The organism is Micromonospora sp. L32 (assembly GCF_052068055.1).
GTDB lineage: Bacteria > Actinomycetota > Actinomycetes > Mycobacteriales > Micromonosporaceae > Micromonospora > Micromonospora purpureochromogenes.
In genome coordinates, this window is record NZ_JBQHDD010000007.1 from 286,342 (window position 1) to 344,012 (window position 57,671).

The following is a 57,671-nucleotide window of genomic DNA, read 5'->3' on the forward strand; positions in this document are numbered from 1 at the left end:
GGACCCGCCGGGCCGTGGGCAGGCCGGCGGTCCGGCGGTACGCGACCAGCGCGAGCAGCGCCGCGACCGCCAGCAGCATCGGGTAGAGCACACCGAACCACTCCTGCCAGCGGGCGCAGCCGGTGATCGGGCAGAGCCCGGTGGCCAACGGCACCCCCTCCAGCAGACCGCCGCGCACCCGGAGCGACCACGGCGGCGGCGGGCCGCCGGTGGAGTTGATCTCATGGAGCACCGACAGCGAGTCCGACCCGGGCGGCGCGACCAGGTTGTCCCAGATCATCGGCGCCACCCCGACGGCGAAGCCGGCCACCAGCAGCAGCCCCGGCCAGCCGAGCAGGTCCCGGCGGGCGGCGTAGAGCAGCAGCAGCCCGGCCACCGCCAGGTACGGCACGATCAGCCAGTCCGACCAGAGCGCCAGCCCGGCCAGCAGCCCGGCCAGGCCGATCGCGGCCCACCGGCGCCGCACCCGGTCCTGGGCCAGCGCCACCGCGATCAGCAGCATCGCCAGCACTGCCGGTTTCACCTCGGGCCGGCCGCCCACCACGGTCAACTGGTCGCGCACCACCCGTTCCGTGCCGAGCGCCAGCAGACCCACCACGAAGGTGGCGAACCAGGGCGAGTAGAGCCGACGGGTCAGCCGGTACGACAACCAGAGGAAGAGCGCGTACAGCGCCAGCAGCGGCAGCCGCAGCACCGGCCAGCTCGGCCCGAACAGCGCCACCAGCGGCGCCGCCAGATACGCCTCCACCATGCCCATGTAGTGCTGCCCGTAGAGGAACACCGGGCGCTCCCGGCCGGCGGCGATGTGCAGGGCGGCGAGCCCGAAGGTGGCCTCGTCGCTGTTCGACGGGGGCACGGTCAGCAGGGTCAGCACCAGCCGGTAACCCACCCCGACCGCCCCGAGCAGCAGCGCGACGAGCGCCGGCCGGTCGAGCCGCGGCCGCTCCGCGTGGTCCTGCGATGCTGATGTCGACACGACCAACGCCCCCGTCGTCGTCCCGACCGGAGTGTTTCACGCCGTACCGGACGCCCGGGGCGGATCCCGGGAGCCCGGCATCTCTCGCGTGGCCGCTTCCGCCCACGTGTGGCAGGGTTGCAGCGTGCCACCCACTCCCGCAGGCCAGCTGGCCGTACCGAACCTGCACCGAGCCGCGCGGCTCGAGGACGCCGTGCACCAGCTGGTGGAGCGTCGCCTGCGCCGCACCGGCTGGCAGGCCAACATCGTCGCGTACGCCGGCTACGGCGCGCCGGGCTGGGCGCGGGTGCTCTGCCGGGTGCTGCTCGGCCGCCCGGACACCCGGCAGCGGGGCCGGCTGGACAAGGTACGCGGCTGGCGCAGCTTCACCACCCTGCCGGCCAAGCACGTCAAGGTGACCATCGAGGCGGGTGGGGTCACCCACGAGGCACAGGCCGACCGGAGCGGCTTCGTCGACATCGTCGTCGAGGGCGACTTCACCCCCGGCTGGTCCTCGGTCCGCCTCAGCGTCGCCGACGCCGAGCCGGCCGAGGCGTTGGTGCGGATCCTCGACCCGGAGGTCCGGTTCGGCATCCTCTCCGACATCGACGACACGGTCATGGTGACCGCGCTGCCCCGACCACTGCTCGCCGCCTGGAACACCTTCGTGCTGGACGAGCACGCCCGGGCCGCGGTGCCCGGCATGGCGGTGCTCTACGAGCGGCTGGCCACCGCCCACCCGGGCGCGCCGGTCTTCTACCTCTCCACCGGGGCGTGGAACGTCGCGCCGACGCTGACCCGCTTCCTCTCCCGGCACCTCTACCCGGCCGGTCCGCTGCTGCTGACCGACTGGGGCCCGACCGCCGACCGGTGGTTCCGCAGCGGCCGGGAGCACAAGCGGGCCACCCTGGCCCGGCTGGCCCGGGAGTTCCCCGAGGTGCGCTGGCTGCTGATCGGCGACGACGGGCAGCACGACCAGGAGATCTACCGCGAGTTCGCCGCCGCCCACCCGGACAACGTCGCCGGAGTGGCGATCCGCCGCCTCTCGCCGACCCAGTCGGTGCTGGCCGGTAGCCTGCCCGCCCCAGCCGGCCAGTCTTCCTCGTCGGGGCCGGTGGGGCAGAAGTGGCTCTCCGCGCCGGACGGCGCCGGGCTCTGGAAGCTGCTGCGGGACGCGGGCCTGGTCTGACGGACGCCCGACCAGGCCGCGCCCACCGCGCCGGTCCTAGTCGGTGCGTGACCCGCTGACCGTGTCGGCCCTGCGACCGTCGGCACCCGCGCCCGTGCCCGTGCCGGTGTCGGCCGTCCCGCCGTCGGCGGCGGACCCGCCGGACTTCTCCCCGGCTGCGTCGGCGCAGCCCGGCGCACTCGGGTCGGCCACCATGTAGACCGAACCGGCACCGCCCGCGCCCTGGTCCTGCGCCCCGGCTTGGTCCTGTGCCCCGGCTTGGTCCTGTGCCCCGGCTTGGTCCTCGGCTCCGGCCTGGTCCTGTGCCCCGGCCTGGTCCTCGGCTCCGGCCTGGTCTGCTGCGCCGCTCTGCTCGTGGGCGCCAGCCTGGTTCTCGGCTCCGGCCTGGTTCTGTGCGTCGGACTGGTTCCCGGCTTCGTTCTGGTTCTGTGCACCGGCCTCGTTCTGCGCCTGGTCCTCGGCTGCGGCCTGGTCGCGCGCCGCCTGCCGGTCCGCCCGCACCTGCTGCACGATCGCCCGCAGCTGCTGGATCCGGACGCGGATCTGCTGGATCCGGTTGGCGACCTGCCCGCCGGCATTCGCCGCCTTCTGGCCACCGTTCCCGGCCTTCTGGCCTGCGTTCCCGGCCTTCTCGCCGCCGGCGTTTCCGGCCTTTTGGCCGCCGGCGTTCCCCGCCTGCTGGCCGGCGGCCTGCTCGGCGCCCGCCTCCTGCTCGCCGGCCTCCTGCTCACCTGCGGCCTGCTGTCCGCCGGCCGCCTGCTGCCCTGCGCCCTGTTCCTCGCCGGCCTGCTGCCCACCGGCCCCCTGCTCTCCGGCGCCGGCCTGCTGGCCAGCCCCGGCGGCCTCGATGATGTCGGCGATCTGCCCGAGCAGCCCACCCACAGCGTCGATGATCCCGGCCGCCCGCGCCGCGCCGCCGTCGGCCGCCGCGCCTTCGTCGGCCGCCGCGCCTTCGCTGGGGGCCGCGCTTTCGCTGGGGGCCGCGCTTTCGCTGGGGGCCGCGCTTTCGCTGGGGGCCGCGCTTTCGCTGGGAGCCGCGCTTTCGCCGGGAGCGGCCTTTCCGGCCTGGGCCTGCTGCGCACCCTGCACGATGTCGCGGACGCCGCCGAAGATTCCGTCGAGCCGCTGCACCCGGGCCTGGGTTGCCTGCGGGTCGGCGAGCTGGCCGGTCCGCTTCCCGGTCAGCTGCTCGGTGATCGCCCACGCCTGGTCCAGGCGGGTGGCCATGGCCACCTCCCACGGGACCATCGGGCAGGCGGCCCCGGCGACGTCCACGTCGCCGTCACAGCCGGCGGCGGCGCGGCGCTGCTGGATCAGGTCGACCACGGCCTGCCGGTTGGCGATCCGGGCCGGCGAGTTGGCGTCCGGATTCTGCCGCTGTCCGGCGATGAAGGTCAGGTTGTTGCGCAGGGCCGTGTCCAGGCCCTGGCAGTTCTCCGCCGCCTGACCGGTCCCGGTCGCGACCGCGAACGCCGCGCCGGCCGTCACCGCGAGCGCCACCCCGCCGGCGATCTTCCGCTGACGGGACGAACCCGTCATCCTTCGTCTGCTCGTCGTGCCCCTGCTCCACGCCATCGAAGCTCCTCTGCCTCGTCGTCACGGATGTCCGGCATCCGATGCGGGATACGGCGGCGACTGCGGAGACGGTTCACGTCGCGGCACAGCTACGACGCAACGTTCGACGGAGGGTGAAAGTTGGGGCGCCTCTGGCTACTGACAGTAGTGCATGGCTGGTAGGTGTTGGGTTGAGTGATATGACCCTGAGGCATATTTATGACTCACAGGTATATCGCTCACCACGAACACTTCTCCCCAGCGGCGAGCTGACCAACCCGCCCGCGAGCTGACTAATCGGCCCGCGACCCGACCGACCGGCCCACGACCCGGCCAATCGGCCCGCAAGCCGGTCGACCGTCCGGCGAGGAGGGCGACGTGTCCGAAGACCCGCACCGATCCTCGGGACGCGGGTGGGACACGGTCAGCCGACCCGAAACAGCCCGGTCAGTCGCGGCGGAGCCAGAGCACGCCCAGTGGCGGGACCCGCAGCGCGACCGACGCCGGCATCCCGTGCCACGGCACGTCCTGCGCGTGTACCGCGCCGAGGTTGCCGACCCCGGAGCCGCCGTAGTGGTGGGCGTCGGTGTTGATCACCTCGGTCCAGGTGCCGCCGGCCGGCAGCCCGATCCGGTAGTCCTCCAGCGGCAGCGCGGAGAAGTTCGCCACGCAGACCAGCGTGGCGCCGTCGGGGGCGATCCGGACGAACGAGACGGTGTTGTGGGCGACGTCGTCGCCGGCGATCCACCGGAAGCCGGCCGGGTCGGTGTCCTGCGCCCAGAGCGCCGGCGTCGCCCGGTAGACCGTGTTGAGGTCTCCGACGAGGCGTTGCACCCCGGCCCGGGCCGGGTCGTGGGTCAGGTACCAGTCGAGGCCGCGCTCCTCGCTCCACTCCCGGTCGTCGGCCAGCTCACAGCCCATGAAGAGCAGTTGCTTGCCCGGGTGCGCCCACATGTACGCCAGCAGCGCCCGCACGTTGGCCAGCCGCTGCCAGGTGTCGCCGGGCATCTTGGCGGCGAGCGACCCCTTGCCGTGCACCACCTCGTCGTGGCTGATCGGCAGCACGTAGTTCTCGCTCCAGGCGTACGCGAGGGAGAAGGTGAGCTGATGGTGGTGGTGCTGGCGGTAGATCGGGTCCTTGGAGGTGTAGAGCAGGGTGTCGTGCATCCAGCCCATGTTCCACTTGAACCCGAAGCCGAGCCCGCCGTCGGCGGTCGGCCGGGTCACGCCGGGCCAGGCGGTGGACTCCTCGGCGACCATCACCACCCCGGCGTGGTGCTTGTAGACGGTCGCGTTGACCTCCTGGAGGAACGCGATCGCCTCCAGGTTCTCCCGGCCGCCGTGCACGTTCGGGGCCCACTGCCCCTCCTGCCGGGAGTAGTCCAGGTAGAGCATCGAGGCGACGGCGTCCACCCGCAGGCCGTCGACGTGGAACTCCTCGCACCAGTAGAGCGCATTGGCGACCAGGAAGTTGCGCACCTCGCGGCGGCCGAAGTCGAAGACGTACGTGCCCCAGTCGGGGTGCTCGCCGCGTCGCGGGTCGGCGTGCTCGTACAGCGGGGTGCCGTCGAAGCGCGCCAGCGCCCACTCGTCCTTGGGGAAGTGCGCCGGCACCCAGTCCAGGATCACGCCGATGCCGGCGCCGTGCAGCCGGTCGACCAGGTGGCGGAAGTCGTCCGGGTCGCCGAAGCGGGAGGTCGGCGCGAAGTAGCCGGTGACCTGGTAGCCCCAGGACCCGCCGAACGGGTGCTCCATCACCGGCAGGAACTCCACGTGGGTGAAGCCCATCTCGGTGACGTACGCGGTGAGCTGCTCGGCCAGTTCCCGGTAACCCAGGCCGGGCCGCCAGGAGCCGAGGTGCACCTCGTACACGCTCATCGGCTCCTGGTGCGGCTGCCGCCGGGCCCGCCGGTCCAGCCAGACGGCGTCCGACCACTCGTACGTCGAGTGGTGCACCACCGAGGCCGTGGCCGGCGGCACCTCCGCGTACGCGGCCAGCGGGTCGGCCTTGTCCCGCCACCGCCCGTCGGCGCCGAGGACCCGGTACTTGTACCGGGCGCCGATCCGCGCCTGCGGCACGAAGATCTCCCACACGCCGCTGGAGCCGAGCGAGCGCATCGGCCAGCCGTCGTCCGGGCCCCAGCCGGTGAAGTCGCCGACCACCCGCACGCCCCGGGCGTTCGGCGCCCACACCGAGAACGCCACGCCCTCGTCGAAGACCCGCGCGCCGAGCGCCTCCCAGAGCCGCTCGTGGCGCCCCTCGCCGATCAGGTGCAGGTCCAGCTCGCCGATGGTCGGCGGGTAGCGGTACGGGTCGTCGGTGACCTGCCCGTCGGCCTCGATCCGGTAGTCGAGCACGGTGCCCTCGACCCGGGTCTCGAAGACGCCGACGTCGTGCACCCGCTTCATCGGGTGCCGCTCCTCGCCGACCAGCAGCATCACGTCGCCGGCGCCCCGGCGCATCGCGCGGATGGTGGTCCACCCGTCGGCGGGGTGCGCGCCGAGCAGGGCGTGCGGGTCGTGGGTCTCGCCGGCGATCAGCTGGTCCATCGCGCGTCCTCCGGGGCGGGAGCGGTCGGGGCGGTGCCGCCCGAAAGGTCGGTCGGCACGTCGGCGACGGTGAGGTCGGCCGGGGCGTGCCCGGTGGGCTCCGCCGCGGCCGCGGCGGCCGGGCGGCGCACCGTCAACACGTGGGCGGGCTGAAGGTACGGGTCGAGGCGGACGGCGTTGCGCTGCCCCCACTCGTAGCGGGCGCCGGTCAGTTCGTCGTGGACGGTGAACCGCTCGTGCCAGTCGAGGCCGAGGGCGGGCATGTCGAGGGTGGTGTTGCCCCACTGCACGCCGCGCGAGTCGAACGAGCAGACCACGATGACGGTGTTGCCGCTGTCCGGGTCGTGTTTGGACCAGCAGAGCAGCGCCGGGTTGTCGATGTCGTGGAAGCGCAGGTTGCGGAGCTGGTGCAGGGCGGGGTTGTCCCGGCGTACCCGGTTGAGGGTGGCGATGAACGGCGCCAGCGAGCGGCCCTGCGCCTGCGCCCCGGCCCAGTCCCGGGGGCGCAGCTCGTACTTCTCGTTGTCCAGGTACTCCTCCGCGCCGGGGCGGGCGACGTGCTCGAAGAGCTCGAACCCGGCGTACACGCCCCAGGAGGGGGAGAGCAGCGCGGCCAGCACCGCCCGGATCTTGAACATCGGCGGGCCGCCGTGCTGCAACGAGGAGTGCAGGATGTCCGGGGTGTTGGGCCAGAAGTTCGGTCGCATGTAGTCGGCCGCCGCGACCAGTTCCTCGCAGTACGCCCGCATCTCCGCCGCCGACGTGCGCCAGGTGAAGTACGTGTACGACTGGGTGAACCCGATCTTGCCCAACCCGTGCATGATCGCCGGCCGGGTGAACGCCTCAGCGAGGAAGAGCACGTCCGGGTCGACCTTCTTGACCTCGGCGATCAGCCAGTGCCAGAAGTCGAACGGCTTGGTGTGCGGGTTGTCCACCCGGAAGATCCGGATCCCCTCGCCGACCCAGTGCAGCACCACCCGCAGCACCTCGGCCCGGATCCCCTCCGGATCGTTGTCGAAGTTCAGCGGGTAGATGTCCTGGTACTTCTTCGGCGGGTTCTCCGCGTACGCGATGCTGCCGTCGGCCCGGGTGGTGAACCACTCCGGGTGTTCGGTCACCCAGGGGTGGTCCGGCGCGCACTGCAACGCCAGGTCCATCGCCACCTCCAGGCCCTGCTCGGCGGCGGCCGCGACGAAGTCGCGGAAGTCCTCCGGCGTACCCAGGTCGGGGTGGATGGCGTCGTGGCCGCCTTCGGCGGCGCCGATCGCCCACGGCGAGCCCACGTCGTCGGGCCCGGCGGTGAGCGAGTTGTTGGGGCCCTTGCGGTTGACCCGGCCGATCGGGTGGATCGGCGGCAGGTAGAGCACGTCGAAGCCCATCGCCGCGACGCCCGGAAGCCGCTCCATCGCGGTGGCGAAGGTGCCCGAGCGGGCCGGGGAGTCGACGGTGGCCGGGATCGCGCCCTCGGAGCGGGGGAAGAACTCGTACCAGGCGGAGAAGAGCGCGCGGGGGCGGTCCACCCAGAGCCGGTACTCCTCGCCGGTGGTGACCAGCTCGCGCACCGGGTGCTCCCAGAGCAGGTCGGCCAGCTCCAGCGCCGGGGCGACCCGGCGGGGCAGGTCCAGCTCGGTGTCGCGCAGCGCGGCCACGGCGGCCTTCACCCGCACGACGTCGGCGGCGGGCACCAGTTCGGCCGCCGCCGTCAGCACGCGGGCGCCCTCGGCGAGGTCGTTGGCCAGGTCCGCCGGCCCCTGCCCGGCGGCGATCTTCTTGGTCACCGCGTTCTGCCAGGTGAGGTAGGGGTCTCCGAACGCCTCGACGGTGAAGACCCAGTCGCCGACCGCGTCGGGCTGGATGGTGGCGTGCCAGGTGTCCTGGCCCGGCTCGCCGGGGCGCATCCGGGTGAAGGGTCGCGCCGCGCCGTCCGGGCCGAGCCAGACCACGTTGCAGCCGAGTGCGTCGTGCCCCTCCCGGTAGGCGCGGGCCGACACGGGCACCACCTCGCCGACCACCGCCTTGGCCGGATAGCGACCGCAGGCGACGACGGGGGAGACGTCTTCGATCGGGAACCGTCCGCTCACCCCGCCAACCTACTGCCCGAGATCGCTTCGCGCTCGGGTCAGCCTGCGGCTCCCACCGACCGGTACACCTCCATGGTGCGGGCCGCGACGGCGTCCCAGGAGAAGTGCTCCACCGCCCGCCGCCGCCCGGCCCGGCCGAGTTCGGCGGCGCGCGTCGGGTCGGCCAGCACCTCGTTGATCCGGGCGGCCAGGTCAGCCACGAACCGCTCCGGTTCCAGCGGCCGGCCGGAGCCGTCGCCGGCCTGTTCGATCGGCACCAGCAGCCCGGTCTCGCCGTCGGCGACCACCTCGGGGATGCCGCCGGTGGCGGTCGCCACCACGGCCGTCTCGCAGGCCATCGCCTCCAGGTTGACGATGCCCATCGGCTCGTAGACGGACGGGCAGACGAAGATCGTCGCGTGCGTGAGCACCTGGATAACCTCGTGCTTGGGCAGCATCTCGGCCACCCAGACCACCCCGGAGCGGTTGGCCCGCAGCTCGCCGACCAGGCCCTCGACCTCGGCGGCGATCTCCGGGGTGTCGGGTGCGCCGGCGAGCAGCACCAGCTGGGTGCCGGCGGGCAGCTCCCGGGCCGCGCGCAGCAGGTAGGGCAGTCCCTTCTGCCGGGTGATCCGGCCGACGTAGACCACGCTGGGGCGGGACGGGTCGATGCCGAGCCGGTCGACGACGTCGGTGCCGGTGTCCGGGGCGTACTGGGCGGTGTCGATGCCGTTGTAGACCACGCGGACCCGGTCCGGGTTCACCTCCGGGTACGCGGTGAGGACGTCGCGGCGCATCCCCGCGCTGACCGCGATGATCGCGTCGGCCGCCTCCACCGCCGTGCGCTCGCACCAGGACGAGAGCGCGTACCCGCCGCCGAGCTGTTCGGCCTTCCACGGCCGCAGCGGCTCCAGGCTGTGCGCGGTCACCACGTGCGGCACGCCGTACAGCAGCTTCGCGGTGTGCCCGGCCAGGTTGGCGTACCAGGTGTGGCTGTGCACCACGTCGGTGCCGGCGCAGCCCGCGGCCATCGCCAGGTCGACGCCCATGGTGCGCAGCGCGGCGTTCGCGCCGGCCAGGCCGGCCGGTTCGGCGTACGCGGTGACGCCCGGCTCGATCCGCGGCGCGCCGAAGCAGTGCACCCGTACGTCGGCGAGTCGGCGCAGCTCGCGGGCCAGGTACTCGACGTGCACGCCGGCGCCGCCGTACACCTCGGGCGGGTACTCCCGGGTCAGCAGATCCACGCGCAGCCGTGCCGATTCCGTCATGCCCCCGCACCCTAGTGCAGAACTGTGCCCGTACGAGTGGTGAAGTCGTAGCGGGATGGATAGCGTCGGTGCATGGCTGCCAAGGTGCTCGCGATCGTCCTGGCCGGCGGAGAAGGCAAGCGCCTCATGCCGCTCACCGCGGACCGGGCCAAGCCGGCCGTCCCGTTCGGCGGGATGTACCGCATGGTCGACTTCGTCCTGTCCAACCTGGCGAACGCCGGCTTTCTCAAGATCGTCGTGCTGACCCAGTACAAGTCCCACTCGCTGGACCGGCACATCACCCAGACCTGGCGGATGTCGACGATGCTCGGCAACTACGTCACCCCGGTGCCGGCGCAGCAGCGCCGCGGCCCGTGGTGGTTCGCCGGGTCCGCCGACGCGATCTACCAGAGCTTCAACCTGATCAACGACGAGCAGCCCGACTACGTGATCGTCTTCGGGGCCGACCACATCTACCGGATGGACCCCCGGCAGATGGTGGACGACCACATCGCCTCCGGCGCCGGCGTGACCGTGGCCGGCATCCGGCAGCCGCTGTCGATGGCCGACCAGTTCGGGGTGATCGAGGTCGGCGAGGACGGCCGGCGGATCCGGGCGTTCCGCGAGAAGCCCACCGACGCGGTCGGCCTCCCCGACGCCCCGGACCAGATCTACGCCTCGATGGGCAACTACGTGTTCAGCACCGGCGCCCTCTGCGAGGCGGTCGAGCGGGACGCGGAGGACAAGACCAGCAAGCACGACATGGGCGGCAGCATCATCCCGATGCTGGTGGAGCGGGGCGAGGCCAACGTCTACGACTTCAAGGACAACGAGGTGCCGGGCAGCACCGACCGGGACCGCGGCTACTGGCGGGACGTGGGGACGCTGGACTCCTTCTACGACGCCCACATGGACCTGATCAACGTGCACCCGGTGTTCAACCTCTACAACTTCGACTGGCCGATCTACAGCAACCAGCCGCCGTACCCGCCGGCGAAGTTCGTCCACCAGTGGGGCGAGCGGGTCGGCCGGGCGGTCGGCTCGATGGTCTCGCCCGGCGCGGTGGTCTCCGGCTCGCTGGTGGAGAACTCGATCGTGTCGCCGAAGGTCAAGGTCCACTCCTGGGCGCACGTGGACGGCGCGGTGCTGATGGAGGGCGTCGAGATCGGCCGCCACGCCGTGGTCCGCCGGGCCATCCTGGACAAGAACGTCTTCGTCCCCGAGGGCGCGGAGATCGGTGTCGACCTGGAAAAGGACCGGCAGCGCTACACCGTTTCGGACAACGGCATCGTGGTGATCGGCAAGGGCCAGCGCGTGGAGCCGTGAACCAGGTGTGACCCCGGCTTCCGCCGGGAAGCAGTGAACGTCGGAGTACCGCCCTTGGAGGTTGCAGCAGTGGCCCATCCCCGCGCCGGACAGCCCGCCGAGCCCGCCGACCTGGTGGACGTGCCGCGGCTGGTGACCGCCTACTACGCCGAGCACCCGGACCCCGACGACCCGGCGCAGCAGGTCTCCTTCGGCACGTCCGGGCACCGCGGGTCGTCGCTGCGCAACGCCTTCAACTCCGACCACATCCTCGCGGTCACCCAGGCGCTCTGCGACTACCGCCGCAAGCAGGGCCTGGACGGCCCGCTCTTCCTCGCCCGGGACACCCACGCGCTCTCCGCCCCCGCCGAGGCCGACGCCCTGGAGGTGCTCGCCGCCAACGGCGTCACCGTGCTGCGGGACAGCCGCGACGGCTACACCCCCACCCCGGCGCTCTCGCACGCCGTGCTCACCCACAACCGGGGGCGCACCAGCGGCCTCGCCGACGGCATCGTCATCACCCCGTCGCACAACCCGCCCGACGACGGCGGGTTCAAGTACAACCCCACCCACGGCGGGCCCGCCGACAGTGACGTCACGAAGTGGATCCAGGACCGGGCCAACGCCATCCTGGCCGCCGGCCTCAAGGAGGTCCGGCGGATCCCGTACGCGCGGGCCCGCGCCGCGGACACCACCGGCGGGTACGACTTCCTCGCCGGCTACGTCGACGACCTGCCCGCCGCGATCGACATCGACGCGATCCGCGACGCCGGGGTGCGCATCGGCGCCGACCCGCTCGGCGGGGCCAGCGTCGCGTACTGGGGGGAGATCGCCGAGCGGCACCGGCTGGACCTGACCGTGATCAACCCGACGGTCGACCCGACCTGGCGGTTCATGACCCTGGACGGCGACGGCAAGATCCGGATGGACTGCTCCTCGCCCAACGCGATGGCCTCGCTGATCGCCGCCCGCGCCGACTACCAGGTCTCCACCGGCAACGACGCCGACGCCGACCGGCACGGCATCGTCACCCCCGACGGCGGCCTGATGAACCCCAACCACTACCTGGCGGTGGCGATCGGGCACCTGTTCCGTACCCGGGAGCAGTGGGGCCCGGCGGCGGCGGTCGGCAAGACGCTGGTCTCCTCCTCCATGATCGACCGGATCGCGGCGGACCTGGGTCGTCCGCTGCTGGAGGTGCCGGTGGGCTTCAAGTGGTTCGTGCCCGGGCTGCTCGACGGCGCGGTCGGCTTCGGCGGCGAGGAGAGCGCCGGCGCGTCCTTCCTGCGCCGCGACGGGAGCACCTGGACCACCGACAAGGACGGCATCCTGCTCTGCCTGCTCGCCTCGGAGATCATCGCCACCACCGGCCGGACCCCCAGCCAGCACTACGCCGAGCTGACCGGGCGCTTCGGCGCCCCCGCGTACGCCCGGATCGACGCCCCGGCCACCCGAGAGCAGAAGGCCGTGCTCGGCAAGCTCTCCCCGGACCAGGTGGGCGCCACCGAGCTGGCCGGCGAGCCGATCACCGCGACGCTCACCGCCGCGCCCGGCAACGGCGCGGCGATCGGCGGGCTGAAGGTGACCACCGAGTCGGGCTGGTTCGCCGCCCGCCCGTCCGGGACCGAGGACGTCTACAAGATCTACGCCGAGTCGTTCCAAGGGCCGGAGCACCTGGCCCGCATCCAGGAGGAGGCGAAGGCGCTCGTCGACGGGGTGCTGGCCAAGGCCTGACGGGGCGCGCGGTCAGCGCGGCGGGGGCAGCTCGCGGCGGTTCAACTGCTCCCGCATCCCGTCCGGCAGCAGTTCGCGCAGCTGCTCCGGCAGCAGCGGCAGGTCCAGCAGGCTGAGCTTGAGCTGTTTGCGTTCCTGGAAGCGGCGGGGGTCCAGGCGCACCACCAGCCCCGCGTCCTGCTGGTACCGCACGTGCACCGCGCCCTCGGTCGAGGCGTCCCGGATGATCACGCCGTCCATCTCCACGGCCACCGGCGCCGAGTCGGGCAGCAGCTCCAACCGGATGGTCTCGTCGCTGGAGAGCACCACCGACCGGGAGATGCCGCTCATCGGCGCCGACGGCGTCAGCACCAGCGCCTGCGTCGCCGGCGAGATCAGCGGCCCGCCCGCCGCGTAGCTGTACGCCGTCGAGCCGGTCGGCGTGCTGACCACCAGCGCGTCGCAGCGGTAGTAGCCGTACCGCTGCCCGTCGACGGCGAGGGTGGCGGTGACGAAGCCGGACCCGGGATGGCGGACGAGGGCGATGTCGTTGAACGCCACCACGTCGTCCCCGCACACGTCGCACGCCAGGCAGGCGCGCGACTCGACGGTGAAGTCGTGGGCGACCAGCCGGTCCAGCGCCCGGGGCAGATCCGGCGGCTCGACCTCGACGAGGAAGCCGAGCTTGCCCAGGTGCACCCCGAGCACCGGCTTCGGGTCCCGCACGGCCGAGCGCAGCGCACCGAGCATGGTGCCGTCCCCGCCGATGCTGATCAACGCGTCCGACCGGTGGGCCAGCTCCGCCTCCGGCACCAGCTCCACCGACGGGGGCACCCGGTGCCCGTCCTCGGCGCGGACGGCGAGGCTCTTGCCGTGCCGGGACGCCCACCGGTCGACGATCCCGACCACCTCGGAGACGTCCCGGCTGGGATGCAGCACCAGACCGAACAGGAACCCCGCCACCGGTACAGCTCATCACACGGGCCGCCGCTCCGGCAGCCGTACGGACAGGTGCGGCGGCGGTGGGACACCGCCGCCGCACCCGCGTGGCGTTACCGCCGGGGCCGTCCGCTCAGGTGCGCCAGCGACCGCGCGACCAGGTCGTCCCGGGCCGCCGGGGCCAGCCCCTCCAAGCCGAAGCCGAGATAGACGGTGTCGTCGGTGACCACCGCCGCGCCCTCGGTGAACGCCTGCTGGCTACGGGCCCAGTCGTTGCCCCCGGGCGCGGAGCCCGGCGGCGGGCCCGCCACCGTCCAACCACCCAGGTCCGGCGTCTCGAAGGAGGTCTCCGAGACGACCGTGCCGTCGGTGATCACCCGCGCGTCGTCCAGGAAGACACCCAGGCCCTGGGTGCCCCAGTCGGAGACGTACGAGATGGAGACCTCGACCTGCTTGCCGGCGTACGCCGACAGGTCGACGGCGAACTCCCGCCAGCCGCCGGAGCTGCCGGTGGCCGCGTTCCAGCTGCCGGTGCTGCCCGTGGGGGAGCAGTCGGCGCCCTGGTAGTGGGCGAGGAACGGGTGCAGGGTCTCCGCCCAGCCCGACTCGCAGCTCTCGCCGGTCTCGGTGCCGGTACGGCCGTTGGCGTCCGGCAGCGTCGTCCAGTCGTCGCTGCCCACCTCGTGCGCCTCGACGATCAGGAAGTCCCAGTTCTGCTCGATGTCGTACGAGGTGAAGAAGCGCAGCTCCCCGCTGGTCGCCGAGGTGAGGTCCACGGTGCGGGTGAGCCGCTTGTACGACTCGTCGGACCGCCCGCTGTACAGGTACCACTCGCCGGTGCGGGGGTCGAACGGGGCGCTGCCCGGCCGGGCCCAGTCCACCGCCGCCGAGCTGGCGAACTGCGGGAACCGGTCCGGGGGCAGGAAGCTCGACGTGGTGAGGAACGAGGCCGTGTGGTCCTGGTTCCCCGCCGAGCCGGGCGCGTTGAGCTGCCCCTCGAAGCCGGCGAAGGCGCCGTCCGCGCCGCGCAGCGGGTACGGCGTGCCGTCCGGGTCGCTGCCGCCGTCGCTGACGTAGTTGTACGCCCCCAGGTAGTACTGCTGGAAGTCGTTCAACAACGGCAGGCAGGTGGCGTCGTCCGGGTCGGCGCACTCCGCCACCGCCGGGTCCGGCTGGTAGACGTACGAGCCGTTGGCGGCCTGGGCGAAGAGCGCGTACTTGCCGCTGACCAGTAGCTTGCCGCCCTCGTTGAGGTAGTCGCGCACGGCCAGCTCGGTGTCGAGGGCCGCCCGGGCGGCGGTGCCGCCGACCTGGCCGGGGGAGCGCAGGATGACGTCGTCACCGGTCTCCCAGACCACCGTCCGGTAGTGCGACAGCACGCCCAGCGGGTGCGGGGCGGCGCGGCCCATCGCGTCGAAGTCGTAGACGTCGCTGCTGCGGCCGGCCTTGGCCAACGACGCGGCGATCTCGTCGGCGTACTTCGCGGTCGGGCCGCCGGTCTGCACCGGGCTGAGCCCGGTCACGTCCTCCACCGCGAGCACCAGCACGTCCCCGCCGATGGCGGTGTGCACCCGGTAGGTGAAGTGTTCGCTGGCCACCGGGCCGCTGCGCGGCTTGACCCCGGTGAACCACACCTCGACCCGGTCACCCGGCTTGGTACCGGTGACCGTGCCGCGCAGCTCGGCGTAGTAGTCGTCGTGGGTGTCGCCGTACCGTTCGCCGCCGCGCCACTCGCGGACCTTGACCGTCTTCGGGCGGCCACCGTTGACCACGTAGTGCATCCGGACGTCGCGCAGCGCGCGGCGGGTGATCGACGCGACCTGCTGGGTACGCCCGTAGGAGGTGCCGAAGGAGTCGACCACGAAGTCGGGGGTGCTGCGGCCGACCACCGACACCGGGTCGTCCGGGTCGGCCGCGGACTTCGCCACCGACAGCGCGAACGGCAGGTTCTTCGCCACCTCGGCGGAGATCAACTTCTCGTCGTCGGGGAAGATGAACCCGCTGATGCAGTCCTCCGGCCGCCACTGGTCGTCCGGGTCGGAGGCGGCCGCCGACTGGCAGGTGGACATCTCCGGGGTGAAGCCGAGCGTGCCGTAGCGGACCGTGGCGTGGCTGTCGGTGTCCCCGTTGGTGGTGTACAGCTCGGCGGAGATGTCCGGGTCGTAGCCGGGCACCGCCGGGTGCGCGTCGTCGCCGACCATCGCCTGGTAGATGACGTCGTCCGGGGTCGGGGTGCTGACCTGCCAGCCGACGCCGTAGAGCAGCAGTTGGGCGGCCGAGTGGTAGTTGACGAAGAACTCGAAGCCGACCCGCTTGAAGAGCCGGTCCAGCGCCTTCGTCTCCGGCTCGGAGTCGGGCGCGGGACCACGGTAGGTGTCGCTGTTCGGCTCCGGTGAGGAGCCCTCGTCGTCGTAGCCCCACTTGTAGCTGAAGTTGCGGTTCAGGTCGACGCCGTCGGCGGTGGTGACCTGCCCGTCACCGTCGTTGTCGCGCAGGTTCTTGCGCCACAGCCGGTTGCCCGGGGTAAAGGTGTGGTCGTAGCCGTCCGGGTTCGCCACCGGCAGGAACCACAGCTCCGTGCGGTCCACCAACCGGGTGATCTCCGGGTCGCTGCCGTAGTTGTCCAGCACGTGGTGCAGCAGGCGGCGGGTCATCTCCGGGGTGATCCACTCGCGGGCGTGCTGCGCGCTGCCGTAGAGCACCGCCGGGCGTCGCCCGTCCGGCACGGTCCGCGCGTTCTTCGTCACCTTCACCGCCAGGATCGGCTTGCCCTGGACGGTGCGGCCGATCGTCTCCAGCTTGGCCAGCTTCGGGAAGCGCGCTGCCGTGGCGGTGATCTCGTCCCGGAGGCCACCGGGCTCGCTGTACGACCGGAACGCGTCCCAGCCGGCCGCCGCCTGCTCGCGCAGCGCCCGGGAGGCCTCCTTGCCGCGCACCTTCTTGACCTCCAGCCGCACGCCCTGGTCGGCCAGGCGCGCCGCCTCCCGTCTGCTGAGCACCGTCTCGACCCGGGTGGCCCCGTTCTCATCGGTGCCGCGGTGGTCGTGGCCGAGGTCGACGCCGGACGCGCGCAGCTTCTCCAGCTGTTGCGGGTCGAGCGTGCCGACGTACACCTCCAAGCTGTCGCGGCCGCCCGGGTCAGACGGTGGCCGTGCGCTCGCCGGTGCGGTCAGCGCCAGCGCGCCGACCAGGGTGAACACGCCGGCGATCGCCAGCCGTGTTGGTCTCATCGCATCCCCTTCGGTGGAAGGACCGGTAACGGAGAGCCTTCCCAACATGACTCACGCGTGTCAATGGGGCGCTCGGCTCCGCCGGTGTCCCGGGATGCCGTCACTGTCGTCGGTGGTGGCCCACCTGGCCGGCCTGCCTTCGTAACCCGCATTCTGTCGCCTCGTTTAGGGAGGTGCTGATGAATGGGCGGTGCGGCGAAGATCAGGACGCCCCGACGGTCGGCAGCCAACCCAGGGAGCGATTGGAGGTGGATGCGTTGACGCGGGCGAAGGTGATGTTCGCGGAGCGTCGTCGGCAACTCGCCCGGAAGGCTGCCCTGCATGACGAGCGCCGGGCGCACCCCCGACCGCTACCGGCGCGGACGCCCAGTCAGGTGGGCCGATCGTCCGGCTGTGAAGAACGCCCGGGCCGAGTTCACGCCGTTCCTCGCCGTCGGCGTCGAACTCCGCAAAGTCATCTGTTCCACGAACGCGATCGAGAGCGTCAACGCCCGCAATCCGCAAGGCCGTACGCGCCCGCGGGTGCCTCCCCAACGAGCAAGCAGCACTCAAGTGCGTGTACATGGCCCTGATGAGCCTGGACCTCACCGGCACCGGCCGCCGCCGATCCACACTTCCAGGCGGATGATTTCCGGATACACCCGCGGGTTGATTAAAGGCCTTAATATTGCACTTCGGGCTTGTCTAATTGCGTTGGAGGAGTGAGTGATTTTCGCCATGTACCGTGGCCCGGGCCAGCTCGATTGGCGCCGGCAGGTTGAGGAGCATGCCCGCTGGCTCGGCCTGGTATCGGCGTATGTCACGTATGGAGCCTTTACGTGCGCACAGCTCTCCAAGCTCGGGGAATCCCCTGCGATCAGTCAGATCGGTGATGCGATCCGGCTTCGTACGACGCGATCAACGGCGGCCAACGCCATGGCGATCGCGGCCAGCGAGCCGACTGGGAACGACATCCGGATCGATCACCGGCTGGGCACTGACACCGTGCAGGTCCACGTACCGCCAGCCACGCCGGAACAGGTGGTCTTCCGGGCTGCGGACGGCGCCTTCTGCCTCAGCAACGACCTACGCCTCCTCGGCCGTATCGGGCGCAGTCGCCTCGATCGCCGCGCGGTGCACGCGCTCCTGCAGTACGGCGCCATCCCGGCTCCGCTCACCCTGCTGTCCGGCGTCGAGCGTGCGGCACCCGGGCATGTCACCAGCATTGATCTCAGGAGCGGCGTGGCAACCGCCGCCGTCAATCACCTTCAGCCACGCGAGGCTGCCGATGGCATACGCTTTGACCGATGCCTCGACGCCATCCTTGACACCGCGCCCAAGGGTTCGGTACTGACCTTCAGCGGTGGAGTGGATTCGGGGCTTCTCGCGGCCCGACTGTCCGCCCTGCGGCGTACCGATGTCTGGTTGCTCAACTTTTCCTTCGGCGACGCCGACCCGGAAGCGAAGCATGCGGCCGCGATGGCCAGGCATTTCCACCTGGACTTCGAGCAGACGACCTACGAGTCCACGGAGATGAACGCGTTTCTGGCCGACATCGGCCGCGACTACACGTACCCGTTCGGGGATTTCGCCACCATATCTGCCAACTTGATGGTGCGGGCCGGCATCAAGATGGCCCCCGACGCCCCGCAGTTCATCGACGGAACCGGCGCGGACGGCGCTTTCGGCGTCGGTCAACTGGCAAGGTGGCAAAAGCTCTACCGGCTGCCTCGGCCGCTACTGCGTGGCACAGCAGGGCTCTACTCCTGGGCCGGACTATGGCGGCGGCCAAGCCGGTTCGAACATCGCACAAGGGCTCTCCGGCGAGCCGCCCAAATGCCGCTCTTGGAAGCCGCGGTGGTGGCAACCAATGCACTCGACGGCGTCCTCTACCGCTTGCCCCCGCCGGACCGCGCGTACCTGTCGCGGGCGATACGCACGTACATCATCGACTGCGCGCCCTCGACCGACGTCCGTGACCAGTATCAATGGCTGGACCTTCTCCATGTCTGCGCCGGCGAGTATGCGGCCAAGAGCTTCGATCCATTGCGCATGCGGGGAGTACGTGCATCCTTCCCTTTCCTGGAGCCAGATCTGCTCGCCGAAGCGTTCGCCATGCCGCGGGAGATCAAGTACACCTTCCGAGATGCCAAACTAGCGCTGAAAAACAGCCTTGCCGCGTCCGTACCGGCTGAGCTGGTCTACCGCCCCAAGTCCGGTTTCGTTCCGCCGCTAGACCGGTGGCTGACCGAGGAGCCGCTGCGTGGTGTTGTGCAGCGGATCTCGGCAGAACCTGGGGCATTGGCCGATTACCTCGAGATCACCCGTCTACGGCGGATCGTCGAACGCGCTGCAGAGGGCCAGCCGTTGACCCAGGGTGTGAGGAACTTCGTCTGGATGGTGACTTTCTTGAAGCTCTGGTTGGATCAGCAGCCGTGGTTTGCCGATTAGCCTCGCGCCTTCAGGCTGGCGGTGGTGGGTCGGGAACATGAAAGTGCTTTCTCTGGGTTGGGCGGATGTGACTTGGCGGCCGCGCCACCGGCGCGCCGGAGCGCTGCTCGTCACCTGCCGACGGCAGTGGAGGAACGGGGCCGGTCACGATCCTGACCGGCGGCAGCGGTGTGCGACCCGTTCGCCCTCGTGCGTCCGTACCAGCGCAACGCGGCCAGCGCGACCAAGACGCCGGCGACGGCCGCTTCCGCGATGCAGGTTGCGGCGGCGACGCCCGTCGGACCGAGCGTCAGGGCCTGGACGAGCAGTCCACCGGTGACCACCACGGCGATGGACACGGCCACCCGGGTGGCGGCCCGGTAGTTGCCGTCGCCAATGCGATTCAGCATGAAGGCCCGGTTGACCGTGGCGAACGGGAGGGCGAGCGCCAGCAGTTGTAACCAGATCGCCGATTCGGGGATCGGCAGGCCGAGCAGGCTGGTGGCCATCCAGGGAGCCCAGGCGACGACGCCTGCGGCGATCACCGCCCCGGTGGTCACGGAGATAACCTCGGCCTCCCGGCTGACCGCACCGGTCGGCCCCAGATTGTGCCGGCGCCGCGTGCGCATCGCCATCGGCACCCGCAGCCCGCTGAAGACGACGGCGACCAGCGCCTGATAGACGCTGACCAGGGCACCGAAGCAGCCCACGACGTGCGGGCTGGCGACCAGGGAGAGGGCGATCGTGCCGGCTCGCCCGGTGAGCGACTCCGCGAAGCTGTGGGTGAACAGTTGCCGGTTCAACCGGAACGCCCGCCTCGCCCACGAGGGCGACAACCCGGTCCACATCGGGGGGCCGCCGGACGGGCTGCGGCAGACAAGCGCCTCGGTCGTGGCCAGGTAGGCGGCCGCGCCGGCCGCCAGCGCGATCGTCAGCGGCACGCCGGCGATCAGCAGCACCAGCGCGAAGAGCCGGGTGGCGGTCATCGCTGCCGAGGCCGCGATGAATCTCATCTGGCGGACGAGATCGCTGAAGCGTAGCTCGGCGAGACTGTTCAGGATCATTACGCCGCCGGCGCTCAGCAGGGCCACCGTCCCGTACCCGCGACCGCCGTACAGCCAGGCGAGCAGCACGGTGGCGGCGGCCATGGCCGGCGCCGCGATCAGCAGGCGCTGACAGCGGACCGACCGACGTTCGTCCTCGTTCCCCGTCGCATAGAGGAGCGACGATCCGCCCATGATCAGAATCGCGATCCAGGTGAGCGCGGCGGTCATGACGCTGTAGGCGGCGATTTCACCGGTCTGCCCCTGCCGTGCGCTGTAAGCGAGTATCCCGGCGTTGAGTACGCCACTCACCAGACTCGACGCAGACGCCACGATGGTGTTCGACCGGACTCCTGTCGCGCGGGTCCGGCCCGCCCTGGGAGGCGCGGCGGGCGAGGGGGCCATCGTCTCCCGCGTCAACCGGTCGTTCAAGCGCATTCCTTTCGCGGCAACGAGCGGGTCGACGAGCCAATGGTTGATTGCCCGCCGGTGAGGCTGGCCCCACAGGCTCCCGACGATCCGGCGTCAGTGCCCCCGACTGTCAGCCTGATCCGGTCGAGAATGTTCAGACGGCTCCGACGAGCCCAGCTCCCGATCCCTGGTCACCATCGTGACCTCGACCGCTGGCGACACGACGTCGAGCAACTGGGCGATGGATCGGGCTGGCCCCCCGGCGCGAAATCCCGGCTCGAAGAAGTCACCCGTCAGCAGCACACGAATCGGCCGGAAGGGTGCCGGTGGATGGGTGTTTTCCCCGGGACGTGCCGTGGGTCGCCCCTGATGGACCGTCACGGCGAATCCCCTGGGCCGAGAATATGGTTCGAAGCTGAGCGCGTGTTGCCGCCAAGGGGGGCGTCGGACAATTCAGCCACGCTGGACTAACGCTGAAGAGTTCGAGTCGGTGACGCCGGAACTGCTCGGTCGGAGTGTCGGCGCTCAGCCGGAGCGCCACCGCTCGCCAGGCCCGAGGAGGAGGCGATCAACGAGTTGCGGGTGAACGAGGGGAGCTTTCGCGGTACCCACGGGCGTCGCTGACGCGTGTCGGTGTGGCGGTGCCGAGTGCTGACCAAAGACTACTTCTGGGTTTCTGAATGGCGCTCTGTTTCCTGCCGTCGGAAGCGCCGGTCACGATTACCGCGGTTTGTCGCGGTGATCCGTGACCTCCACGCGCGGAAACGGGTTTGTATGACGGGCGGACCCGGTGTCCAACCGGGCCGACCCCCAGCAGGCTCTTCGGGTCGGTGTTCGAGGTGATCGCATGCGTACGAAGGCGAGGTCGGTGTGAGCGGAGACCGCGGGTTGCTGTCGATCGACATCGACCAGATGTCGGACGGGACGCCGGTGACCTACCGCGTGCTGGCCACCAGCCGGGCCTTCCAGCCGGGCTACCGCGGCGGAGGTCCGGTCCGGTCCCTGGAGAAGATCCTGGACAGCTGTCCGGCGCACGTCGAGGTCATGCTCGTCACGCGCGACCGGGACCTGGGCACGTCCGACCCGTACCCCGGCCTCTCCGGGCGGTGGGTACGCAGCCGGGGGGCGCTGGTCCACTATCTGCGGGTCAGTGACGTCCGCAACTGGGTGCGCCTGGCCCGGCAGTTGCGGGCCCGCCGGATCGACCTGCTCTACGTCAACAGCCTGTGGTCGCTCTTCTCGCAGGTGCCGGTGCTCGCAGCCGCCGTGGGGCTGCTGCCGGTGCGCAGCATCCTCCTCGCGCCCCGGGGTGAACTCTCGCCGGGCGCGCTGCGCCTCAAGGCCGGCAAGAAGCGGCTCTTCCTGCTGTTCTGGGCGCCTCTGCTCAAGCGGCTGCGGGTCCGTTGGCAGGCCTGCAGCGATCTGGAGGCACGGCACATCGCCGCGCGGTTCCCCTGGGCCCGGATCATCGTGCACGGCCAGCAGACGTCCCTGCCCGACGACGCGAGGCCGCCGCAGGACCGTCCCGACGGGCCGCTGCGCCTGGTCTTCATCAGCCGGATCTCGCCGATGAAGAACCTCGACCTGGCACTCGCCGGCCTGCACAAGGTGACCCGGCCGGTGAACTTCGACATCTTCGGCCCACTCGAGGATCAGGCCTACTGGGCGCGCTGCCAGCGGCTGATGGCCGGCATGCCGGTGAACGTCACGGTCCGCTACCGCGGATCGCTGCCGCCCGAGCAGGTGATCCGTACCTTCGGCGAGTACGACGCCTTCCTGCTGCCGACCCGGGGCGAGAACTTCGGTCACGTCATCCTGGAGAGCCTGGCGGCGTCCTGCCCGCTGATCTGCTCTGGCGAGACCCCGTGGAACGATCTGATCGAGGCCGGCGGCGGCGCTGTCGTGCGGCCCCTCACCGCCGACGCGGTCGCCGCCGGAGTGGAACGCTTCGCCGCCCTCTCGCCGACGGACCGCCGGCGGGCCAGGGACCGCGCCGCGGAGGCCTTCGGGGCCTGGCGCGGCCAGCAGCGCTTCACCAACCTCTTCGAAGAGGTACGCCTGCTGGGCTGACCGCGCCGCCGGGTCACCTCGGATCCGCCGCCACATCCACCATTTCGATCGGTGACGTTTCTCGTCGACTCCACGATTCGTTGTGTTTACGGGCGCACGGTGCGTCGGACACCGGTCGCCGGTCGGAAGGGACGTGAGATGACGCGGGTTGTGACGGTGGTAGGGACGCGACCGGAGATCATCCGGCTATCCCGGGTCATTGACCGGCTGGACCGCACGGTCGACCAGGTGCTCGTCCACACGGGGCAGAACTGGGATCCGGCGCTGTCCGACGTGTTCTTCCGCGAGCTACGGATGCGCGAACCCGACCGGTTCCTCAACGTCGACACCACGTCGCTGGGCCGGATGCTGGGCGGGGTGCTCGCCGGTGTCGAGGACGTCATCCGGGAGGTCCGGCCGGACGCGATGCTGATCCTCGGCGACACGAACAGTTCCATCGCCGCCCTCATCGGCCGGCGGATGCGGGTGCCGGTCTACCACATGGAGGCCGGCAACCGGTGCTTCGACCTGAACGTGCCGGAGGAGACCAACCGACGCCTCGTCGACCACGTCTCGGACTTCAACCTGGTCTACACCGAACACGCCCGGCGCAACCTGCTGGCCGAGGGGCTGCACCCCCGCCGCATCCTGCACACCGGGTCACCGATGCGTGAAGTGCTGGATCACTACCGCGCCGACATCAACGCCTCGACCGTGCTCCGGCAGCTGGAACTCGACCCGGGCGGCTACTTCCTGGTGAGCGCCCACCGCGAGGAGAACGTGGACCAGCCGGAGCGGCTGCGCCAGCTGCTCGGCTGCCTGCGGGCGGTACGCGACGAGTGGGACCTGCCGGTGATGGTGTCCACCCACCCGCGCACCCGCAAACGGCTTGAGGCGCTCGCCCCCGACCCCAGCGACCTCGACGGCCTGGCCTTCCACGAACCATTCGGCCTCTTCGACTACATCCAGCTCCAGCGCAACGCCCGCTGCACGCTCTCGGACAGCGGCACCATCAGCGAGGAGGCGGCGATCGTGGGCTTCCCCGCGGTGACGCTGCGGGAGTCCATCGAGCGTCCCGAGGCATTGGACGTCGGCAGCGTCATCATGACCGGACTGGATCCGACCGGCGTGTCGGAGGCCGTCCGGGTCACGGTTGACCAGAGCCGGGAAGGCGTCCCGTGCCCCGCCGACTACCAGGTGCGCGACACCTCCCGCCGGGTCGTCGACTTCATGCTGTCCACCGTCCGCCGGCACCACGGGTGGGCCGGCATCCGGCGGTGAGGCCGGCCCCGGGACCGGTCAGGACCGGTCTCGGGCCGACCCGGCTCACGGTCGGGAGCGGCTGGCCGAGGTGCGCCGGCGCCCGGGCGACCAGGTCGTCCCGGGCGGCCGGGGCCAGTCCCACCAGGCCGAAGCCGAGGTACACGGTGTCGTCGGTGACCACCGCCGCGCCCTCGGAAAACGCCTGCTGGCTGTGGGCTCAGTCGTTGGCGCCGGGCGCCGGGCGCGGAGCCGGGCGGCCGCCGGGCCACCGTCCAGCCGCCCAGGTCCGGCGTCTCGAACGAAGATCTCGGCGGTGAACACCTTCCAGCCGCTCGAGGAACCGGTGGCCGTGTTCCAATGCCGGTGCTGCCGATCGAGGGGCAGTCGGCGGCCTGGTAGTGGGCGAGGAACGGGGTGCAACTCGGCCCAGCCACCGGCGCAGCTGTCCCCGGTCTCCGTACCGGTGAGGCCGCCGGCGTCCGGCAGCGTGGTCCAGGCGTCGCTGCCCGCCTCGTGCGTCTCGACGATGAGGAAGTCCCAGTTCTCCTCGATGTCGTACGTGGTACCCGAGTGCCTGACCTGGCCGCCGGGCCCGCCGCCACCCGGGCGGACACACTCGTTCGGCCGGGCGACCACCCGGCTGGACGAGTGTCCGAGGTCGGTCAGCTGGCCGGAGCCAGACTTGCCAGGCGTCCCGCCGGCAAGTTCCACCGCGACATCGCCTCGTGCAATTGGCTGATCATCTCCGGCCAGGCGGGCGGGCGGTACCCCGTGGCGGCGAAGAGCGCGTCGGCCGACAGGGATCGGTCGCAGCGGAAGCCGTCCTCGGGCAGGATCCGTCCCGTCCAGCCGTAGGTGCGGGCGACGAGCCGGAGCAGGTCGTACTTGGACACGGGCGCGGCCGCGAGGTGGTAGAGCCCCTGAAGATCCTCGCGCGGCAGCACGACCGTCCTGAGGAAGTGGGCGAACTCGGTGGTGGTGACCCCGGTGTAGATCGCCTTGGTGTAGCCCTGGACGTCGGTCGTCTGGGACAGGAACCAGTCCACGAGTGACCGGTTGCTGGTCAGCTCGTGGCCGATGATGGACGTCCGAAGCGTGAGGGTTGGGGGAGCGGTCTCCCCGAGCAGCTTGGACCGACCGTAAAGGTCCGGGGGATCGGGAATGTCCGTCTCCATGTAGTTGCCACGGTCGCCGGAAAAGACACAATCGGTGCTCACGCTGACCAGGCGGACACCGCGCGTCCCGCACTCGTGGGCCAGGATCTGGGGAAGGAGCGCGTTGATCGTGACCGTGCGGACGGCGTCGTGCACATCGGACCGTTGCTTGATCACACCGACGCCGTTGACCACCAGGTCGGGTCGGACGTCGTCCAGCAGGCGACAGACGCGGTCGGTGTCGAGAGCGTCGACGCCGGGCGTGATGCGACGTGCGAGGTGCGGCGGGAAGAAGCGTGACAGGTCGTCAGCGGAGCGGGCCGAGCCGAACACGTCCAGCTCACCGCCGCGGTCCAGTTCTCGCAGCAACGTGTGCCCCAGCATTCCGGTGGCGCCGAGGACGAGCACCCGCTGACTCATGCCATCTCCTGTCCCCGCCCGCGTGGCACCCTGCCGGTGTGCCGGGCCGCGCAGGCGACGGCCACGTCCGCGAGCAGCTGCGAGCTGACGGATTCGCTCATGTGTTCGAGGTAGTAGGCGCGGCCGGCCTGCCCCATGGCTCGCCGGCGGTCTGCGGAGGCGGCGTGCGCCTGTCGGAGCGCCGCGGCCAGTCCGGCCGGATCGCCCGGCGGGCAGGTGAGGCCCGCACCGGCCTCGTCGACCACCCTCGACGCGTCACCCGGTACGCAGGCCACCACCGGCTGCCCGCAGGCGAAGATCGACTGGATCTTGCTCGGCATGGTGATCCTGAACAGCGGTTCGTCCGCCAGGGACACCAGCTGGATGTCGGCCGAGGCCATCAGGCCGGCCATCCGCTCCGGTGGCTGCGCCGGCAGGAAGTGCACGGTACGCAGGCGGAGCCGGTCGGCCAGCGACTGCAGCGCGCGCTTCTCGATGCCGTCACCGACCAACACGAGGTGGACGTCCGATAGATCGTCGAGGCGTGCCAGGGCTTCGATCGCGACGTCGAGTCGCTGGGCCATGCCGTGATTGCCGCCGTACATCACGACGAACTCGTCGGTGAGGCCCAACTGCCGGCGCAGCTCCCCGTCGGGCTCCGTCGGGTGCATGACCTTCTCGTCGACCCAGTTGTAGACGACGGAGACCCGGTCCGGGGCCACTCCCCGGGCGACGATCGCATCGCGTTGGCCCGGAGACGTGACGGTGACGTGGTCCGCGCGCCGGTACGTCTGGTTGGTGAACCAGCTGAGGGCGTTCTCCGCGACCCGCCGGCTCACGCCCCCGGTCAGGAACCCGGACGCGAAGACCGAGTCGGGCCAGAGGTCCATCACCATGGCCACGTAGGGCGTCCGCCACCGGAGCCGGGCGGTCATGGCCGCCGTCGCGGCTGTGGCCGGGCCGGAATAGACCAGCGCCACGTCGGCGCCCCGGAGCGCCTTCGCGCCGAGGGCCGAGGACGAGGCGGCGTAGCTGAGGTAGTTCGCGGCCCGGCCCGCCGCCGAGTGGTTGTGGCTGGGGTAGAGCGGGGTCCGGACAACGCGCAGGCCGTGCTCCGTTCCGGTCGTCCGACGCCAGGCCCGATATCCCGGCTTGAGCTTGCCGTCGGGATAGTTCGGCATGCCGGTCAGGACGTCCACCTCGAATCCCCGCCGGTGCAGGGAGTGGGCGATGCTCAGCGGGACGGGGGTGGGCTCGGGTGGGAACCACTGGGTGATGAGTGTCACCCGGCAGGCCGCCTCCGACTGGACGTGTTGGCCGCGCACGCTGCCGTCAGGCCCTTCCCGCGCCAGCGAGGTCCATGACCTCGGTCAGCCGGGCACGCACCTCCGGGAGCGTGTCCAGCAACCTCATGACGTCAGTGACGTCGAGGCGCTCGGCGTTGTGCGAGGTGTAGTCCCACGGGTGGTGCCGGCGGGGGTCTCCCTCCTCAAAGTACAGCGAGTAGTTGAGGTCCCGACTGTCCACCGGTACGCGGAGGAACTGCCCGAGGTCTTCCGCCCTGGCCAACTCCTCCTGACTGGCCAGCGTCTCGTGCAGTTTCTCGCCGTGCCGGATGCCCAGCACCTCGATCTTGGCGGGGACCTCGAACAGGTTGCACATGGCGGTGGCGAGGTCGCCGATCGTGCAGGCGCGGGCCTTCTTGATGAAGATGTCGCCGCTGCGCCCGTGCTGGAACGCGTGCTCGACGAGTTCCACGGACTCCGGCAGTGACATCAGGAAGCGCGTCATTTCCGGATCGGTGACCGTCAAGGGCACGCCGTTGCCGATCTGGTCGAGAAAGAGCGGAATGACCGAGCCCCGCGAACACATGACGTTGCCGTACCGGACGATGCAGATGCGGGTGCGGGCACCGGGATTGTTCCGCGTGTGCGCCTGGGCGACCTTCTCCATCAGGCCCTTGCTCATGCCCATGGCGTTCACGGGGTAGACCGCCTTGTCGGTGCTCAGGAATACCACGGCCTCGACGCCGTTCTGCACCGCCGCGTCCGCGACGTTCGCGCTGCCCAGGATGTTCGTCCGGACGGCTTCGAGCGGGAAGAACTCGCAGGAGGGGACCTGCTTCAGCGCCGCGGCGTGAAACACGAACTGGACCCCGCGGCTCGCCTTCGACACGGTATCGAGGTCGCGCACGTCACCCACGTAGTACCGGACGCGGTCGTCCCGGAGCCGGAGCCGCATGGCGTCCTGCTTGGACTCGTCCCGGCTGAGTACGCGGACCTCTGCCGCCCCGGTGGACAGCAGCCGGTCGACCATCGTCTGACCGAATGAGCCGGTCCCGCCGGTGATCAAGAATCGTCCGTTCGCTAGCGAAGGCGTCACCCTTTGTCCTTTCGTCTTCGACCTCCGGCCGGAGCCGGGTCGGGCCGGTCTCGCCAAAGGCTGACGTTAGCCCAGAATCGGACTCTATCCCCTTAAAGCGACAAAATAGGTTTTTCGACGTAAGGCGGGACCTGCGCCCCGAAGCATCGGCGGCGTCCGGCGGGTCCCGCCCCCCGGCGGCCGGCCCGAGTGCGACCCGCCCGACGACCGGGCCTCGGAAACGACGCGCGGGTGCGGTAGGAGCCGGCGCGGAGCGGCTGAACGTCGGAGGCGACGCACGGGGTCGCCCGCCCGGAGTTCGGGCCACCCGATCGGGGTCCCGTCGTCGGCCGCGACCTCTGGTCGACCTGACCGCTGGCGCTGGCCCGACCGCCGGTCGCGTCACGAGATCGCCGCCGTCGTGACCTCAGGTCGGACGCGCAGTCGGCGGACCGCCGCGTCGTTCCGGCGGCCTGCCTGGTCAACGACGAGCGGTGCACCCGGTGACGACGGCCCGCGTACGGTCACCGGCGGGGCGCCTCCCGGGTGGTGACGGCCGTAACCAACCCGCGACGCTCCCGTTGAGCCCGGTGTTCCGGCCCGGTCGGAGGTGACTCCTCGCCGACGTCGCACCCGAGCTGGTCGCGACCGCGCCGGTTCTCCGGTCGCGACCGGAAGGCCGTTGCTCGCTCGTCGGTGCGCTCACCTGTGCATCCGCTCCGGCCGGCAGTTGCGCAGCGCTCAGGAGGTAGTCGTCATGGGGGATCGCCGGCCGGATGAACCGCGTCCACTCGAGCCGCGAGGGCGGCCCCTCGTCGGAGCACCCGGGGGCGGCCCGGTCGGGTCGGTCGAGCCCGAGGCGCGAACTCGGTTCGCCGAGCGGCGGTACGCGCAGGTGCTGGCCGGTCTGGGCTGGCTCTGCCTGGGGTGCGTTCCGCTCGTCCTCGACTCCCTGACCGCGATCGAGGATCGGCGTTACCACGGCACCATGGTCTTCGCCGTCCTCGCCCTGTTCTTCGGGATCTGGGTCTTCTGGCGGGATGGCGGGCCGAGGATCACTGTCGTCGGCACCTACAACCTCGGCTTCGCGCTGTTCGTCGGCTTCGCCGCCGCCTACCACGCCGTCCGGGACACGTCACCGGAGCTTCCGCTCTTCCGCGCGGTGACCCTCTGCTACTTCGTCCACGTTCTGACCTGGCTGCTGTTCTGGAGCGCGCCGTCCGCCAGGCCGGCCACGAGCCCGGTCCTGCGGGTCGACCCGGCCGTCTCCCGGTGGGCCGTCCGGTGGGGTCTGACCCTGCTGACCCTGGCGGTCCTCCTTCAGCTGTCGCTGCCGGAGCAGTACAAGCACATTCTCATCAACGCGGCGGGATTCGTCGGTGTCGTGCTGTTGAGCGTCGGATTGCTGCGTACCCCGCTGCGCAAGCCGCCGCTGGTGTACGGCCTCGTGCCGGTCGCCGGCTTCGCCGTCTACTGCACCTTTCTCTTCGACGGTTTCGGTCGGATCGTCGTGGGTTCGCTCGGTCTTGCCCTGGCAGCCGTCCTGATCGACCGGAGCGGTCGCGGACGGCACGTCAAGGTCGCGATCCTCGCCCTGACGCCGATCGCGATCCTGGTGCTGGCGCGGATCCGCGCCGCGGCCCCGGTCGAGTCGGTGGTGGACAACGCCAATCGGGACATCGACGGCCTCTACTCGGTGGTGTGGCCGTTGCGCGACTTCGCTCAGCTCCTCAGCATGAACGACCTCGGTCTGCTGCCGCGGGCATGGGGCGGGACGTTCTACGCCGCGGCCGTCTTCCTGGTGCCGAGGGCCGTCTGGCCGGACAAGCCGCTGGGACTCGGCGCCGAGTTGGTGCCGTTCCTGTCTCCCGAGATGGTCGGAACCAACCAGTCCGACGCGGCGCTCTTCTTCGGCGAGTGGCTGTTCAACTTTGGCGTCGGCGGTCTGGCGCTGATGATCCCGGCGGCCGGTCTGGCTATCCAGTACCTCGACCGGCTCGCCCGACGGATCACGTCGGTGCCGCTGATGACGCCCCGGACGGTGCTGGCGTACGTGACCGGGATCGTCCTCACCGTGGGGCTCTTCGACGTCATCTGGGTCGGCGCCGCCACCTTCGCCGGACGTACCGGGTGCCGCCTGCTGGTGCTCGCCGCGCTGCTCCTGATCATCCCCAAGGGCGCTGCGGCGCAGCGGACGACCGCGGTGCCGCACCGGCCCGGCGGCGCCGGGGTCCACGCCGAGCGGCTGCTCCCGGCCGCTGCGGGCACGTCGTCCTCCGCGCCTGGCCGCCAGGACCCGGCGGTGGGCCGACCCCCGCACGGAGGCGGATGACCGCGCGCCCGGCCGGCCACCGGGACGGTCGGAGAGTGCGGGAGCGCCGGGACATGAAGGGCCGTCTTGTTCCACTTTGTGGCCTTTCGCGGCTTTTCATGCTGATAGGACTGTTGTATGGCTAAAGGCATTCTCGAAGAACCGGTGGGGCGCGTCCTGGCTCACCCCCCTGCCGCCGCCGACCAGGCCCGTTCCGGCGCCTTGGCGGGGCGGCCGTACGACCGCTGGAAGCGGTTGATCGACATCGTCGGTGCGATCGTCGTGCTGATCCTCGCCGCGCCGGTGATGGCCGTCGTGGCCGGCGCGATCCTGCTCGTCCTGGGCCGTCCGGTGCTGTTCCGGCACACCCGGCCCGGTCGCGACGGCAGGCTGTTCGAGCTGGTCAAGTTCCGCACCATGCACCCCGTCGACCCGGCGCGCGGACTGGTGTCGGACGCCGACCGGCTCAACCCGCTGGGTCGGTGGTTGCGTGCCACCAGCCTGGACGAGCTTCCCGAGTTCTGGAACGTGCTCCGTGGTGAGATGAGCATCGTCGGGCCGCGACCCCATCTCGTCCGCTACCTCACCCTGTACAGCCCGCGACAGGCGCGGCGGCACGAGGTGCGACCCGGCATCACCGGGCTCGCCCAGGTGCGCGGCCGCAACGCCCTCGACTGGCAGCACAAGTTCGAGTACGACGTCGAGTACGTCGACCGGCGATCGTTCTGGTTGGACGTGCGGATCCTCGCCGCGACGGTGCGGGTGGTGCTCAGGCGGGACGGCATCTCGGCGCCGGGCGCCGCCACCTGGCACGAGTTCACCGGCAACGCGGAGCCCGACCCCGGCTTGCTGCGGCCCGCCGGAGAGTCCGTCCGTCCCGGCGCTCGATGAGCCGGGTACTGCTCTTCGGCGCCAGCGGCTTCCTGGGCCGGCACATCCACGGTGCGCTCGCGTCGCATTCCATGGTCCTGGCGCCGGATCGATGGGAGTGCGACCTGGTCGGCATCGAACTGTCGGCGCTGGTCGCCCTGCTCCGCCGGGAGAAACCGGACGCGGTGGTGACCGCAGCGGGTCGGATCAGCGGCTCCGGGTACGACTTCGTGCAGGCGCACGTGGCCACCACCGCCAAACTGATCGAGGCGGTGGCTGCCGGTGCGCCCCAGGCCCGGCTGGTCCGGATCGGTTCCGCGGCGGAGTACGGCGCCGTACCGCACGGGAGCGCCGTGACGGAGGACCATCCCGCCAGCCCGGTGGGCGAGTACGGACTGAGCCATCTCACCGCCACCCGGCTGGCGCAGCTCGCCGGGGAGTCGGCCCGGGTGGACACGGTGGTCCTGCGGGTGTTCAACCCGGTCGGTCCGGGCATGCCGGCCGGCAACGTGCTCGGCCGGGCGGCGACGCTGATCAGGACGGCGCTGGCCCGGGGGGAGGAGCGGGTGTCACTCGGCCTGCTCAGCACCTACCGGGACTTCGTCGACGTACGGGACGTGGCGGACGCGGTGCTGGCCGCGATCCGCAGCGGGCCGCTCGCCGAGCGGATCTTCAATGTCGGCAGCGGGCGGGCGGTGGCCACCCGGGAGGCGATCGGCCGGCTGGCCGAGGTCGCGGGCTTCAGGGGAGAGGTAGGCGACGGCTCGTTGGCGCCCGACGCCGGTCGGTCGGCCGCCGTTCCCTGGATGTGCGCCGACATCGGGCGCAGCGCCCGTGCGTTGGGCTGGGCCCCGCGACACACCTTGACCGCCTCGCTGATGGCGCTCTGGCAGGAGACGGCCGCTGGCCGGCCGACGCCGGAGCTCGTGCCGTAGATCCGTGGAACCGCAGTGGACGTGCAGCGCTCCTGACTGGAGTCGGTACAGTGCTGCGGCCAGCGACAGGCACACGTCGACCGCGTGGTGCGCGAGAGCGCCGACCGGGTGCTGCACGGGCTCGAGGAGGTGTCGAGGCCCGCGGCGGCATCGCCGCCGACGACGTCGAACTGACCGTGTCGGCGGCGTGAAGAGGCGGCCCAGGACGCTCCGGACCACGGCGAGGACGCCGTGGTCTGGCACGAGATCGCGGCCAAGACCGGCGAGCAGATCGTGCTCACCGGGACCTGCCTGGTGCTGATCGTGGTCGCCACGATGATCGCCGGCATCGGGGTGCTGCTCGACCAGCCCATCCTGATCGTCGGCGCGATGGTGGTCGGACCCGAGGTCGGTCCCCTCGCGGCGTTCTGCGTGGCGCTGCTGCGGCGCACCCCGCACCGGATCCTCCGCTCGGTGCAGCCGCTGGTGGTGGGGTTCCTGACGGTCATGGTCGCCACCGTGCTGAGCACCTGGGCGCTCACCGCCGCCGACCTGGTCAACCGGGAGATGCTGCAGGACGAGCGGCGCTGACCGACTTCATCTGGCGGTCGGACGCGCTCTCCTGGGGGTTCGGCCTGCTCGCCGGCGTGGCCGGGATGCTCTCGCTGACGTCGAAGAAGTCCGGCTCGCTGGTCGGCGTGCTGATCTCGGTTACCACCGTCCCGGCCGCCGGCCGGTTCGGCCCTCCAGCTGGTGATCAACCTTTGCGCGATCGTCCTGGCCGGTCTGGCCACCCTGGCCGTGCAGCAGTTCTGGTGGTGGCGGGTGGGGCGCCAGGTGATCCCTCGCCGGGCCGCCGCTGCCCGGCGACTCACTCCCGGTCGTTTCCGGCCTCCAGTCGGCGGGTGAGCAGGGCCCGCAGCGGCACAGACTCGCCGTCCCTGCCGCTCGCGCTTACGATCAGCGGCGCCTGGGACGGTGCGGTCGCCCCCGGGCCACGTGGTGGCGTGGGGCGGGGGTGTGAGGCTTCAGCTTCCGCCCGTCCGTACGGTGGCCAGGGCGTTGTCGAGCCGGGGCGCGAGCGTCCGGGCGTAGGTGGCGGTGAGATGGTTGGTGTCCCGATAGACGAGTACGCCGCCGATGACCGGCGCGCAGCGGTCGGTGGGACAGATCGCGTCGTTGAGATTGACCAGGTGGATTCCCGGCTGTCCCTCGGCGGCCCGCTCCTGCGCGATGCCACCCCCGGCAGCCAGCACCTCGTCACGTTGCGGGGCGCACCGAGTGAGCCGGTTCGGGTTGGCGGAGACGCACTCGACCGGGTCCCGACGGTGGTACGGCGGGTCCCGGAGCACCACCACCGGCACTCCGATCCCGGTCATCTCCCGCCAGGTGTTCCGTAGCCCGTCGGCCAGGATGTCGTGCGCATCCCGGGTCACCAACTCGCCGTCGCGCACTGTCAGGTAATGGGAGTTGCCCACCAGCAGCAGGTCGGGCGGGTCGGCGCGCAGTTGGCCGCGGACCCGCTGGTTCCATTCGGTGCAACTGGTGTACGGCTGGCCGTCCAGCGCCACCTCCATCGCGAGGAACGGGCACGAGGGCTTGGTGTGCGTCACCACCCGCCACCTCCGCTGCACCGCGACCGCCTCCAGCGCCGGCAGCCACTGCGCGGCGTGGGAGTCGCCGGCGAGCACGACGGTGTAGGAGGCGTCCTTGACCCCGTACACACAGATCAGTGGCTCGCTGCTGTTCTGCTGGACCTGACAGTTGGTGCGGCTCGTGGCCGGGACGTCCTTCGCGGCGACCAGCGGGTCGGGGGTGATCGAGTCGACCCGGTCGACCGGTCTCCCGGCCTGATCACCCCGGGGCGACTTGCTCAGGACGGCGGCTCCCGGCGGTCCGGCCGGGGCGGGGGCGCCCGCCGACGCGCTGCTCCCACCCGGTGGCGGCACCGCAGACGCGGACACCGGCGGTCGGGCCGGCGACCAGACGGTCAGCTGGAAGAGCAGGCCGGCGACCACCGCCGTGCCCGTGCAGAGGCCGCCGATCCCCAGCGCCTGCGCCGGCTGCCAGTGCAACGTCTGCGATCGGCGGATGGGGTTCTCGACGAAGTGGTAGGTGAGGACCGCCGGGACCGCGGAGAGCGCGACCACCGCCAGGCGCGCGGACGCGCTCAGCTCGCCGAACCGGTAGTCGGCGACGATCAGCAGCGGCCAGTGCCACAGGTAGAGCGAATACGACAGTGCGCCGACGCCGCGCATCGGTGGCAGGCTGAGCAGCCCGGCCGGCCCGGCCCGCCCGGCGGCCACCGCGAAGGCGATCACCACCGCTGTGCCGGCGGTGGGCAGCAGGGCGACGTACCCGGGGAAGGCCGACGCGGAGTCCAGCAGGAAGGCCGAGGCGACCACGGTGACCAACCCGGACCAGGCGAGCACGACGGCGAGCGGACGGGGGGTGCGGTGCAGTCGGGCACCGACGATGGCCACCGCGCCGCCCAGGGCGAGCTCCCAGATCCGGGTGGTGGTCACGAAGTACGCCGGTGCCCGATCGGCCGACGTCAGGAATACCGACCAGGCGAAGGACGGCAGGGCCACCACGGCGAACCCGACCATCAGCACGCCGCGGCGTAGCCGTCGCCGGCCACCGAGAACGGCCAACCCGAGCAGCAGCAGCGGCCAGATCAGGTAGAACTGCTCCTCGACGCTGAGCGACCAGTAGTGCTGCACGACGCTGGGTGCCTGGTCGACGAACATGTAGTCCACCGACTGCTCGGCGAGCCGCCAGTTCATCACGTACAGCGCGCTGCTCACCACGTCCCACGCGGTGTTGGAGAAGCGCACCTTCGGCAGGAACAGGTACGTGAGCAGCAGGGTGACCACGAGCACCAGGCCGGCGGCCGGCAGCAGCCGCTTCGCCCGTCGGGCGTAGAAGCCCACCAGCGAGATCCGTCCGGTGCGGTCGAGTTCCTCGACGAGCAGGCCGGTGATCAGGAAGCCTGAGATCACGAAGAAGACGTCCACGCCGACGAAGCCGCCGGGGATGAACTGGCTTCCGGCGTGGCCGACCAGTACCAGCAGGACCGCCAGGGCGCGCAGTCCCTCGATGTCGCCCCGGAAGGATGCCCGTGGTGCGGCCTTCGGCCTGCTTCGTGTCTGGGTCATTGTCACGTCCTGCGCTAGAAATCCGGTTAGCGTCCCGTTAGGGGTTATATCCCACAAACGGACGTTCGTCCGGTTTTCGCGGTCTTGCGCCGTGTCGCCGTGTCGTCGGAGTTCGGCCGTCCGCCGCTCCCGCGGGCGGCGAGCGGCGCTGGACCGGTGTCCGTCCGGCCTGGACCGTGAGGGCCGACATCTCGAAGGTGCGCCGTGGCGACGGGCCCCGGCGCGGGCGGTAGGGTTCTCCGGGCCGCGCCGGGCGGTTCGTGCCTCGAGGGGAGCGATTCTTGCTGCACTTGAGGATCATCGCGCCGGCCGACCGGTCGTCCCAGGTGGCCGACCTGCTCGCCGACAACCCGGGGGTGGCGCACCTGGCCGTGATCCCCGGCGCGGCCCGGCAGCCGCCCGGCGACCTGGTCCTCTGCGACGTGGTCCGGGAGAGCGCCGACCGGGTGCTGCACCAGTTGCAGGAGCTGGGGGTCGAGGCGCACGGCGGGATCTCCGCCGACGACGTCGAGCTGACCCTGTCCCGGGCCGCGAAGCAGGCCGCCCGGGACGCCCCCGGTCACGGCGAGGACGCGGTCGTCTGGGACGAGATCGCCGCCAAGACCGGCGAGCAGACCGACCTGACCGGGACGTACCTGGCGCTGATCATCGTCGCCACGATGATCGCCGGAGTGGGCGTGCTGCTGGACCAGCCGATCCTGATCGTCGGCGCGATGGTGGTCGGCCCCGAGTTCGGCCCTCTCGCCGCGCTCTGCGTCGCGCTGCTGCGCCGCAAGCCCCGCACCATCGTCCGCTCGGTGCAGGCGCTGACGGTGGGCTTCCTCGTCGCCATGGTGGCCACCGTGCTGAGCACCTGGGCGCTCACCGCCGTCGACCTGGTCAACCGGGAGATGCTGCTCGCCGAGCGGCCGCTGACCGACTTCATCTGGCGGCCCGACGCGCTCTCCTGGGTCGTCGGCATCCTCGCCGGGATCGCCGGGATGCTCTCGCTCACCTCGAAGAAGTCCGGCTCGCTGGTCGGGGTGCTGATCTCGGTCACCACCGTGCCGGCCGCCGCGAACGTCGCCGTCGCCGCCGCGTACGGGGTGTGGCACGAGGCGGCCGGGTCGGCGCTCCAACTCGTGATCAACATTTGTGCGATCGTGCTCGCCGGGCTGGCCACCCTCGCCGTGCAGCAGCTGTGGTGGTGGCGGGTGGGCCGGCGCGCCGGCCGGGTCACCGCCAGTCGTCCCCAGCCTCCAGTCGGCGGGTGAGCAGCGTCCGCAGCGGGATCGACTCGCCGTCCCGGCCGCCCCGGCCGAGCACCAGCGGCGCCGGATCGGGCTCGGGGTCGACGCCGAAGAGCCGGCCGCGCAGGCTGGGCGGCACGCTGAGCAGGTGGAACCGGCCCGCCGTGTCCACCGCCCGGGTTCCGGCGCGGTCGACGTACCAGCCGGTCAGCCGGGTCCGGTAGCGACCGCGACCGTCGTGCCCGCGGGCGACCAACGGCGTGGTGCGCAGGCCGCGCCGGGTCGCCTCGGCGGCGAACCACGCGACCAGCTCAGCGGCCTCCGCGTGCTCGGCCGCCCGCTGCCGATCGGCGGCCGCCGCGTGCGCCCGCACCGCCCGCTGCTGCCGCTCCCGCCACTGGAGGCCGTCGTCCGCACCCATGCCGCGACGGTACGCCCACCACCCCGGGCCTCCGCCCCGGGCGCGCCCTGCCTGCTCGACCGGGTCGGTCCTGCCCGGTCGCCCGGTCCGGCCCCGCCCAGCTCCCGGTCCGGTGCTGCCTGGTCGCCTGGGCGGGTCCTGCCTGGTCGCCCCAGTTGGTCCTGCCGCCTCGTCCGGCCGGGCGGGGGAGGCAGGCGGTGAGCCGTTCGACCGCCGCCGCAGCTGGTCGGGCCACGGCACTCTCGGCTGGCGGGTTACGGAGAGTCAGGTCGTTCACGGGATGGACCGTGGTGAGCGATATGCCTGTGAGTCATAAATATGCCTCACAGGCATATCGCTCGATAGTCACACGCCGGCCCCGCCCGACACGCGCGGTCGACATGCCGCAAAGCACTGGCCGGCGGTGCCTGCCCAAGGAGGTGCCAGGCAGGCACCGCCGAGCGGCCCCGGTGGAGACAACGGACCCTGCGCACCGGCATCGCGTGATCGCCCTCCTGCGCACCGGCATCGGGTGATCGCCGCGCGGGCGGGACCACGCGATACCGCCGGGGTCAGGCCAGGCCGGCCCGCCGCAGCGCCTCGGCCATCGCGTCGTTCACCGGGGCGGAGGCAGAGCCGCCACGGCCCTGCCGCTGCTGCGGCCCGCCGCGCCCGCCGTCCCGCTCCCCGCGCTGCCCGCCTTCGCCGCCGCCACGTCCGCCGGTGCCGCCACGTCCGCCGGTGCCGCCACGTCCGCCGGTGCCGCCACGCCCGTCAGCGCCCCGCGGGTCGGAGCCGCCGCGCGCGTCGGATCCCCCGCGCTGCCCGCGGGTGTCGGAACCGGTCCGCCCACCATGGTCGCCGCGCGCCCCGCCACGCTCCCGGCGCCCGCCCTCGGCCGAGGCCGACGGGCGACCGGCGCTGCCGGCGGTGTCCTCGTCCAGCCGGAGGGTGAGCGAGATCCGCTTTCGGGGCACGTCCACGTCCAGCACCTTGACCCGGACCACGTCGCCGGACTTGACCACGTCCCGCGGGTCCTTGACGAAGGTGTGGGACATCGCCGACACGTGCACCAGGCCGTCCTGGTGGACGCCGACGTCGACGAACGCGCCGAACGCCGCGACGTTGGTGACCACGCCTTCCAGCAGCATCCCCGGGGTCAGGTCGCTGATCTTCTCCACCCCCTCGGCGAAGGTGGCGGTGCGGAACTCCGGCCGCGGGTCGCGGCCCGGCTTCTCCAGCTCGGCGAGGATGTCGGTGACGGTGGGCAGGCCGAACGTCTCGTCGACGAAGTCGGTGGCCCGCAGCCCGCGCAGGATCGCCGACTTCCCGATCAGCGAGCGCAGGTCCTGCCCGGTGCTGGCGAGGATCCGCCGCACCACCGGGTACGCCTCGGGGTGCACGCTGGAGGAGTCCAGCGGATCGTCGCCGCCGGGGATGCGCAGGAAGCCGGCGCACTGCTCGAACGCCTTCGGGCCGAGCCGGGGCACCTTCTTCAGCTCCGCTCGGGACCGGAACGGGCCGTTGGCGTCGCGGTGCAGCACGATGTTCTCCGCCAGGCCGGCGCCGATGCCGGAGACCCGGGTCAGCAGCGGTGCGGAGGCGGTGTTGACATCCACCCCGACCGCGTTGACGCAGTCCTCGACCACCGCGTCCAGCGAACGGGAGAGCTTCACCTCGGACAGGTCGTGCTGGTACTGCCCGACGCCGATCGAGCGCGGGTCGATCTTGACCAGCTCGGCGAGCGGGTCCTGGAGGCGGCGGGCGATGGAGACCGCGCCGCGCAGCGACACGTCGAGCCCGGGCAGCTCCTGGGAGGCGTACGCGGAGGCGGAGTAGACCGACGCGCCGGCCTCGGAGACCACCACCTTGGTGAGGTTGAGCTGCGGGTACCGCTTGATCAGGTCACCGGCGAGCTTGTCGGTCTCCCGGCTGGCGGTGCCGTTGCCGATGGCGACCAGCTCGACGCCGTGCGCCCCGGCGAGCTTCGCCAGGGTCTCGATCGAGGCGTCCCACTGCCGGCGCGGCTCGTGCGGGTAGATGGTGTCGGTGGCGACCACCTTGCCGGTGGCGTCGACCACCGCGACCTTGACGCCGGTGCGCAGGCCCGGGTCCAGGCCCATCGTCGCGCGGGTCCCGGCGGGCGCGGCGAGCAGCAGGTCACGCAGGTTGGTGGCGAAGACCCGGACGGCCTCCTCCTCCGCCGCCTGCCACAGCCGCATCCGCAGGTCCGCGCCGAGGTGGATGAGGATCCGGGTACGCCAGGCCCAGCGCACCGTGTCGGCGAGCCACTTGTCGGCGGGCCGCCCCTGGTCGCTGATCCCGAACCGGCCGGCGATGGCCGCCTCGTACCGGGTCGGGCCGGTGACCACGGCGTCGGTGTCGCCCTCGGCCTCCGGGTCCATCGTCAGGTCGAGCACGCCCTCCTTCTCGCCCCGGAACATCGCCAGGATCCGGTGCGAGGGCAGCCTGGGGTACGGCTCGGCGAAGTCGAAGTAGTCGGCGAACTTGGCGCCGGCGGTCTCCTGGCCGTCGCGTACCCGGGAGACCAGCCGGCCCCGCGACCACATCTGCTCGCGCAGGGTGCCGATCAGGTCGGCGTCCTCGCCGAAGCGCTCGATCAGGATGGCCCGGGCGCCCTCCAGCGCGGCGGCGGCGTCGGCCACGCCCCGGTCGACGTCGACGAAGCCGGCCGCCGTCTCGCGCGGGTCCCGCGCGGGGTCGGCGAGCAGGGTGTCGGCGAGCGGCTCCAGCCCGGCCTCGCGGGCGATCTGCGCCTTGGTCCGCCGCTTGGGCTTGTACGGCAGGTAGATGTCCTCCAGGCGGGACTTCGAGTCGGCCGCCATGATCTGCGCTTCCAGGGCCTCGTCGAGCTTGCCCTGGCCGCGGATCGACTCCAGCACGGCGGCCCGCCGCTCGTCCAGCTCACGCAGGTACCGCAGCCGCTCCTCGAGGGTGCGCAGCTGCGCGTCGTCGAGCAGGCCGGTGGCCTCCTTGCGGTAGCGGGCGATGAACGGCACGGTGGCGCCGCCGTCGAGCAGCTCCACGGCCGCCCGCACCTGACGCTCCGCGACGCCGAGCTCGTCGGCGATCCGCTGATGAACTGACTGGGTCACGATCTTGATCCGCCTTCGCTGTGGGTTCCGTGCTGCATTCTGCCGCCCGCCCCCGACGGCGCTCGCCACACCCGCCGGACGCGCCTGCGCTAGCGTTGCGATCATGGAACAACCAGCGGATCCGCGGGCCCGCCGGCTCTTCGGCGGCAGCGCCCGGGCGCTCGGCGACCTGGCCGCCAGTCCGTTCCGGGCCGACCGGGACCGGATCGTCGGCTCGCCGTTCTTCGCCCGGCTCAACGGCGTCACCCAGGTGGTCAGCCCGGGTGGGTCCGGCCTGCTGGTGCACAACCGGCTCACCCACAGCCTCAAGGTCGCCCAGGTGGCCCGGGCGATCGCCGAGCGGCTCACCGCCGATCCGGCGCACCGTCGGCTCCTCGACGAACTCGGCGGCCTCGACCCGGACGTGGTCGAGGCCGCCGCGCTCGCCCACGACCTCGGCCACCCGCCGTTCGGCCACCTGGGGGAGCGGGTGCTGGACCGGCTGGCCCGGCAGCGGCTCGGCCTGCCGGACGGTTTCGAGGGCAACGCGCAGTCGTACCGGATCGTCACCAGCACCGAGATCCGGGGCGCGGCCACCACCGGGCTCGACCTCACCGCCGCGGTCCGCGCGGCCCTGCTGAAGTACCCGTGGACCCGGCTGGACCATCCGGACCCGCACCCGCGGCACCTCACCCCGGCGCCCCGGGGCGCGGCCGCCCCGCCCGACGACCCGGAGAGCGGGTCGGCGAAGTTCGGCGCGTACCGGACCGAGCTGGCCGACCTGCGGCAGGCCCGGGAGCCGTTCGCCGGCCGGATCGCCGACTGGCAGCAGACCGTCGAGGCCTCGGTGATGGACACCGCCGACGACATCGCGTACGCGATCCACGACGTGGAGGACTTCTACCGGGTGGGGGTGCTCCAGCAGGGGGCGGTCGCCGCCGAGCTGATGGCCTGGCAGCGGGAGGGCGGTCACCTGCGCGCGGTCACCGACGCGGCGCTGACCGGCGCGGCCCGCCGGCCCGGCTCGGCGATCGAGCGGCTGCGCCGCCAGCTGCACCGCAAGGACGGCTGGATCGCCGACGACGACGCGTTCTCCGCCGCCGTCGAGCACGTCCGGCAGGAACTGGTCGAGGGCCTGCTGGCCATGCCCTTCGACGGCTCGATCGAGGCCGAGCAGTACGTGGCCCGCTTCTCCGCCCGCTGGACCACCCGCTTCGTGGACGCGATCACCGTGGTCCGCCGGCCGTCGGTGCGCTCCGGACACGTGCTGCTCGCCCCGGCCCAGTGGCACGAGGTGCAGGTGCTCAAGTTCGTCCACCACCGGTTCGTGCTGGCCCGCCCCGACCTGGCCCTGCACCAGCGGGGTCAGGCCCGGCTGTTGGGCACGCTGGTCGAGGCGCTGTGGGAGTGGCTGCTCGACCCCGAGGAGGAGTCCCGGCTGCCGCGCCGGCTGCACGACCTGGTCGAGCTGGCCGAGGCGGAACTGCACCCGCGTACGGCGGACCGGATCGGCCGGGCCCGCGGCCGGGCCATCGTCGACTTCGTCGCCCAGCTCACCGACGGCCAGGCGGTCGCCATGCTGGACGCCCTCTCCGGCCGCTCCGGCGCCCTCTGGACCGACGCCTTCGTCCTTTGAGCGCCCGGCCAGGGCGACGGCCGGTGGGCCGGCACCGGCGGCGGGTACGTCAGGCGACCGCCTGCCACCAGCCGTCCACCGGCGGCGGGTCGTCGACCACCACCCGCTCGCCGGGGCGGGGCACCGCCAGCCGCACGTCGCGCGCCTTCGCCTCGGCCCAGAGCCGGTCCACCGGCTCGGACCAGTCGTGCAGGGCCAGGTTGAACGTCGCCCAGTGCACCGGGAGGAAGAGCCCGCCGCGCAGGTCGAGGTGGGCCGAGACGGCCTCCTCGGGAAACATGTGGATGGCCGGCCACGCCCGGTCGTACGCGCCGATCTGCATCAGGGTGACGTCGAACGGCCCGTGCTCCGCGCCGATCTCGGCGTACCCGTCGAAGTAGCCGGAGTCGCCGGTGTAGAAGACCTTGCGGTGCGCGCCGGCGACCACCCAGGAACTCCAGAGGGTGCCGTCGCGGCGCAGCCCCCGGCCGGAGAAGTGCTGGGCGGCGGTGGCGATGATCTCGAGCCCACCCACCCGGTGCCGCTCCGACCAGTCCAGCTCGACGATCCGTTCCGCCGGCACGCCCCACCGGTCGAGGTGGGCGCCGACCCCCAGCGGCACCAGGAACGGCGCGGACTGTCGCCGGGTCAACTCCTGCACGGTGGCCATGTCGAGGTGGTCGTAGTGGTCGTGGGAGATCAGGATGGCGTCGACCGGGGGCAGGTCGGCCAGGCGTACCGGGGGCTGGTGCAGCCGCCTCGGCCCGACCGCGGCGGACGGCGAGCAGCGGTCGCTCCACACCGGGTCGATCAGGACCTTCCGCCCCTCGATCTCGATCAGCGCCGAGGCGTGGCCGTACCAGACGATGTTGAGTTCGCGCTCGACGTCGGTCGCGGGCGGGGGCGTCGGGGGCAGCAGCGGGACCGGGGCGGTGGGGCGCCGGCGTTGCTTGCCGAAGATCAGCTCCCAGACCAGGTTCCGACCCGGGTCACCGGTGGTCATCGTCCGGGTGGCGGCCCGGTTGTGGAAGGTGCCGTCGCGGAACTGGGGGGAGCGGGCGGCCCGTTCCGCCCGGGCCCCGGTCAGCCGCCCGCCCAGCGCCGCCGGCACGTCCCGCGCCGCCCAGGCCAGGCCGGCCACCGCGGCCAGCCCCGTCATCCGCCACAGCCGCCCGCCGAGTGCCCGGTCGAGTTCCCGGTCCGCTGGTGCCCGCATCGCCACGTCCCCTCCGCCGTCTCCCGAGTACACGGTAGCCACCGCGTCACCCCCGCGCCGGACCGCCGCCGCACCCACACCCCACCCGCGCACTTTCCAAGAACGCGTCCCCACGTCGCCCGGCACGCCCCGCATCGCCCCACGCACTTTCAGAGAAGGCGTGGCTATTCCGCGCGCCATAGCCACGCCTTCTCTGAAAGCGCGGCCAGAAGATGGCGCGGTTCGGGGACGCGGCGGGGCCGGGGAGGTGGGGCGGCGGACGGTGGTGGGAGGAGCGAGGACGGGGCGTGGATGGTCAGCGGAGGCGGCGGAGGGCGGCGGCTCCGGCGGTGACCGCGGAGGTGGCGGTGTTGCCGACCGTGCGGGCCAGGCGTGGCAGGTCGGGGAGCCAGCCGCCGCGGACGGCCTCGCCGGCCGGGTTGGGGGCGAACAGCACGCCCTCGTGCGGCGGCACCTGCCGGTCGGTCAGCCCGCCCCAGCGCATCAGCGGCCCGACCAGCGCGTCGTAGACGCCGGGCAGCACGGTGAAGCCGGCCCGCATGAGCAGGTTCACCCGGCCCACCGAGATCTCCCGGCGGGGCCGGTCGGCGCAGTCCACGATCGCCCGGGCCACCCGTTGCGGGGTGGTGATCGGCAGCGGCGGTCGGCCCATCCGGCCCAGGTAGTTGGCGGCCTGCTGGTAGACCGGGGTGTCCACGCTGCCGGGGGTGACCAGGCAGACGTGCACCCCGGGCAGGTCCCGCGACTCCTGCTGCAACGTCCGGACCAGGCCGTGCAGGCCCCACTTGCTGGTGACGTAGCCGCTCAGGTAGGGCGCGGTGATGTGCCCGAGCACCGAGCCGGTGAGGATCAGGGTGCCGCCGCCGGCGGCCTTGAACTGCCGCAGCGCGACCCGGGCCACCCCGGCGGAGGCGAGCAGGTCGGTCCGCACCACCTGGTCGAAGACCTCCGCCGGGATCTCCTCGAAGCGCCCGTACGCCATCACCGCCGCGGTGTGCACCCAGACGTCGATCCGGCCGAACTCCCGCAGCGCCGCCTCCGCCAGGGCGTCGAGCGCGCCGGGGGCGGTCACGTCGGTGGGCACCTCACGCACCTCGGCGCCGGCGTCGCGGCACTCGCGGCGTACCTCGGCCAGGGTGGCGGGGGAGCGGGCGGCGAGGACCAGCCGGTCCCCGCGCCCGGCGAACTCCCGGGCGGCCGCGCGGCCGATGCCGCTGGTCGCCCCGGTGACCACCACCACCCGGCTCACGGTGCGAGCACGACTTTGACGCAGCCGTCCTGCTTCTTCTGGAACATCTCGTACGCCTGCGGCGCCCGCGCCAGCGGCACCCGGTGGGTACGCAGGTCCTCGACGCCCAGCGGGTCGTCGTCGCCGGAGAGCAGCGGCATGATCTCGTCGGTCCAGCGGCGCACGTGGCACTGCCCCATCCGCAACTGGATGCCCCGGTCGAACATCTCCATCAGCGGCAGCGGGTCCACCTCGCCGCCGTACACGCCGGAGATGGAGACGGTGCCGCCCCGGCGGACCGCCTTGAGCGCGGCCTTGAGCACCACGAGCCGGTCGACGCCGACCTTGTCGGTCATGGTCTGGGCGAGCTTGTCGGGCAGCAGCCCGGCGGCGGCCTGGGCCAGCTTGCCCGAGGTGGCGCCGTGCGCCTCCATGCCGACCGCGTCGATCACCGCGTCCGGGCCGCGCCCGTCGACCAGGTCGACCAGGGTGGCCGGCACGTCCTCGAGCTCGCTGACGTCGAGGGTCTCGATGCCGTGCCGGCGGGCCATCTCCAGCCGCTCCGGCACCAGGTCCAGCCCGATCACCCGCTCGGCGCCCAGGTGGCGGCCGATCCGGGCGCAGAGCTGGCCCACCGGCCCCAGCCCGAAGACGGCGAGGGTGCCGCCGGGCGGGGTGTCGGCGTACTTCACCGCCTGCCAGGCGGTGGGCAGGATGTCGCTGAGGTAGAGGTAGCGCTCGTCCGCGCCGGTCTCCGGGATCTTGACCGGGCCGAACTGGGCGTGCGGGACCCGCAGGTACTCGGCCTGGCCGCCGGGGACGGAGCCGTAGAGCGAGGTGTAGCCGAACAGCGCCGCGCCCTTGCCCTCCGAGGTGACCTGGGTGGTCTCGCACTGGGCGTAGAGCTGCCGCCGGCACATCCAGCAGTCGCCGCAGGAGATGTTGAACGGGACGACGACCCGGTCGCCCGGCTCGAGCCGGGTCACGCCCGGGCCGATCTCCTCGACGATGCCCATCGGCTCGTGCCCGAGGACGTCGCCGGGCTTCAGGTACGGCGCGAGCACCTCGTACAGGTGCAGGTCGGAGCCGCAGATCGCGGTGGAGGTGATCCGGACGATCGCGTCGCTGGGCTCCTCGATCCGCGGGTCGGGTACCTCCTGCACCCGGACGTCCCGCTTGCCGTGCCAGGTCAGTGCCTTCATGCCTGATCGTCCCCTCTCGGTGCCGTCCATGGGACTGCTACCCGAGGTGGGCGGCTCGAACCCGGCGGGCCGCCCGGGCCGGCGCTGCTTTCCCGGCGTACCCCCGGGAAAACGCCGACCGCCGCACCCCTGGGGGATGCGGCGGTCGGTGCGCAACTGGCGTCAGGAGCCGGGGGTGCCCGCGCCCTTGGTGGTGGCCTTCAGGTAGTCGCGGTTGAGCCGGCCGATGGTGTTCAGCGGGATGCCCTTCGGGCAGACCACGGTGCACTCACCGGCGTTGGTGCAGCCGCCGAAGCCGGCCTCGTCGTGCGCGTCGACCATGCCGATCACCCGGGTGTAGCGCTCCGGCTGGCCCTGCGGCAGCAGCGAGAGCTGGGTGAGCTTGGCGGCGGTGAAGAGCATGCCGGAGCCGTTGGGGCAGGCCGCCACGCAGGCGCCGCAGCCGATGCAGGCGGCCGACTCGAAGGCGGCGTCCGCGTTGGCCTTGGCCACCGGCGTGGAGTGCGCCTCGGGGGCGCTGCCGGTCGGGGCGGTGATGTACCCGCCGGCGGCGATGATCTTGTCGAACGCGCTCCGGTTGACCACCAGGTCCTTGATGACCGGAAAGGCGCGGGCCCGCCACGGCTCGATGTCGATCGTCTCGCCGTCGGAGAACTGCCGCATGTGCAGCTGGCAGGCGGTGGTGCCGCGCTGCGGCCCGTGCGCGTCGCCGTTGATCATCAGACCGCACATGCCGCAGATGCCCTCGCGGCAGTCGTGGTCGAACGCGACCGGCTCCTCGCCCTGGAGGATGAGCCGCTCGTTGAGGACGTCGAGCATCTCCAGGAACGACATGTCCGGGGAGACGTCGTCGACCTGGTAGGTCACCATCCGACCCTTGTCCTCAGGGCCGGACTGGCGCCAGATGCGCAGGGTCAGGTTCACTTGTAGCTCCGCTGCGTCGGGTGGACGTATTCGAACTTCAGGTCTTCCTTGTGCAGCACGACCGGCTCACCGGTGCCGGTGTACTCCCAGGCCGCCACGTAGGCGAACCGGTCGTCGTCGCGCTGCGCCTCGCCGTCCGGGGTCTGGTGCTCGGCCCGGAAGTGGCCGCCGCAGGACTCCTCGCGGTGCAGGGCGTCGATGCACATCAGCTCGGCCAGCTCGAAGAAGTCGGCCACCCGGCCGGCCTTCTCCAGCGACTGGTTGAGCCCCTCGCCGTCGCCCGGCACCCGCACCCGCCGCCAGAACTCATCCCGCAGCGTGCGGATCTCGTCGATGGCCTTGCGCAGCCCGGCCTCGCTGCGCTCCATGCCGCAGTGCTCCCACATGATCTGGCCCAGCTCCCGGTGGAACGAGTCCACGGTCCGGTCGCCGTTGACCGCCAGCAGCCGGGTGATCCGGTCCTCGACGTCGCGGCGGGCCGCGATCGCCTCGGGGTGGCTGGCGTCGACGTTCTCCAGCGGGCCGGTGGCCAGGTAGTTGGCGATCGTGGTGGGCAGCACGAAGTAGCCGTCGGCCAGGCCCTGCATCAGCGCCGAGGCGCCGAGCCGGTTCGCGCCGTGGTCGGAGAAGTTCGCCTCACCGATCACGAACAGACCCGGGATGGTCGACTGGAGGTCGTAGTCGACCCAGAGGCCGCCCATCGTGTAGTGCACGGCGGGGTAGATCCGCATCGGGACCTCGTACGGGTCCTCGCCGGTGATCCGCTCGTACATCTCGAAGAGGTTGCCGTACTTGGCCTCGATCGCCTTGCGGCCCAGCCGGTTGATGGCGTCGGCGAAGTCGAGGTAGACGCCGAGCTTGGTCGGGCCGACGCCCCGGCCCTCGTCGCAGACGTTCTTCGCGGCGCGGGAGGCGATGTCGCGGGGGACCAGGTTGCCGAAGGAGGGGTAGATCCGCTCCAGGTAGTAGTCCCGCTCGTCCTCGGGGATGTCCCGCGGCGCGCGGTCGTCGCCCTTGGCCTTCGGCACCCAGACCCGGCCGTCGTTGCGCAGCGACTCGCTCATCAGGGTCAGCTTCGACTGGTGGTCGCCGGAGACCGGGATGCAGGTCGGGTGGATCTGCGTGTAGCAGGGGTTGGCGAAGTACGCGCCCTTGCGGTGTGCCCGCCAGGTGGCGGTGACGTTGCAGCCCTTGGCGTTGGTGGAGAGGTAGAAGACGTTGCCGTAGCCGCCGGAGGCGAGCACGACCGCGTCGGCCATCTCGGTGCTGATCTCGCCGGTGACCAGGTCCCGGACGACGATGCCCCGGGCCTTGCCGTCGACGACGACCAGCTCCAGCATCTCGTGCCGGGCGTTCATCTCCACGTTGCCCAGGCCGATCTGCCGCTCCAGCGCCTGGTACGCCCCGAGCAGCAGCTGCTGGCCCGTCTGGCCCCGCGCGTAGAAGGTCCGCTGCACCTGCGCGCCACCGAAGGAGCGGGTGTCGAGCAGGCCGCCGTACTCGCGGGCGAACGGCACGCCCTGCGCCACGCACTGGTCGATGATGTTGACCGAGACCTCGGCCAGCCGGTGCACGTTGGACTCCCGCGAGCGGAAGTCGCCGCCCTTGACGGTGTCGTAGAAGAGCCGGTGCACCGAGTCGCCGTCGTTGCGGTAGTTCTTGGCGGCGTTGATGCCGCCCTGCGCGGCGATCGAGTGCGCCCGGCGCGGGCTGTCCTGGTAGCAGTAGGACTTGACCCGGTAGCCCTGCTCGGCCAGCGTCGCCGCGGCGGAGCCGCCGGCCAGGCCGGTGCCTACCACGATCACGGTCATCTTCCGGCGGTTGGCCGGGTTGACCAGCTTGGCCTCGAAGCGGCGGGTCTCCCAGCGCTTCTCGACGGGGCCCTCGGGTGCCTTGGTGTCGGCGATCGGGTCGCCCTCGGTGAAGAGATCCATGGTCAGGACACCAATCCGGTGAGTACGGCGAACGGGACCACCAGGTAGCCGACGCAGAGGCCGACGGCGACGACCAGCGCGATCGCCCGGTTGCGACGCTCACCCTTCGGTGTCTGCTGGCCCAGGCTGCGCAGCGCGCTGAAGATGCCGTGCCGCAGGTGGAAACCGACGGTGACGATCGCCAGGGTGTAGAAGAGCGTGACGTACCAGCGCTCCGGCGCGAAGTCCGCGACCACGTTGCCGTACGGGTTGCTGGCGTCGCCCTGGGGGTTCAGGTGACCGGTGGTCAGATCCAGGATGTGGTAGATCACGAAGAGCAGGATGATCACCCCACCCCAGCGCATCGTGCGGGCGGCGTAGCTGCCCTGGATCTTCTTGCGGTGGGCGTACTTCACCGGGCGGGCGGCGCGGGCACGGCGGGCCAGCACGGTGGCGGCCACGATGTGCGCGACCACGGCCACGGTGAGCACGGTGCGCTGCAACCACAGGTACCAGGTGGTGGGCAGCAGCGGCGCGCCGATCTCCCGCAGCCAGTGCGCGTAGTGGTCGAACGACGTCTCGCCGGTGAAGATCTTCAGGTTCCCCAGCATGTGGACGACGAGGAAGAGCACCAGGAGGATGCCCGTCACCGCCATGACGGCCTTCAGGCCGACGTTCGAGCGGATGGGCGACCGAGTTTTCGTGATTACCACCTGACCGACGCTAGGAGGACTTTGATCAGTCGTCCAATGCATCGACCTCGCAGTCTTGATAGCCATAAGCTATGTAGATGCAGCTCCATCAGCTCAAGTACTTCGTGGCGGTCGCAGAAGTACGACATTTCACCCAAGCCGCCGAGCTCGTCGGCATAACCCAGCCCTCGCTGAGTAAGCAAATTCACGCCCTGGAGACCGACCTGGGGGCCCCGCTCTTCGAACGGGTAAGGGGCAACATCGCCCTCACCGCTTCCGGCGAGGTGCTGCTGCCGTTGGCCAAGCGGATCCTCGCCGACGTCGACACCGCCACCCGCGAGGTGCAGGAGCTGGTCGGCCTGCGCCGAGGCCGGGTCCGCCTCGGTGCCACCCCCAGCCTGGCCACCTCGCTCGCGCCACCGGTGCTGCGCCGGTTCCGCGACGCCCACCCCACCGTGGACCTGCGGGTGGAGGAGAGCGGCTCCCAGGACCTGGTCCGTGACCTGCTGCGCGGCGACCTCGACCTGGCGCTGATCATCATGCCGGCCCAGGGCGCCGACCCGGGGCTGCGCGCCGACCCGATCCTGCGGGAGAGCCTCGTCGTCGCGTCGGTGGACCCGCTGCCCGCCGCCCGGGACAACGGTCAGCTGCGCATCACCGACCTGCGTGACCAGCCCCTGGTGATGTTCCGCGAGGGCTACGACCTTCGCGACGCCACCATCCAGGCCTGCCGGGAGGCCGGCTTCGAACCGACCATCTCGGTCGACGGCGGCGAGATGGACGCCGTGCTCAGCTTCGTCGAGGCCGGGCTGGGCATCGCCCTGGTACCCGGCATCGTGGTCGCCCGCCGGGCCGGCGTCCGGGTCACCCGGCTCGCCCCGCCGGGCGTACGGCGGACCATCGCGGTGGCCCGCCGCCGGGACGTGGTGCCCACCCACGCCGGTCGGGAGCTGCGCCGGATACTGCTGGAGTACGTCCACGACGCCACCGCCACCGACGAGCTGCCGCCGGGGGTGGAGCCGCTCTAGCCGCGGGGTGTGTCGCCGAGCGCGATCAGGACCTCGCGGAGCAGGTCGGCGACCACCCGGCCGGTGCTCTCCGGCACGACCGCGAGCAGTTCCCGCTGGGCGGCGGTGGCCGCGCGTACGGCGGTCTCGGCGGTGGTGACCCCCGCATCGGTGAGCCGCACCCACGAGCTGCGGGCGTCGCGCGAGTCGGCTTCCCGTATCACCAGTCCACTGGCGGTGAGACGGCGCAGCAGATTGCTGGTCCCGCCCGAGGAGAGCAGCAGTCGGCTCGCCAGCTCGGTCGGGCGCAGGCGGTACGGCGCCCCGGTCGCCCTGAGCGCGGCGAGGACCTCGTACTCGGCCTTGGTCAGCCCCGACTCGGCGAGCTTCCGGTTCGCCGCCTCCGCCAGCAGTGCGCCGAGCCGAGTCGCGCGTTTGGTGAGTTCCAGCTCCAGGGTCGCGACGGCGGGAAGTTCCCGCTGCCACGCCGCGACGATCTCGTCGACGGTGTCCCGACCCTGATCCGGCTTGTCCACGAGGCGAGGATAGCGACCCGCGCGGGGATTGCCGGGCCGACGACACCCTGATACCTTTCGGAAAAGCTTTCAGGAAAGCTTTTCTAAAAGGGGGATCGATGCCCAAGTTGCTCCTGCGCGGCGGCCACCTGTTGACCATGGACGACGCCCTCGGCGAGCTGCCCCGCGCCGACGTGCTGATCGACGGCGACCGGATCGTCGCGGTCGGCCCCGGGCTCGACCCGGCCGACGCCGCGGTCCAGGACGTCCGCGGACACGTCGTGCTGCCCGGCCTGGTCGACTCGCACCGACACCTCTGGCAGTCGGCGCTGGTCGGGATCGGGGCCGACCTCAGCCTGTCGGCGTACCTGCCGCTGCTGCTCGGCACCGTGGCGTCCCGGATGGAACCGGCGGATCTGCGGCTCAGCGCCCTGCTCGGCGCGGCCGAGGCCCTGCACTCCGGCGTCACCACCGTCTTCGACTACTGCAACGCCACCCGCAGCGACGAGCACGCGGACGCGTCCGTCGCCGGTCTGGCGGAGTCTGGAGCCCGCGCGGTGTACGGGCACGGCGACCCGGAGCGGCATGCCGGCCTGGCGGACCTCGCCGCGCGTGCCGGGCTGGTCACCGGGGCGGTCGCCATGCTCAGCAACGAGCACGCGCCCATGGAGCAGACCGGGCGGCACCTCGCTGTCGCCCGGGAGCTGGGCCTGGTCGCCTCGATGCACGTCGGTTGCGGCGCCCACGGCGGTCGGGCCGGCGCCGTCGCCGCCCTGCACCGGGCCGGCCTGCTCGGGCCGGACCTGCACTTCGTGCACGGCAACACCATCACCGACGCCGAGGTGGGACTGCTGGTGGACAGCGGGGCCGGGGTCACCGTGACCCCCGGCGTCGAGGCGATGATGGGGCACGGGCCCTCGGCGTACGGGCGCTTCGCCGCCCGTGGCGCCCGGCCGGCCGTCGGCCTCGACGTGGCCGTCACCGCCGGGCACAGCCTCTTCGACCAGCTGCGCGCGACGCTGGTGCTGGAGCGCGACCGTCACCACCGGGCCGCACTGGACGTCGGGCGGGACCCCACGACGCTCGCCCCGGCCGCCGGGGACCTGCTCCATGCCGCGACCGTCGCCGGCGCCGCCGCGATCGGACTGGCTGACCGCACCGGCTCGTTGACCCCGGGCAAGCAGGCCGACGTGGTGCTGCTGCGCGGCCTGGAACACCTGGTCGGCCGCCCCGAGCCGGGGCGGCTGGCCGGCGCGGTGGTGGCCATGGCCGGGCCGGCCGACGTCACCGACGTGCTGGTCGCCGGCCGGTTCGTCAAACGCCACGGGCGGCTCGTCGACCACGACCTGGCCGCGCTGCGGGCGGCCGGGGCCGACCTCGCCGCCCGGGTGCTGCCGTGAGGGGCGCGGGTCAGCGCCCTTCGGCGTCGTCCATCGCCCGGTAGATCCGCTGCTCCGACACCGGGTACGGCGTGCCGAGGGCCTGGGCGAAGACGCTCACCCGCAACTCCTCGATCATCCACCGGATCTGCCGTACCGCCGCCGAGTTGCGCCGGCTGGGCGGCAGCGCGGCGAGCATGTCGGCGTACTCCTTCTGCACCACCGCGATCCGGTCCTGCTGCTGCTTGTCCCGCTGCGGGTTGCCCGGCAGCCGGTCCAGGCGCCGCTCGATCGCGGTCAGGTAGCGCAGCAGGTCGGGCAGGCGCGCATACCCGGCCTCGGTGATGAACCCCTTGTGCACCAGCCCGGAGAGCTGGTTGCGGATGTCGGCCAGGGCGGCCACCACGGCCAGGTTCCGGGTCGCGCCGAGCCGCTGCTCCACCGCGTACGCGGCGGCGAGGACCCGGCGGACCCGGTCCATCACGTCGACCACCGTGTCGATCAGATCGGCACGGACCCGCTCGCGCAGCGCGGCGAAGCCCTCGGCGTCCCAGGCCGGCCCACCCGCGTCGGCGATCAGCTTGTCGATCGCGGCCCCGGCGGCGTCGGAGATCAGCTCCTGCACCCCGCCGTGCGGGTTGCGGCTGAGCGCCAGCTTCGCCTCGTTGGAGAGCCGGCCCTGGAGGAACTTGGCCGGCGAGGGCACGGTCAGCCGCAGCAGTCGCCGGGTGCCCGCCCAGTGCGCCGCGGCCTGCTCGGCCTCGGAGTCGAACACCTTCACCCCGACCGTCGCGCCCTCGTCGACCAGCGCCGGGTACGCGGTCACCGCGTAACCGGCCCGGACCTGCTCGATGGTGCGAGGAAGATCGTCGATGCTCCACTCACGGAGGCCCGTCCGGGCCACGTCCGGCGCGGCGGCGGCCACGACCTGGCGTACCTCCTGGCGGAGTTGGCGTTGCAGGGCCGGCAGGTCCTTGCCCTCGGCGACCGGCTTGTTCTCCTCGTCGAGCACCCGGAAGCTGACCCGCAGGTGGGCCGGCAGCCGGTCGACGTCCCAGGCGTCGCGCGGCACGGTGACGCCGGTCATCCGGCGCAGCTGCCGGGTCAGCGCGTCCAGCAGCGGTTCCTCGCCCGCCGGCATCGCCGCCAGCGCGGCCCGGGCGTAGTCCGGCACCGGGACGAAGTTGCGTCGGACGGCCTTGGGCAGCGACCGGATCAGCGCGACGACCAGTTCCTCGCGCAGCCCCGGCACCTGCCAGTCGAAGGTCTCCGCCGGCACCTGGTTGAGCAGCGGCAGCGGGATGTCCACGGTCACGCCGTCGGTCGGGGTGCCCGGGTCGAAGGTGTAGGTCAGCGGCAGGGCGACCCCGTCGGCCTGCCACTCGTCCGGGTAGTCGGCCTCGTCCAGCCCGGCGCGACCGGCGTTGATCAGCAGCTCGCGGGTGAAGGTGAGCAGCTCCGGCTGCTCCCGGCGGGTCTTCTTCCACCACGAGTCGAAGTGCCGGCCGGAGACCACGTCGGCGGGGATGCGCTGGTCGTAGAAGTGGAAGATCGTCTCGTCGTCGACCAGGATGTCCCGCCGCCGGGCCCGGTTCTCCAGCTCCTCGATCTCGGTGAGCAGCCGCTGGTTGTCCCGCCAGAACTGGTGGTGGGTCTGCCAGTCGCCCTCCACCAGCGCGTGCCGGATGAACAGCTCCCGCGACAGCGCCGGGTCGATCCGGCCGAAGTTGACCTTGCGGGAGGTGACCAGCGGGATGCCGTAGAGGGTGACCTTCTCGTAGGCCATCACCGCGGCCTGCTTCTTCTCCCAGTGCGGCTCGCTGTAGCTGCGCTTGACCAGGTGCTGCGCCAGCGGCTCGACCCACTCCGGCTCGACCCGCCCGGCGACCCGGCCCCAGAGCCGGGAGGTCTCCACCAGCTCGGCGGCCATCACCCAGCGCGGCGGCTTCCGGAACAGCGCCGAGCCGGGGAAGATCGCGAACTTCGCACCGCGCGCCCCCAGGTACTCGTGCTTCTGCGCGTCCTTGAGCCCGACGTGGGACAGCAGGCCGGGCAGCAGCGACTGGTGCACCTTCGGGGTGTCGATCTCCTCCGGCAGGTCCGCGGTCGGGCCGCGCCGTCCGCCGTCCGCCGGGACCTCCGCCGCGCCGCGCCGGCCGCGCCCGCCGCCGCCCTGATCCGGGGTACGCAGCACCTGGCGCAACTGGCTGACGATGTCCTGCCACTCGCGGACCCGCAGGTAGTTCAGGTATTCCGCCTTGCACATCCGGCGGAACGCGCTCGACGACAGCGCCCGCTGCTGCTCCCGCAGGTAGCGCCACAGGTTGAGGAACGCGACGAAGTCGGACTCCTTGTCGGCGAACCGGGCGTGCGCCTGATCGGCCTGCGCCTGCTTCTCCGCCGGCCGCTCGCGCGGGTCCTGGATGGAGAGCGCGGCGGCGATCACCATCACCTCGGTGGCGCAGCCGTTGCGCTCGCCCTCCAGCACCATCCGGGCCAGCCGGGGGTCGACCGGCAGCTGGGCCAGCCGCCGGCCCAGCGGGGTGAGCCGCTTCGCCGGGTCGGACTCGGTCGGGTCGAGCGCGCCCAGCTCGTGCAGCAGGTTGACGCCGTCGGTGACGTTGCGCCGGTCCGGCGGGTCGATGAACGGGAACGCGGCGATGTCGCCGAGCCCGATCGAGGTCATCTGGAGGATGACCGAGGCGAGGTTGGTGCGCAGGATCTCCGGGTCGGTGAACTCGGGCCGGGAGAGGAAGTCCTGCTCGTCGTAGAGCCGGATGCAGATGCCGTCCGAGGTACGCCCGCAGCGGCCCTTGCGCTGGTTGGCCGAGGCCTGCGAGACCGGCTCGATGGGCAGCCGCTGCACCTTGAGCCGGCTGGAGTAGCGGGAGATGCGGGCCGTGCCCGGGTCCACCACGTACTTGATGCCGGGGACGGTCAGCGACGTCTCGGCGACGTTGGTCGCCAGCACCACCCGCCGCCCGGGGTGCGGGGCGAAGACCCGGTGCTGCTCGGCGGTCGACAGCCGGGCGTACAGGGGGAGGATCTCGGTGCCGAGCAGCGACCGCTTCTTCTCCACCAGCTTGCCCAGCGCGTCGGCGGTGTCCCGGATCTCCCGCTCGCCGGAGAGGAAGACCAGGATGTCGCCCGGCCCCTCGGCGGCCAGTTCCTCGACCGCGTCGCCGATCGCCTGGATCTGGTCGCGGACGTTCTCCTCGTCGTCGCTCTCGTCCTCCTCGGCCTCGCTCACCTCGACCAGCGGCCGGTACCGCACCTCGACCGGGTACGTCCGCCCGGAGACCTCGACGATCGGGGCCGGCTCGCCGTCGGCGTCGGCGAAGTGCCGGGCGAACCGGTCCGTCTCGATGGTCGCCGAGGTGATGACCACCTTCAGGTCGGGGCGGCGGGGGAGGAGCTGCCGGAGGTACCCGAGGATGAAGTCGATGTTGAGGCTGCGCTCGTGCGCCTCGTCGATGATCAACGTGTCGTACTGGCGCAGCATCCGGTCGGTCTGCAACTCGGCCAGCAGGATGCCGTCGGTCATCAGCTTGACCAGGCTGCGGTCGCTCACCTGGTCGCTGAAGCGCACCTTGTAGCCGACCACGTCGCCCAGCTCGGTGCCGAGTTCCTCGGCGATCCGGTCGGCGACCGTCCGGGCGGCCAGCCGGCGGGGCTGGGTGTGCCCGATCAGGCCGTGCACCCCGCGCCCCAGCTCCAGGCAGATCTTGGGCAGCTGAGTGGTCTTGCCGGAGCCGGTCTCGCCGGCCACGATCACCACCTGGTGGTCGCGGATCGCGGCGGCGATGTCGTCCCGGCGCTCGCTGACCGGCAACTGCGCCGGATAGGTGATCATCGGCACGGCGGCCCGCCGGTCCGCCAGCCGCGCCTCGGCGCGGGCCACGTCCACAGCGATCTCGGCGAGCGCGCCGTCGCGCCGCTCGGGCTCCCGCAGCTTGCGTGCCCCGTCCAGCCGCCGCTGCAGGCGGCGCTGGTCGCGGAACATCAGCGAGGAGAGGCGGCGGTGCAGGTCGCGGACGGTGACGGCCTCGGCGGGTACGGCTGGATTCTGCATGTCGTCGCCAAGGATAGGCAGCCCGCCGCCCGAGCGCCCCCGGGTTACCTCCGGTCGCGCCGTACCCCGTCGGCGTCGCTGCCCGGGGCGGCGGGCCGGCCAGGCTAGAGTTTCGGCCGGGCGACACCGATCCGGGGGCGGCGACATGACGATGCTGGACACCGACCGCGCGCTGGTGCAGGCGGCGACCGCGGTCGCCAAGCTGCGCTGCCGCAGCGACAATCACACCGTCGCCGCCGCGGCCCGGACCGCCGACGGCCGGGTCTTCACCGGCGTCAACGTCTACCACTTCACCGGTGGCCCGTGTGCCGAGGTGGTCGCGATCGGCGCCGCCGCCACCCAGGGGGCCGGCGAGCTGGAGGCCATCGTCGCGGTGGGTGACCGGGGGCGGGGCGTCATCCCGCCCTGCGGGCGGTGCCGCCAGGTGCTGCTGGACTACTTCCCGTCGATCAAGGTGATCGTCGGGCCGATGGACGCGCTGCGCCCGGTGCCCGTCGCCGACCTGCTGCCCGAGACGTACGTCTGGGGCGACCACCAGCTCGACGCGCCGATGGCGGTGCGCACCGGGCAGTGGCCGATGCCCACCGTGCCGAGCAGCCGGCCGGCCTCCGAGGACTGATCCTCCGCTCGGCGGGTCAGTCGCCGGCGGCGCCTCGGCCCTCCGCGCCGGCCGGTCAGTCGCCGGCGGCGGCCTCCAGCATCGAGCGGGGCACGCCGACGCTCTCGTAGCGCACGTTGCCCTCCGGCACCAGCCAGCTCGCCACCCGCACCACGAGTTGGCCGGCGCGCACCGCCGGGTCGTTGGCGTACAGCTCGCGGGCCTCGTCCGGGCTGATCGGCAGCACGGCGAGACCGCGCAGGGTCGCATCGTCCGGGTCCACGAACGGGCCGGCGGCGAGCAGGAGTCCCTGCTCCACCAGCCCCGCCTGGTGGGCCAGGTGGGTGTCGTGCAGCAGATCCGCCGCGTCCCGGGGCAGCTCCGGCGCGTCCGCCGGGCGGCTGAAGAGGACGAGGGTGTGCTGGTCGAATCGCATGGACCCAGGGTAGGGGTGATTTTCCCCGGTTGGTTCCTGTCTGCCCGGGTCCACGGCCTATCGACGCTGCTCTCTTAGGTCACCCTCGGCCTCTCGGCTAAGGTAAGGCGTACCTTAGTTCCAGCTCGGGAGCATCGTGACCACCCTCGCCGCACGTCCGGTCGGCGCCGCCCGCCGCACCGGCGCACAGCGGGGCCGCCGCACCGCCGTCGCCGTCGCGGCCGCGCTGGCGCTGCTCCTGGCCGTCCTGGCCAGCCTCGCGCTCGGCAGCCGGCCGCTGGGCGTGGGCCAGGTCTGGACCGCCCTGGTCGCCCCGGACGGGGGAACGGCGAGCACCATCGTGCGCGAGCTGCGGATGCCGCGTACCGCCCTGGGGCTGGTCGTCGGCCTCGCCCTCGCGGTCGCCGGGGTGCTCTTCCAGGCGCTCACCCGCAACCCGCTCGCCGAGCCGCGGATCCTCGGCATCAGCGCCGGCGCCTCCTTCGGCGTCGTGCTGGCCATCGCCGTCCTCGGCGTCGGCAGCCTCGCCGGGTACGTCTGGTTCGGCATCGCCGGCGCGCTCGGCGCCGGCCTGCTGGTCTTCGCCGTCGCCAACCGGACCCGCGAGGGCGCCAGCCCGGTCACCCTCGCGCTGATCGGCGCGGCCCTCGACGCCAGCCTCGCCTCCGTGGTGTACGCGCTGCTCAGCATCGACGCGCGCACCTTCGAGGAGTACCGGTTCTGGGTCGTCGGCGGGCTGACCGGGCGGGATCTCGGCGTCGCCGCCCAGGTGCTGCCGTTCGTCCTGGCCGGGTTGGCCCTGGCCGCGGTGGTCGCCCGGGGCCTCGACGCGCTCGCCCTCGGCGACGACGTCGCCCGTGGCCTGGGCCATCGGATCGGCCTGGTACGCCTCGGTGGCGGCGCGGCCGCCGTGCTGCTCACCGGCGCCGCGGTCGCCTCGGCCGGGCCGATCGCCTTCGTCGGGCTCGCCGTGCCGCACCTGGCCCGCGCCCTGGTCGGCGCCGACCACCGCTGGACCCTGGGCGTCTCCGCCCTGCTCGGCCCCACCCTGCTGCTCGGCGCCGAC

The 57,671-nt window shown here is 72.0% G+C and carries 39 protein-coding genes and 2 pseudogenes (2 of these 41 only partly in view); 17 read left to right on the forward strand and 24 right to left on the reverse strand.

All coding sequences use genetic code 11. The features are described from left to right. On the reverse strand, positions 1–982 hold the 5' portion of the coding sequence (locus ACTMTB_RS20900) for a hypothetical protein (protein ID WP_441147973.1). It extends 641 nt beyond the left edge of the window; 982 of the gene's 1,623 nt are visible here — the first part of the coding sequence; the start codon lies at positions 980–982; its stop codon lies beyond the left edge, outside the window. A gap of 118 nt (positions 983–1,100) precedes the next feature. Here ACTMTB_RS20900 and ACTMTB_RS20905 point away from each other — a divergent pair, with 118 nt between their 5' ends. Next, on the forward strand, positions 1,101–2,144 hold the full coding sequence (locus tag ACTMTB_RS20905; RefSeq protein ID WP_441147974.1) for an App1 family protein: 1,044 nt from the start codon (positions 1,101–1,103) through the stop codon (positions 2,142–2,144). 36 nt (positions 2,145–2,180) lie between these two features. Here the strand turns inward: ACTMTB_RS20905 and ACTMTB_RS20910 are convergent, their stop codons facing one another. From ACTMTB_RS20910 to glgA, 4 genes are all read right to left on the reverse strand, one after another. Continuing rightward, positions 2,181–3,644 (reverse strand): hypothetical protein, encoded by a 1,464-nt coding sequence (locus ACTMTB_RS20910; protein ID WP_441147975.1) that lies wholly within the window; start codon positions 3,642–3,644, stop codon positions 2,181–2,183. Between the two features lie 501 nt (positions 3,645–4,145). Further along, positions 4,146–6,248 carry a 1,4-alpha-glucan branching protein GlgB gene (gene glgB / locus ACTMTB_RS20915; protein WP_441147976.1) on the reverse strand — a complete coding sequence of 701 codons (2,103 nt, stop codon included), beginning with the start codon at positions 6,246–6,248 and terminating at the stop codon, positions 4,146–4,148. Continuing rightward, entirely contained in the window at positions 6,236–8,329 is a 2,094-nt protein-coding gene (locus tag ACTMTB_RS20920) for a maltotransferase domain-containing protein (RefSeq protein ID WP_441147977.1), read from the reverse strand. The genes glgB and ACTMTB_RS20920 overlap by 13 nt, the downstream gene beginning before the upstream one ends. Positions 8,330–8,367: 38 nt before the next feature. Continuing rightward, complete coding sequence (gene glgA, locus ACTMTB_RS20925) at positions 8,368–9,576, reverse strand: glycogen synthase (RefSeq protein ID WP_441147978.1); 1,209 nt, start codon at positions 9,574–9,576, stop codon at positions 8,368–8,370. 72 nt (positions 9,577–9,648) lie between these two features. On the opposite strand from glgA, the gene glgC reads away from it, so the two are divergent. Both glgC and pgm read left to right on the forward strand, forming a co-directional pair. Beyond that, positions 9,649–10,881 (forward strand): glucose-1-phosphate adenylyltransferase, encoded by a 1,233-nt coding sequence (gene glgC / locus ACTMTB_RS20930; protein WP_280837472.1) that lies wholly within the window; start codon positions 9,649–9,651, stop codon positions 10,879–10,881. A 69-nt stretch (positions 10,882–10,950) separates the two neighbouring features. Further along, the gene (gene pgm, locus ACTMTB_RS20935; RefSeq protein WP_441147979.1) at positions 10,951–12,594 is read left to right on the forward strand and encodes a phosphoglucomutase (alpha-D-glucose-1,6-bisphosphate-dependent); all 1,644 of its coding nucleotides are present in this window, start codon (positions 10,951–10,953) and stop codon (positions 12,592–12,594) included. A gap of 12 nt (positions 12,595–12,606) precedes the next feature. Here pgm and ACTMTB_RS20940 read toward each other — a convergent pair whose 3' ends face one another. Both ACTMTB_RS20940 and ACTMTB_RS20945 read right to left on the reverse strand, forming a co-directional pair. Then, positions 12,607–13,536, reverse strand: a complete 930-nt coding sequence (locus ACTMTB_RS20940) for an NAD(+)/NADH kinase (protein WP_441147980.1) — start codon at positions 13,534–13,536, stop codon at positions 12,607–12,609. An 89-nt stretch (positions 13,537–13,625) separates the two neighbouring features. Then, positions 13,626–16,742, reverse strand: a complete 3,117-nt coding sequence (locus ACTMTB_RS20945) for a M14 family zinc carboxypeptidase (protein ID WP_441147981.1) — start codon at positions 16,740–16,742, stop codon at positions 13,626–13,628. Between the two features lie 396 nt (positions 16,743–17,138). On the opposite strand from ACTMTB_RS20945, the pseudogene ACTMTB_RS20950 reads away from it, so the two are divergent. Next, a pseudogene (locus ACTMTB_RS20950) lies at positions 17,139–17,349 on the forward strand (transposase); the annotation flags it as partial. Between the two features lie 98 nt (positions 17,350–17,447). After that, complete coding sequence (locus ACTMTB_RS20955) at positions 17,448–19,172, forward strand: asparagine synthase-related protein (RefSeq protein ID WP_441147982.1); 1,725 nt, start codon at positions 17,448–17,450, stop codon at positions 19,170–19,172. A 110-nt stretch (positions 19,173–19,282) separates the two neighbouring features. Here ACTMTB_RS20955 and ACTMTB_RS20960 read toward each other — a convergent pair whose 3' ends face one another. Then, positions 19,283–20,506, reverse strand: coding sequence for a hypothetical protein (locus ACTMTB_RS20960; RefSeq protein WP_441147983.1), 1,224 nt, complete (start codon positions 20,504–20,506; stop codon positions 19,283–19,285). A gap of 969 nt (positions 20,507–21,475) precedes the next feature. Here ACTMTB_RS20960 and ACTMTB_RS20965 point away from each other — a divergent pair. Further along, positions 21,476–22,675 (forward strand): glycosyltransferase family 4 protein, encoded by a 1,200-nt coding sequence (locus tag ACTMTB_RS20965; RefSeq protein ID WP_441147984.1) that lies wholly within the window; start codon positions 21,476–21,478, stop codon positions 22,673–22,675. Between the two features lie 138 nt (positions 22,676–22,813). Then, positions 22,814–23,935, forward strand: a complete 1,122-nt coding sequence (gene wecB / locus ACTMTB_RS20970) for a non-hydrolyzing UDP-N-acetylglucosamine 2-epimerase (protein ID WP_441147985.1) — start codon at positions 22,814–22,816, stop codon at positions 23,933–23,935. 67 nt (positions 23,936–24,002) lie between these two features. Here wecB and ACTMTB_RS20975 read toward each other — a convergent pair. The 4 genes and pseudogenes from ACTMTB_RS20975 to ACTMTB_RS20990 all read right to left on the reverse strand — a co-directional run. Continuing rightward, positions 24,003–24,481: pseudogene (locus ACTMTB_RS20975) on the reverse strand (zinc carboxypeptidase); the annotation flags it as partial. A 98-nt stretch (positions 24,482–24,579) separates the two neighbouring features. After that, entirely contained in the window at positions 24,580–25,479 is a 900-nt protein-coding gene (locus ACTMTB_RS20980) for a dTDP-4-dehydrorhamnose reductase family protein (RefSeq protein WP_441147986.1), read from the reverse strand. Between the two features lie 8 nt (positions 25,480–25,487). Beyond that, positions 25,488–26,756, reverse strand: coding sequence for a glycosyltransferase family 4 protein (locus ACTMTB_RS20985; protein ID WP_441147987.1), 1,269 nt, complete (start codon positions 26,754–26,756; stop codon positions 25,488–25,490). A gap of 46 nt (positions 26,757–26,802) precedes the next feature. Continuing rightward, positions 26,803–27,852, reverse strand: a complete 1,050-nt coding sequence (locus ACTMTB_RS20990; protein WP_154938435.1) for a polysaccharide biosynthesis protein — start codon at positions 27,850–27,852, stop codon at positions 26,803–26,805. 874 nt (positions 27,853–28,726) lie between these two features. Between ACTMTB_RS20990 and ACTMTB_RS20995 the strand changes: the two genes are divergently transcribed. From ACTMTB_RS20995 to ACTMTB_RS21010, 4 genes are all read left to right on the forward strand, one after another. After that, the gene (locus ACTMTB_RS20995) at positions 28,727–30,163 is read left to right on the forward strand and encodes a hypothetical protein (protein ID WP_441147988.1); all 1,437 of its coding nucleotides are present in this window, start codon (positions 28,727–28,729) and stop codon (positions 30,161–30,163) included. Positions 30,164–30,280: 117 nt separating this feature from the next. Beyond that, positions 30,281–31,033 carry a sugar transferase gene (locus ACTMTB_RS21000; RefSeq protein ID WP_441147989.1) on the forward strand — a complete coding sequence of 251 codons (753 nt, stop codon included), beginning with the start codon at positions 30,281–30,283 and terminating at the stop codon, positions 31,031–31,033. Then, positions 31,030–31,947: an NAD-dependent epimerase/dehydratase family protein gene (locus tag ACTMTB_RS21005; protein ID WP_441147990.1), complete on the forward strand. Its 918-nt coding sequence runs from the start codon at positions 31,030–31,032 to the stop codon at positions 31,945–31,947. Before ACTMTB_RS21000 ends, ACTMTB_RS21005 begins: the two co-directional genes overlap by 4 nt. A gap of 231 nt (positions 31,948–32,178) precedes the next feature. After that, positions 32,179–32,517 (forward strand): DUF389 domain-containing protein, encoded by a 339-nt coding sequence (locus ACTMTB_RS21010; RefSeq protein WP_441147991.1) that lies wholly within the window; start codon positions 32,179–32,181, stop codon positions 32,515–32,517. Positions 32,518–32,954: 437 nt separating this feature from the next. Here ACTMTB_RS21010 and ACTMTB_RS21015 read toward each other — a convergent pair whose 3' ends face one another. Further along, a complete protein-coding gene (locus tag ACTMTB_RS21015) occupies positions 32,955–35,084 on the reverse strand; it encodes an acyltransferase family protein (RefSeq protein ID WP_441147992.1) in 2,130 nt (709 codons plus the stop codon). 281 nt (positions 35,085–35,365) lie between these two features. Between ACTMTB_RS21015 and ACTMTB_RS21020 the strand changes: the two genes are divergently transcribed. After that, on the forward strand, positions 35,366–36,337 hold the full coding sequence (locus ACTMTB_RS21020; protein WP_441147993.1) for a DUF389 domain-containing protein: 972 nt from the start codon (positions 35,366–35,368) through the stop codon (positions 36,335–36,337). On the opposite strand, the gene ACTMTB_RS21025 is transcribed toward ACTMTB_RS21020, so the two are convergent. After that, positions 36,300–36,734 carry a hypothetical protein gene (locus ACTMTB_RS21025; RefSeq protein ID WP_441147994.1) on the reverse strand — a complete coding sequence of 145 codons (435 nt, stop codon included), beginning with the start codon at positions 36,732–36,734 and terminating at the stop codon, positions 36,300–36,302. The genes ACTMTB_RS21020 and ACTMTB_RS21025 overlap by 38 nt on opposite strands. A 551-nt stretch (positions 36,735–37,285) precedes the next feature. Further along, entirely contained in the window at positions 37,286–39,829 is a 2,544-nt protein-coding gene (locus tag ACTMTB_RS21030; protein WP_441147995.1) for a Tex family protein, read from the reverse strand. Positions 39,830–39,932: 103 nt separating this feature from the next. Here ACTMTB_RS21030 and ACTMTB_RS21035 point away from each other — a divergent pair, with 103 nt between their 5' ends. Beyond that, positions 39,933–41,444, forward strand: a complete 1,512-nt coding sequence (locus ACTMTB_RS21035) for a deoxyguanosinetriphosphate triphosphohydrolase family protein (RefSeq protein ID WP_441147996.1) — start codon at positions 39,933–39,935, stop codon at positions 41,442–41,444. A gap of 49 nt (positions 41,445–41,493) precedes the next feature. Here ACTMTB_RS21035 and ACTMTB_RS21040 read toward each other — a convergent pair whose 3' ends face one another. From ACTMTB_RS21040 to ACTMTB_RS21065, 6 genes are all read right to left on the reverse strand, one after another. After that, entirely contained in the window at positions 41,494–42,639 is a 1,146-nt protein-coding gene (locus ACTMTB_RS21040; RefSeq protein ID WP_280837453.1) for an MBL fold metallo-hydrolase, read from the reverse strand. 295 nt (positions 42,640–42,934) lie between these two features. After that, positions 42,935–43,888: an SDR family NAD(P)-dependent oxidoreductase gene (locus ACTMTB_RS21045; RefSeq protein WP_441147997.1), complete on the reverse strand. Its 954-nt coding sequence runs from the start codon at positions 43,886–43,888 to the stop codon at positions 42,935–42,937. Beyond that, the gene (locus ACTMTB_RS21050) at positions 43,885–45,069 is read right to left on the reverse strand and encodes a zinc-dependent alcohol dehydrogenase (protein WP_441147998.1); all 1,185 of its coding nucleotides are present in this window, start codon (positions 45,067–45,069) and stop codon (positions 43,885–43,887) included. Before ACTMTB_RS21050 ends, ACTMTB_RS21045 begins: the two co-directional genes overlap by 4 nt. Before the next feature lie 162 nt (positions 45,070–45,231). Continuing rightward, positions 45,232–45,993 (reverse strand): succinate dehydrogenase/fumarate reductase iron-sulfur subunit, encoded by a 762-nt coding sequence (locus ACTMTB_RS21055; RefSeq protein ID WP_154938411.1) that lies wholly within the window; start codon positions 45,991–45,993, stop codon positions 45,232–45,234. Continuing rightward, positions 45,990–47,927 (reverse strand): fumarate reductase/succinate dehydrogenase flavoprotein subunit, encoded by a 1,938-nt coding sequence (locus ACTMTB_RS21060; protein WP_441147999.1) that lies wholly within the window; start codon positions 47,925–47,927, stop codon positions 45,990–45,992. Before ACTMTB_RS21060 ends, ACTMTB_RS21055 begins: the two co-directional genes overlap by 4 nt. A 2-nt stretch (positions 47,928–47,929) precedes the next feature. Further along, positions 47,930–48,613, reverse strand: a complete 684-nt coding sequence (locus ACTMTB_RS21065) for a succinate dehydrogenase cytochrome b subunit (RefSeq protein ID WP_441148129.1) — start codon at positions 48,611–48,613, stop codon at positions 47,930–47,932. 83 nt (positions 48,614–48,696) lie between these two features. On the opposite strand from ACTMTB_RS21065, the gene ACTMTB_RS21070 reads away from it, so the two are divergent. Further along, on the forward strand, positions 48,697–49,626 hold the full coding sequence (locus tag ACTMTB_RS21070; RefSeq protein ID WP_441148000.1) for a LysR family transcriptional regulator: 930 nt from the start codon (positions 48,697–48,699) through the stop codon (positions 49,624–49,626). Here the strand turns inward: ACTMTB_RS21070 and ACTMTB_RS21075 are convergent. Continuing rightward, a complete protein-coding gene (locus ACTMTB_RS21075) occupies positions 49,623–50,141 on the reverse strand; it encodes a MarR family winged helix-turn-helix transcriptional regulator (RefSeq protein ID WP_441148001.1) in 519 nt (172 codons plus the stop codon). The genes ACTMTB_RS21070 and ACTMTB_RS21075 overlap by 4 nt on opposite strands. Before the next feature lie 98 nt (positions 50,142–50,239). On the opposite strand from ACTMTB_RS21075, the gene ACTMTB_RS21080 reads away from it, so the two are divergent. Then, the gene (locus ACTMTB_RS21080) at positions 50,240–51,520 is read left to right on the forward strand and encodes an amidohydrolase family protein (protein WP_441148002.1); all 1,281 of its coding nucleotides are present in this window, start codon (positions 50,240–50,242) and stop codon (positions 51,518–51,520) included. Positions 51,521–51,530: 10 nt separating this feature from the next. Here the strand turns inward: ACTMTB_RS21080 and hrpA are convergent, their stop codons facing one another. After that, positions 51,531–55,571 (reverse strand): ATP-dependent RNA helicase HrpA, encoded by a 4,041-nt coding sequence (gene hrpA, locus ACTMTB_RS21085; protein ID WP_441148003.1) that lies wholly within the window; start codon positions 55,569–55,571, stop codon positions 51,531–51,533. A 145-nt stretch (positions 55,572–55,716) separates the two neighbouring features. Between hrpA and ACTMTB_RS21090 the strand changes: the two genes are divergently transcribed. After that, complete coding sequence (locus ACTMTB_RS21090) at positions 55,717–56,190, forward strand: cytidine deaminase family protein (protein WP_154938401.1); 474 nt, start codon at positions 55,717–55,719, stop codon at positions 56,188–56,190. Between the two features lie 55 nt (positions 56,191–56,245). Here the strand turns inward: ACTMTB_RS21090 and ACTMTB_RS21095 are convergent, their stop codons facing one another. Then, a complete protein-coding gene (locus ACTMTB_RS21095; protein ID WP_441148004.1) occupies positions 56,246–56,605 on the reverse strand; it encodes a YciI family protein in 360 nt (119 codons plus the stop codon). A 136-nt stretch (positions 56,606–56,741) separates the two neighbouring features. On the opposite strand from ACTMTB_RS21095, the gene ACTMTB_RS21100 reads away from it, so the two are divergent. Next, positions 56,742–57,671: the 5' portion of a FecCD family ABC transporter permease gene (locus tag ACTMTB_RS21100; protein ID WP_441148005.1), read on the forward strand. 117 nt of this gene lie beyond the right edge of the window; only the first 930 of its 1,047 coding nucleotides appear in the window; the start codon lies at positions 56,742–56,744; its stop codon lies off the right edge, out of view.

What these genes read in the sequence shown, in the direction of transcription:
- ACTMTB_RS21095 (WP_441148004.1), bottom strand. Translation starts at nt 56,605, where the DNA reads ATGCGATTCGACCAGCACACCCTCGTCCTCTTCAGCCGCCCGGCGGAC.
- ACTMTB_RS21070 (WP_441148000.1), top strand. Translation starts at nt 48,697, where the DNA reads ATGCAGCTCCATCAGCTCAAGTACTTCGTGGCGGTCGCAGAAGTACGA.
- ACTMTB_RS21025 (WP_441147994.1), bottom strand. Translation starts at nt 36,734, where the DNA reads ATGGGTGCGGACGACGGCCTCCAGTGGCGGGAGCGGCAGCAGCGGGCG.
- glgC (WP_280837472.1), top strand. Translation starts at nt 9,649, where the DNA reads ATGGCTGCCAAGGTGCTCGCGATCGTCCTGGCCGGCGGAGAAGGCAAG.
- ACTMTB_RS21040 (WP_280837453.1), bottom strand. Translation starts at nt 42,639, where the DNA reads ATGCGGGCACCAGCGGACCGGGAACTCGACCGGGCACTCGGCGGGCGG.
- ACTMTB_RS21060 (WP_441147999.1), bottom strand. Translation starts at nt 47,927, where the DNA reads ATGGATCTCTTCACCGAGGGCGACCCGATCGCCGACACCAAGGCACCC.
- wecB (WP_441147985.1), top strand. Translation starts at nt 22,814, where the DNA reads ATGACGCGGGTTGTGACGGTGGTAGGGACGCGACCGGAGATCATCCGG.
- glgA (WP_441147978.1), bottom strand. Translation starts at nt 9,576, where the DNA reads ATGACGGAATCGGCACGGCTGCGCGTGGATCTGCTGACCCGGGAGTAC.
- ACTMTB_RS21080 (WP_441148002.1), top strand. Translation starts at nt 50,240, where the DNA reads ATGCCCAAGTTGCTCCTGCGCGGCGGCCACCTGTTGACCATGGACGAC.
- ACTMTB_RS21000 (WP_441147989.1), top strand. Translation starts at nt 30,281, where the DNA reads ATGGCTAAAGGCATTCTCGAAGAACCGGTGGGGCGCGTCCTGGCTCAC.
- ACTMTB_RS21050 (WP_441147998.1), bottom strand. Translation starts at nt 45,069, where the DNA reads ATGAAGGCACTGACCTGGCACGGCAAGCGGGACGTCCGGGTGCAGGAG.
- glgB (WP_441147976.1), bottom strand. Translation starts at nt 6,248, where the DNA reads ATGGACCAGCTGATCGCCGGCGAGACCCACGACCCGCACGCCCTGCTC.
- ACTMTB_RS21035 (WP_441147996.1), top strand. Translation starts at nt 39,933, where the DNA reads ATGGAACAACCAGCGGATCCGCGGGCCCGCCGGCTCTTCGGCGGCAGC.
- ACTMTB_RS21090 (WP_154938401.1), top strand. Translation starts at nt 55,717, where the DNA reads ATGACGATGCTGGACACCGACCGCGCGCTGGTGCAGGCGGCGACCGCG.
- hrpA (WP_441148003.1), bottom strand. Translation starts at nt 55,571, where the DNA reads ATGCAGAATCCAGCCGTACCCGCCGAGGCCGTCACCGTCCGCGACCTG.
- ACTMTB_RS20945 (WP_441147981.1), bottom strand. Translation starts at nt 16,742, where the DNA reads ATGAGACCAACACGGCTGGCGATCGCCGGCGTGTTCACCCTGGTCGGC.
- ACTMTB_RS21005 (WP_441147990.1), top strand. Translation starts at nt 31,030, where the DNA reads ATGAGCCGGGTACTGCTCTTCGGCGCCAGCGGCTTCCTGGGCCGGCAC.
- ACTMTB_RS21015 (WP_441147992.1), bottom strand. Translation starts at nt 35,084, where the DNA reads ATGACCCAGACACGAAGCAGGCCGAAGGCCGCACCACGGGCATCCTTC.